The sequence below is a fragment of the Pontivivens nitratireducens genome (genome assembly GCF_011290545.1).
GTDB classification, from domain to species: domain Bacteria; phylum Pseudomonadota; class Alphaproteobacteria; order Rhodobacterales; family Rhodobacteraceae; genus Pontivivens; species Pontivivens nitratireducens.
Genome location: NZ_CP049811.1, coordinates 283,041 through 340,359 on the forward strand (window position 1 = coordinate 283,041; position 57,319 = coordinate 340,359).

General features: G+C 60.3%; 56 protein-coding genes and 1 tRNA gene (2 of these 57 only partly in view). 30 read left to right on the forward strand and 27 right to left on the reverse strand.

Annotation, left to right across the window (positions count from 1 at the left end):
* The 5 genes from ybgC to ruvC form a co-directional block, all read right to left on the reverse strand.
* Positions 1-108, reverse strand: partial view of a tol-pal system-associated acyl-CoA thioesterase gene (gene ybgC / locus G8E03_RS01400; protein WP_166187788.1) — the start only. It extends 291 nt beyond the left edge of the window; 108 of the gene's 399 nt are visible here — the first part of the coding sequence; it begins with the start codon at positions 106-108; its stop codon lies beyond the left edge, outside the window.
* Positions 109-172: 64 nt separating this feature from the next.
* Positions 173-802, reverse strand: coding sequence for a hypothetical protein (locus tag G8E03_RS01405; RefSeq protein WP_166187790.1), 630 nt, complete (start codon positions 800-802; stop codon positions 173-175).
* Between the two features lie 4 nt (positions 803-806).
* Positions 807-1,847 (reverse strand): Holliday junction branch migration DNA helicase RuvB, encoded by a 1,041-nt coding sequence (gene ruvB, locus G8E03_RS01410; RefSeq protein WP_166187792.1) that lies wholly within the window; start codon positions 1,845-1,847, stop codon positions 807-809.
* A gap of 62 nt (positions 1,848-1,909) precedes the next feature.
* Positions 1,910-2,581, reverse strand: coding sequence for a Holliday junction branch migration protein RuvA (ruvA, locus tag G8E03_RS01415; protein ID WP_166187794.1), 672 nt, complete (start codon positions 2,579-2,581; stop codon positions 1,910-1,912).
* Between the two features lies 1 nt (position 2,582).
* Positions 2,583-3,089 (reverse strand): crossover junction endodeoxyribonuclease RuvC, encoded by a 507-nt coding sequence (gene ruvC / locus G8E03_RS01420; protein ID WP_166187796.1) that lies wholly within the window; start codon positions 3,087-3,089, stop codon positions 2,583-2,585.
* Between the two features lie 262 nt (positions 3,090-3,351).
* Between ruvC and G8E03_RS01425 the strand changes: the two genes are divergently transcribed.
* A complete protein-coding gene (locus tag G8E03_RS01425; RefSeq protein ID WP_166187798.1) occupies positions 3,352-3,576 on the forward strand; it encodes a DUF1127 domain-containing protein in 225 nt (74 codons plus the stop codon).
* A 55-nt stretch (positions 3,577-3,631) separates the two neighbouring features.
* On the opposite strand, the gene G8E03_RS01430 is transcribed toward G8E03_RS01425, so the two are convergent.
* The 3 genes from G8E03_RS01430 to G8E03_RS01440 all read right to left on the reverse strand — a co-directional run bounded on the left by G8E03_RS01430 (position 3,632) and on the right by G8E03_RS01440 (position 6,556).
* Positions 3,632-4,501, reverse strand: a complete 870-nt coding sequence (locus tag G8E03_RS01430) for a 50S ribosomal protein L11 methyltransferase (RefSeq protein ID WP_166187800.1) — start codon at positions 4,499-4,501, stop codon at positions 3,632-3,634.
* A gap of 79 nt (positions 4,502-4,580) precedes the next feature.
* Positions 4,581-5,228, reverse strand: a complete 648-nt coding sequence (gene msrA, locus G8E03_RS01435) for a peptide-methionine (S)-S-oxide reductase MsrA (protein WP_166187802.1) — start codon at positions 5,226-5,228, stop codon at positions 4,581-4,583.
* An 80-nt stretch (positions 5,229-5,308) separates the two neighbouring features.
* Positions 5,309-6,556, reverse strand: a complete 1,248-nt coding sequence (locus tag G8E03_RS01440) for an MFS transporter (RefSeq protein WP_166187804.1) — start codon at positions 6,554-6,556, stop codon at positions 5,309-5,311.
* A 431-nt stretch (positions 6,557-6,987) separates the two neighbouring features.
* Here G8E03_RS01440 and G8E03_RS01445 point away from each other — a divergent pair, with 431 nt between their 5' ends.
* On the forward strand, positions 6,988-8,046 hold the full coding sequence (locus G8E03_RS01445; protein ID WP_166187806.1) for a dipeptidase: 1,059 nt from the start codon (positions 6,988-6,990) through the stop codon (positions 8,044-8,046).
* A gap of 91 nt (positions 8,047-8,137) precedes the next feature.
* Here the strand turns inward: G8E03_RS01445 and G8E03_RS01450 are convergent, their stop codons facing one another.
* Positions 8,138-8,398: a hypothetical protein gene (locus tag G8E03_RS01450; RefSeq protein ID WP_166187808.1), complete on the reverse strand. Its 261-nt coding sequence runs from the start codon at positions 8,396-8,398 to the stop codon at positions 8,138-8,140.
* Positions 8,399-8,800: 402 nt separating this feature from the next.
* Here G8E03_RS01450 and G8E03_RS01455 point away from each other — a divergent pair, with 402 nt between their 5' ends.
* Positions 8,801-10,351 carry a 2-isopropylmalate synthase gene (locus G8E03_RS01455; RefSeq protein ID WP_166187810.1) on the forward strand — a complete coding sequence of 517 codons (1,551 nt, stop codon included), beginning with the start codon at positions 8,801-8,803 and terminating at the stop codon, positions 10,349-10,351.
* 83 nt (positions 10,352-10,434) lie between these two features.
* Here G8E03_RS01455 and G8E03_RS01460 read toward each other — a convergent pair whose 3' ends face one another.
* Positions 10,435-11,190: an isocitrate lyase/PEP mutase family protein gene (locus G8E03_RS01460; protein ID WP_166187812.1), complete on the reverse strand. Its 756-nt coding sequence runs from the start codon at positions 11,188-11,190 to the stop codon at positions 10,435-10,437.
* 314 nt (positions 11,191-11,504) lie between these two features.
* Between G8E03_RS01460 and G8E03_RS01465 the strand changes: the two genes are divergently transcribed.
* The 6 genes from G8E03_RS01465 to G8E03_RS01490 all read left to right on the forward strand — a co-directional run bounded on the left by G8E03_RS01465 (position 11,505) and on the right by G8E03_RS01490 (position 18,057).
* On the forward strand, positions 11,505-12,542 hold the full coding sequence (locus tag G8E03_RS01465; protein WP_166187814.1) for a rod shape-determining protein: 1,038 nt from the start codon (positions 11,505-11,507) through the stop codon (positions 12,540-12,542).
* A 99-nt stretch (positions 12,543-12,641) separates the two neighbouring features.
* Entirely contained in the window at positions 12,642-13,532 is an 891-nt protein-coding gene (mreC, locus tag G8E03_RS01470) for a rod shape-determining protein MreC (RefSeq protein ID WP_430693231.1), read from the forward strand.
* Positions 13,529-14,059 (forward strand): rod shape-determining protein MreD, encoded by a 531-nt coding sequence (gene mreD, locus G8E03_RS01475; protein ID WP_166187816.1) that lies wholly within the window; start codon positions 13,529-13,531, stop codon positions 14,057-14,059. The genes mreC and mreD overlap by 4 nt, the downstream gene beginning before the upstream one ends.
* Before the next feature lies 1 nt (position 14,060).
* On the forward strand, positions 14,061-15,980 hold the full coding sequence (gene mrdA, locus G8E03_RS01480) for a penicillin-binding protein 2 (protein ID WP_166187818.1): 1,920 nt from the start codon (positions 14,061-14,063) through the stop codon (positions 15,978-15,980).
* Positions 15,980-17,131: a rod shape-determining protein RodA gene (gene rodA, locus G8E03_RS01485; protein WP_430693250.1), complete on the forward strand. Its 1,152-nt coding sequence runs from the start codon at positions 15,980-15,982 to the stop codon at positions 17,129-17,131. Before mrdA ends, rodA begins: the two co-directional genes overlap by 1 nt.
* The gene (locus tag G8E03_RS01490) at positions 17,128-18,057 is read left to right on the forward strand and encodes a 2-hydroxyacid dehydrogenase (RefSeq protein ID WP_166187822.1); all 930 of its coding nucleotides are present in this window, start codon (positions 17,128-17,130) and stop codon (positions 18,055-18,057) included. Before rodA ends, G8E03_RS01490 begins: the two co-directional genes overlap by 4 nt.
* Here the strand turns inward: G8E03_RS01490 and G8E03_RS01495 are convergent.
* From G8E03_RS01495 to G8E03_RS01505, 3 genes are all read right to left on the reverse strand, one after another.
* Positions 18,051-18,566 carry a hypothetical protein gene (locus tag G8E03_RS01495; protein WP_166187825.1) on the reverse strand — a complete coding sequence of 172 codons (516 nt, stop codon included), beginning with the start codon at positions 18,564-18,566 and terminating at the stop codon, positions 18,051-18,053. The two genes, G8E03_RS01490 and G8E03_RS01495, sit on opposite strands and share 7 nt — an antisense overlap.
* Positions 18,563-19,666, reverse strand: coding sequence for a chorismate synthase (gene aroC / locus G8E03_RS01500; RefSeq protein WP_166187827.1), 1,104 nt, complete (start codon positions 19,664-19,666; stop codon positions 18,563-18,565). The genes G8E03_RS01495 and aroC overlap by 4 nt, the downstream gene beginning before the upstream one ends.
* Positions 19,667-19,729: 63 nt before the next feature.
* Complete coding sequence (locus G8E03_RS01505) at positions 19,730-20,389, reverse strand: DUF2161 family putative PD-(D/E)XK-type phosphodiesterase (RefSeq protein WP_166187829.1); 660 nt, start codon at positions 20,387-20,389, stop codon at positions 19,730-19,732.
* 69 nt (positions 20,390-20,458) lie between these two features.
* On the opposite strand from G8E03_RS01505, the gene G8E03_RS01510 reads away from it, so the two are divergent.
* The 4 genes from G8E03_RS01510 to hisG all read left to right on the forward strand — a co-directional run bounded on the left by G8E03_RS01510 (position 20,459) and on the right by hisG (position 24,331).
* Positions 20,459-20,935 (forward strand): flavin reductase family protein, encoded by a 477-nt coding sequence (locus G8E03_RS01510; RefSeq protein WP_166187832.1) that lies wholly within the window; start codon positions 20,459-20,461, stop codon positions 20,933-20,935.
* Positions 20,936-21,034: 99 nt separating this feature from the next.
* Entirely contained in the window at positions 21,035-22,525 is a 1,491-nt protein-coding gene (gene hisS / locus G8E03_RS01515; RefSeq protein WP_166187834.1) for a histidine--tRNA ligase, read from the forward strand.
* 13 nt (positions 22,526-22,538) lie between these two features.
* Complete coding sequence (locus G8E03_RS01520; protein WP_166187835.1) at positions 22,539-23,615, forward strand: ATP phosphoribosyltransferase regulatory subunit; 1,077 nt, start codon at positions 22,539-22,541, stop codon at positions 23,613-23,615.
* A complete protein-coding gene (gene hisG, locus G8E03_RS01525; protein ID WP_166187837.1) occupies positions 23,612-24,331 on the forward strand; it encodes an ATP phosphoribosyltransferase in 720 nt (239 codons plus the stop codon). The genes G8E03_RS01520 and hisG overlap by 4 nt, the downstream gene beginning before the upstream one ends.
* Here hisG and G8E03_RS01530 read toward each other — a convergent pair.
* On the reverse strand, positions 24,328-24,774 hold the full coding sequence (locus G8E03_RS01530) for a DUF1489 family protein (RefSeq protein WP_166187839.1): 447 nt from the start codon (positions 24,772-24,774) through the stop codon (positions 24,328-24,330). The genes hisG and G8E03_RS01530 overlap by 4 nt on opposite strands.
* A 137-nt stretch (positions 24,775-24,911) precedes the next feature.
* Between G8E03_RS01530 and G8E03_RS01535 the strand changes: the two genes are divergently transcribed.
* A complete protein-coding gene (locus tag G8E03_RS01535) occupies positions 24,912-27,149 on the forward strand; it encodes an adenosylcobalamin-dependent ribonucleoside-diphosphate reductase (protein WP_166187841.1) in 2,238 nt (745 codons plus the stop codon).
* A gap of 438 nt (positions 27,150-27,587) precedes the next feature.
* Here the strand turns inward: G8E03_RS01535 and G8E03_RS01540 are convergent, their stop codons facing one another.
* The 5 genes from G8E03_RS01540 to G8E03_RS17375 form a co-directional block, all read right to left on the reverse strand.
* Entirely contained in the window at positions 27,588-30,680 is a 3,093-nt protein-coding gene (locus G8E03_RS01540; protein ID WP_166193749.1) for a type I restriction endonuclease subunit R, read from the reverse strand.
* Positions 30,680-31,069, reverse strand: a complete 390-nt coding sequence (locus G8E03_RS01545) for a DUF4268 domain-containing protein (protein ID WP_166187844.1) — start codon at positions 31,067-31,069, stop codon at positions 30,680-30,682. Before G8E03_RS01545 ends, G8E03_RS01540 begins: the two co-directional genes overlap by 1 nt.
* A gap of 6 nt (positions 31,070-31,075) precedes the next feature.
* A complete protein-coding gene (locus tag G8E03_RS01550; RefSeq protein WP_205793181.1) occupies positions 31,076-31,360 on the reverse strand; it encodes a hypothetical protein in 285 nt (94 codons plus the stop codon).
* Between the two features lie 776 nt (positions 31,361-32,136).
* Entirely contained in the window at positions 32,137-33,063 is a 927-nt protein-coding gene (locus tag G8E03_RS01555; protein ID WP_240910383.1) for a tyrosine-type recombinase/integrase, read from the reverse strand.
* A 32-nt stretch (positions 33,064-33,095) separates the two neighbouring features.
* Positions 33,096-33,443, reverse strand: a complete 348-nt coding sequence (locus G8E03_RS17375) for a hypothetical protein (protein WP_240910384.1) — start codon at positions 33,441-33,443, stop codon at positions 33,096-33,098.
* Positions 33,444-33,597: 154 nt separating this feature from the next.
* On the opposite strand from G8E03_RS17375, the gene G8E03_RS01560 reads away from it, so the two are divergent.
* From G8E03_RS01560 to G8E03_RS01580, 5 genes are all read left to right on the forward strand, one after another.
* A complete protein-coding gene (locus G8E03_RS01560; RefSeq protein WP_166187851.1) occupies positions 33,598-34,020 on the forward strand; it encodes a helix-turn-helix domain-containing protein in 423 nt (140 codons plus the stop codon).
* Positions 34,021-34,406: 386 nt separating this feature from the next.
* Complete coding sequence (dcm, locus tag G8E03_RS01565) at positions 34,407-35,699, forward strand: DNA (cytosine-5-)-methyltransferase (RefSeq protein ID WP_166187853.1); 1,293 nt, start codon at positions 34,407-34,409, stop codon at positions 35,697-35,699.
* Positions 35,700-35,708: 9 nt separating this feature from the next.
* On the forward strand, positions 35,709-37,226 hold the full coding sequence (locus G8E03_RS01570) for an ATP-binding protein (protein WP_166187855.1): 1,518 nt from the start codon (positions 35,709-35,711) through the stop codon (positions 37,224-37,226).
* Complete coding sequence (locus G8E03_RS01575) at positions 37,223-39,466, forward strand: Z1 domain-containing protein (protein ID WP_166187857.1); 2,244 nt, start codon at positions 37,223-37,225, stop codon at positions 39,464-39,466. Before G8E03_RS01570 ends, G8E03_RS01575 begins: the two co-directional genes overlap by 4 nt.
* 89 nt (positions 39,467-39,555) lie before the next feature.
* A complete protein-coding gene (locus tag G8E03_RS01580) occupies positions 39,556-40,434 on the forward strand; it encodes a PD-(D/E)XK motif protein (RefSeq protein ID WP_240910471.1) in 879 nt (292 codons plus the stop codon).
* 116 nt (positions 40,435-40,550) lie between these two features.
* Here the strand turns inward: G8E03_RS01580 and G8E03_RS01585 are convergent, their stop codons facing one another.
* The 6 genes from G8E03_RS01585 to G8E03_RS01610 all read right to left on the reverse strand — a co-directional run bounded on the left by G8E03_RS01585 (position 40,551) and on the right by G8E03_RS01610 (position 45,332).
* Positions 40,551-41,471, reverse strand: a complete 921-nt coding sequence (locus tag G8E03_RS01585) for a Kiwa anti-phage protein KwaB-like domain-containing protein (protein ID WP_166187861.1) — start codon at positions 41,469-41,471, stop codon at positions 40,551-40,553.
* Entirely contained in the window at positions 41,464-42,069 is a 606-nt protein-coding gene (locus G8E03_RS01590; RefSeq protein ID WP_205793183.1) for a hypothetical protein, read from the reverse strand. Before G8E03_RS01590 ends, G8E03_RS01585 begins: the two co-directional genes overlap by 8 nt.
* Before the next feature lie 162 nt (positions 42,070-42,231).
* Positions 42,232-43,782 carry a relaxase family protein gene (locus tag G8E03_RS01595; protein ID WP_166187865.1) on the reverse strand — a complete coding sequence of 517 codons (1,551 nt, stop codon included), beginning with the start codon at positions 43,780-43,782 and terminating at the stop codon, positions 42,232-42,234.
* Positions 43,776-44,204 carry a plasmid mobilization protein gene (locus tag G8E03_RS01600; RefSeq protein WP_240910385.1) on the reverse strand — a complete coding sequence of 143 codons (429 nt, stop codon included), beginning with the start codon at positions 44,202-44,204 and terminating at the stop codon, positions 43,776-43,778. Before G8E03_RS01600 ends, G8E03_RS01595 begins: the two co-directional genes overlap by 7 nt.
* 41 nt (positions 44,205-44,245) lie before the next feature.
* On the reverse strand, positions 44,246-45,100 hold the full coding sequence (locus tag G8E03_RS01605; RefSeq protein WP_166187867.1) for a hypothetical protein: 855 nt from the start codon (positions 45,098-45,100) through the stop codon (positions 44,246-44,248).
* Between the two features lie 155 nt (positions 45,101-45,255).
* A tRNA-Arg gene (locus G8E03_RS01610) sits at positions 45,256-45,332 on the reverse strand.
* Between the two features lie 120 nt (positions 45,333-45,452).
* Here G8E03_RS01610 and G8E03_RS01615 point away from each other — a divergent pair.
* Both G8E03_RS01615 and G8E03_RS01620 read left to right on the forward strand, forming a co-directional pair.
* Positions 45,453-46,862, forward strand: a complete 1,410-nt coding sequence (locus G8E03_RS01615; RefSeq protein WP_166187869.1) for a M48 family metalloprotease — start codon at positions 45,453-45,455, stop codon at positions 46,860-46,862.
* Positions 46,859-47,656, forward strand: a complete 798-nt coding sequence (locus G8E03_RS01620; RefSeq protein WP_166187871.1) for a phosphotransferase family protein — start codon at positions 46,859-46,861, stop codon at positions 47,654-47,656. The genes G8E03_RS01615 and G8E03_RS01620 overlap by 4 nt, the downstream gene beginning before the upstream one ends.
* Here G8E03_RS01620 and ubiB read toward each other — a convergent pair.
* Together ubiB and ubiE are read right to left on the reverse strand one after the other, a co-directional pair.
* Entirely contained in the window at positions 47,622-49,169 is a 1,548-nt protein-coding gene (gene ubiB / locus G8E03_RS01625) for a 2-polyprenylphenol 6-hydroxylase (protein WP_166187874.1), read from the reverse strand. The genes G8E03_RS01620 and ubiB overlap by 35 nt on opposite strands.
* On the reverse strand, positions 49,166-49,936 hold the full coding sequence (gene ubiE / locus G8E03_RS01630; protein WP_166187876.1) for a bifunctional demethylmenaquinone methyltransferase/2-methoxy-6-polyprenyl-1,4-benzoquinol methylase UbiE: 771 nt from the start codon (positions 49,934-49,936) through the stop codon (positions 49,166-49,168). The genes ubiB and ubiE overlap by 4 nt, the downstream gene beginning before the upstream one ends.
* A gap of 137 nt (positions 49,937-50,073) precedes the next feature.
* Here ubiE and mutM point away from each other — a divergent pair, with 137 nt between their 5' ends.
* The 9 genes from mutM to hslU form a co-directional block, all read left to right on the forward strand.
* Positions 50,074-50,937 carry a bifunctional DNA-formamidopyrimidine glycosylase/DNA-(apurinic or apyrimidinic site) lyase gene (gene mutM / locus G8E03_RS01635; RefSeq protein WP_166187878.1) on the forward strand — a complete coding sequence of 288 codons (864 nt, stop codon included), beginning with the start codon at positions 50,074-50,076 and terminating at the stop codon, positions 50,935-50,937.
* A gap of 101 nt (positions 50,938-51,038) precedes the next feature.
* Complete coding sequence (locus G8E03_RS01640; RefSeq protein ID WP_166187880.1) at positions 51,039-51,815, forward strand: enoyl-CoA hydratase; 777 nt, start codon at positions 51,039-51,041, stop codon at positions 51,813-51,815.
* Between the two features lie 87 nt (positions 51,816-51,902).
* Positions 51,903-52,166: a 30S ribosomal protein S20 gene (gene rpsT, locus G8E03_RS01645; RefSeq protein WP_166187882.1), complete on the forward strand. Its 264-nt coding sequence runs from the start codon at positions 51,903-51,905 to the stop codon at positions 52,164-52,166.
* A gap of 414 nt (positions 52,167-52,580) precedes the next feature.
* Positions 52,581-53,015: a rhodanese-like domain-containing protein gene (locus G8E03_RS01650; protein ID WP_205793185.1), complete on the forward strand. Its 435-nt coding sequence runs from the start codon at positions 52,581-52,583 to the stop codon at positions 53,013-53,015.
* Between the two features lie 97 nt (positions 53,016-53,112).
* The gene (dnaA, locus tag G8E03_RS01655) at positions 53,113-54,495 is read left to right on the forward strand and encodes a chromosomal replication initiator protein DnaA (protein WP_166187884.1); all 1,383 of its coding nucleotides are present in this window, start codon (positions 53,113-53,115) and stop codon (positions 54,493-54,495) included.
* A 162-nt stretch (positions 54,496-54,657) separates the two neighbouring features.
* Positions 54,658-55,446: a histidine phosphatase family protein gene (locus G8E03_RS01660; protein ID WP_166187886.1), complete on the forward strand. Its 789-nt coding sequence runs from the start codon at positions 54,658-54,660 to the stop codon at positions 55,444-55,446.
* A gap of 290 nt (positions 55,447-55,736) precedes the next feature.
* Positions 55,737-56,378, forward strand: a complete 642-nt coding sequence (locus G8E03_RS01665) for a rhomboid family intramembrane serine protease (protein WP_166187888.1) — start codon at positions 55,737-55,739, stop codon at positions 56,376-56,378.
* A gap of 72 nt (positions 56,379-56,450) precedes the next feature.
* A complete protein-coding gene (gene hslV, locus G8E03_RS01670; protein WP_166187890.1) occupies positions 56,451-57,005 on the forward strand; it encodes an ATP-dependent protease subunit HslV in 555 nt (184 codons plus the stop codon).
* 37 nt (positions 57,006-57,042) lie between these two features.
* A protein-coding gene (gene hslU / locus G8E03_RS01675; RefSeq protein ID WP_166187891.1) for an ATP-dependent protease ATPase subunit HslU crosses the window boundary here: on the forward strand, positions 57,043-57,319 show its start. Its footprint extends 1,028 nt past the window's final position; 277 of the gene's 1,305 nt are visible here — the first part of the coding sequence; its start codon is at positions 57,043-57,045; its stop codon lies beyond the right edge, outside the window.

The following is a 57,319-nucleotide window of genomic DNA, read 5'->3' on the forward strand; positions in this document are numbered from 1 at the left end:
GGCATCCGAGCGACCGCGTTCGAGAAATTTCAGATAGTTCGCATAGTAGACAACACCGCCCATGTCGGTGTCCTCGTAATAGACGCGAATTTGCGTGTTGTGGACCATGATCCCGCCTCCGGCATGCTGCCCGGATGGCCTATCATTCCGGTGGCGAGGCCACAACGATCGCTCAGCGCGCGGTCAGTCGGGCCTGCATTCGCAAGGCATGGCTGGCATCGCTCGCGGCGGCGGGCAGCGCGGCGGAATAGGCGACACGAACGACATCCGCGATCTCGGGCCGGATCACGGCAGGACCGCCCTCGCGCACAATGGCCAGCGGCGACACATCGATGAAGGCCAGATCGGACCACAGCAATATGGACTGCAGCGCCTGTCCCAGCGCCAGTGTTTCCGCCGGAATGTCGCGCATGTGCTCATCCATCCGGACGAACACGAAGCAGGCCCGAATGCCGCCCTCGGCATCGAAGCGAAAGATCCGGTACTGGTTCGCATCCGCGCCCTGCAAACGGGACACGAGCGTCGGCAGTTCCGGAATCAGCCGGTGCAGGTCGGGCGTATCGCTCAACTCCGCCCAGTCGCGCAGAAAGAACCACATCATGTTCGAGCCAAGCTCGGGGTCGGTTTCCGCCAGGGGCGTTCCCGTCAAGGAGGTGACGGCTTGCAAGGCGCTCTTTACCACCGCGATGGTTTCATCCTCGACGCCGAAAACCACCGGGGCGACCGGGCGGTTCCAGCGCGCGAACACATAGGTGCCGTCGGAACGGGTGAACAGTTTGCTCAGGTCGAACGGATCGGACATGGGCTTACTCCGGCTCGGATTTCGGATCGAACAGGTCCGACTGGTCGGCCCGACGGGGGGGCGCGAGACCCAGATGCGTCCACGCCTTGTGCGCCAGCATCCGGCCACGGGGGGTCCGGGCGATCAGGCCCTGCTGCAACAGGAACGGCTCGATCACTTCCTCGATGGCGTCGCGGGCCTCACTCAGCGCGGCGGCGATGGTTTCCACGCCGACAGGTCCGCCGCCGTAATTGTCGGCCAACAGGTGCAGATAACGTCGGTCCGCGCTGTCCAGACCCAGATCATCGACACCCAGCCGGGTCAGCGCCCGGTCCGCCAGCTCCTGCGTAACGGTGCCGTCCCCCTCAACGATGGCGAAATCGACGACCCGGCGCAGCAGGCGGCCCGCGATCCGGGGGGTGCCCCGCGCGCGGCTGGCAATCTCCCGCGCGCCGTCGGGTGTTGCAGGCGCACCTGATAGCCGCGCCCCCCGCTCAACGATCCGGACCAGTTCGTCCACGGTATAGAATTCCAGCCGCGTGGGAATGCCGAAGCGATCCCGCAGCGGGGTCGTCAGCAGACCCAGCCGCGTCGTCGCCCCGACCAGTGTGAAGGGTTGCAGGTCGATCCGGACCGTGCGGGCCGCCGGCCCCTCACCGATCACGAGGTCCAGTTCGAAATCCTCCATCGCGGGATAGAGGATTTCCTCCACCACCGGATTCAGCCGATGGATTTCGTCGATGAACAGAACGTCATTCGCGTCGAGATTGGTCAGGATCGCCGCCAGATCACCGGCCTTGGCCAGCACCGGCCCCGACGTCATGCGGAAGTTCACGCCAAGTTCGCGGCTGACGATCTGCGCCAGCGTCGTCTTGCCCAGACCGGGCGGGCCATAGAACAGCGTGTGGTCCATCGCCTCACCCCGGCGACGCGCGCTTTCGATAAAGACACGCAGATTCGCCCGCGCCTCCGCCTGCCCGGTGAAATCATCGAGCGTTTGCGGGCGCAGGGCGCGGTCGGCGTCCTCTGGCTGCGCGGCGGGTTCCATTGAAATCGGATCGGTCATGTCTGCCTGTTCCTGCGGTCGCCCCGTTGTCGCAGCAGGCGGCGACAGGGACAAGGGCGGGTCTATCCCTTGGGTGCCAGCAGTTTCAGCGCCGCCTTGATCAGGGTTCCGGCATCGCCACCGTCACCCGCGGCCTGCGCCACGGCACTCGCCGCCTCACCGTGACCGTATCCCAGATTGACCAGTGCCGACAACGCATCCGCCTGTGCCATGCCATCACCAGCAGGTTCCGGCGGCAGGTCGTCGATGATTTGTGGTTCGGTCGGAACGGCGCTTGCCGCGGGGGCATGAGCCATCGCACGACGCGCGCCGCTGGCCCCCAGGGCCATGATCGCGGGGGCCTTATCCTGCAATTCGTTGACGACACGTGCCGCAATCTTGGGGCCGATGCCCTGCGCGGTCTTGACCGCAGCCACATCGCCCAGCGCGATCGCGCGGCTCGTCCCCTCCGGTCCCAGAGTGCCCAGAATGGCCAGTGCCGCCTTCGCGCCGACCCCCTGAACCGAGGTCAGCAGCCTGTGCCATTCCTTCTCCGCCAATGTCAGGAAGCCGTAGAGCTGCATCAGATCCTCGCGCACCACCATCTCAGTATAGAGGGCGACATGCCCTCCCTCCGCCGGGAGAGCGGCAAGCGTGCGTTCCGAGCAGTGCACGATATAGCCCACGCCGGCCGCCTCGATCAGTACGTGGTCGCCCATGCGGTAATCAAGCCGCCCGGATATCTTTCCGATCATCTCACCCTCCCGCGCGGGCGATGGCCGCGTCCAGTCGCCCTGCAAAGCGAGCATGATGCGCATGGCACAGGGCAATGGCCAGCGCGTCCGCGGCATCCGGCCCCGCGATCTGGATCCCAGGCATCTGCAACCGGACCATGTGATCGACCTGCGCCTTAGCCGCATGTCCAACCCCGACAACGACTTTCTTGACCTGATTGGGTGCGTATTCCGCGACGGGCAACCCTGCCTGAGCCGGAACCAGCAGCGCCACCGCCCGCGCCTGTCCCAGCTTTAGCGTACCTGCCGCATCCTTATTCACGAAGGTATGTTCGACCGCCGCACAAGCCGGTGCATGCTCCCTTAGAACGATCTGCAATTGCGCGAACAGGGCGCAGAGCCGATTCGCCAGATCGGTGCCGTCACCGGTACATGTGCCGTTTGCGACATGCGAAATGCGCGAACCCGACACATCGATGATGCCCCACCCCATGCGCCGAAGGCCGGGATCTATCCCTAGAACACGCATCCGCAAAATTCCCCTTGCCTGGCTCCTCCACCGCGATAGCACGAACAGGGAACATCGACCAGCGGGAAAACCGCGCAGGATCATTTCGCGACATTCGGAATTCGCAAAACGACATGGCCGGGCTGCTATGCAACGCCCCGCCAGAAGTCATGTAAAAATAACATATCTGCCGCGCATTTTTTCTATTGTCGCAGCGGATTTGTGTTGCCAAATGCGGGCTCGGAAGCAGGAGCAACACCACCCCATCCAAGGAAATACCACGATGGCACTGACAGCATATCCTACCCCCGCGCCGCTCGGCTCGGACCTCGTCTATCGTTTTGTGACCAAGATCGAGCATATCCTGCTCGACCTGCGCGCTCTGCCGCGGGCGCGCGCCACGCAAAGGGTGCTGAACAGTCTGAGCAATCGTGAACTGGCCGACCTTGGATTGGTCCGCGCGGACATCCAGTACATCGCGCGCAATCTGTGCCATCGCGCTCTTTAAGAGAGCCGAGATTTTCTGCAATGGCCGCCCCGAGGCATCGGGGCGGCCATTTTTGTCAGCTACGGCGCAGGGTCAGCGTCGTCCACTCCCCGATGGACCGGCGATCCAGTCGGGTGAAGCCCCAGCCCTGATAGGTCCGTTCCACCCCGGTTGCCTGACGGTTCAGGATCCCCGACAGGATGATGATCGACCCGGCCTGCGTATGCGCGGCCATCTGCGGCGCGAGCTTACGCAGCGGACCCGCCAGAATGTTGGCGAAGACCAGATCGTAGGGCGCACGCTCATGCAGGCGAGCCTGACGAAAGCCGGGGGCGGTGACGCACGCCACCCGATCACCCAGTCCGTTCCAGCGCATATTGGCCACGGCGGTTTGCGTCGCGACCGGATCAATGTCCGATGCGATGGCGCGGCAGGGGAACGCCTTCGCCGCGGCCATCGCCAATACGCCCGTGCCGGCCCCGATATCAGCGACATTCTCGGCCCGCAGGCCCAGCCTGATCAAGGCATCGAACGACAGCAGGCATCCCAGCGTCGTATCGTGATGCCCGGTGCCGAATGCCATTGCCGCGTCGATTTCGAGCGGAATCTGATGGATGCCCGCAGCACCGCGATCATGCGAGCCATGCACGAGGAACCGACCCGCCGGAACGGGGGACAACTCGCGCCGAACCTGCGCCACCCAGTCCCTGTCGTCCAGTTTTGACACCGCGAATTCCGCCGATCCGTGAACCGCCGCCAGCAGGGCCAGCGCGATCTCATCCGGTTTTTCGGTGAAATAGCCACCAACCTCCCACAGGCCGGATCCGTCCTCGACCTCGAACACGCCTACGCCGGTCGGTGAGGGGTCGAGATCTTCGAGCGCCTCGGCCAGGGCCAATCCGGGCTTTTCGCCAGCCAGCGTCGTCAAAGCGGTCCAGGTCGTCATGTCAGCATCCTCGCTCAGGTTCAGCGCGGTATGAGGCGCGCGCAGACCTGAATCAAGCCCAAGGTGCCCGCAATCCCTGTCAGGCGGCCGTTCCAATGGGGCAGGTCACGCCCGTTCCGCCGATACCGCAATAGCCTGCCGGATTCTTCGCCAGATATTGCTGGTGATAATCCTCGGCGTAATAGAACTCGGGCGCGTCGATGATTTCCGAGGTCACGGCGCCATAGCCCGCTTTCCTGAGCCGCGCGGCAAAATCCGCCTTCGTTCGCTGGGCCGCGTCGCGCTGCGCCTCGCTATAGGTGTAAATGCCGGAGCGGTATTGCGTGCCCACATCGTTGCCCTGCTGCATCCCCTGGGTCGGATCGTGCCCCTCCCAAAAGACCTTGAGCAGCTCGTCATATGAGATCACCGCCGGATCGTAGTGAACCAGAACCACCTCGTTATGGCCGGTCCGGCCCGAGCAGACCTCCTGATAGGTGGGGTTTGGCGTATGGCCAGCGGCATAGCCCACGGCCGTCATCCAGACGCCGTCCAGCTTCCAGAACATCCGTTCCACACCCCAGAAACAGCCCATGCCGAACATCGCGGTTTCCAGCCCCTCGGGGAACGGTCCCTTCAGCGGGCGCGTGTTGACGAAGTGCTGCTCCGCCGTCGGCAAAGCGGTCTCGCGCCCCGGCAACGCATCGGCGGCGTCGATCATCGTTGATTTCTTACGGCTGAACAGCATGGAACCCTCCTTGGCTTCAAGGGCAGAGATAGGAGGTTTCGGGTGCTTCGCAAGGGGAGCGCTCCGCTACGCGGCTCTGCCTACTCCGCAGGTGCGACGGCCAGCCGGGGGGCAAAGATCGTCTCATGTCCCTTGGCGGGATGGCGCGGGATCAATAGAGCCAAGACCAAGGAAACGCAGGCGAATCCCGCCGCCAGAACGAAAACTCCCGCGGGCGATGTCAGCCACAGATAACCCAGCGCGGCAGGCAACCCCACCGCAGCGATGTGATTGATCGTGAACGCCACCGCCGCCGTGGGCGCGATGTCCTGAGGGTCGGCGATCTTCTGAAAGTAGGTCTTGAGCGCGAAGGCCAGTGCGAAGAACAGGTGATCCAGAATGTAGAGCCCGGCCGCAATCGTGACGCCCCATGCCAGATCGCCCCAGTTTGCGAAATACAACGCGCCATAGGCGAGGAAGATGCCGATCAGCCCGATATACTCGAATGTCAGCGCCCGGCGTTCACCGTACCGCTGGACGAAACCGCCCATCATCGGCGCAAAGACCATGTTCGCCAGATAGTTGGCCAGAAACAGCCCGGTGACCTGATGCACCTCGAAGCCGAAACGCTCAACCATCATGAAGGCCGCGAACACCACGAAGATCTGCCGCCGCGCACCCGCCATGAATTGCAGCGCGTAATACAGCCAGTACCGCCGCCGCAGGACCATGCGCTTGGTCTGCGGGTTGGGGCTGTCGAACTGGGGGTACAGCACGAAACACAGCACCGCCAGCAGGACCGTCGCACCGCCCCCGGCCAGATAAACCGCCTCATAGGTCCAGCCGAAATTCTTCCAGCCCAGCACCAGCAGGCCGTAAGCCAGCAGCGATGCGCCCGACCCGACCGCCACGATCCAGCCAAGCATTTGCGGGGCGCGCTTCTTGTCGATCCATTGCAATTGCAACGACTGGTTCACCGTCTCGAAATAATGGAATCCCATCGAGCTGATCAGGGTCGTGGCCAACAGCCCCTCGAATGTCGGGAAATAGGCCGTCACCGCCACCGCGACGCCCAGCATCATCAGGCTGACCAGCCCCAGCACCTGTTCGCGCACGAAGATGATGATGGCGATCACACCGACGGCCAGAAAGCCCGGAATTTCCCGCACGCTCTGCAACCAGCCGATATCGGAGCCGTCGAACTGCGCCGCCTCGATCACGAAGTTGTTGAGAAGCGCGCTCCACGTCGAAAAGGCGAGCGGCATCGCCGCCGCCATCACGATCAACAGCGCCGTGGGCCTGCGCCACAAGGGCAAAGCCCTTGCCTGTTCCAAACTCATGCTTCGCATGGCACCGCGTTACGCCCAAACGATCACCGCGCCAACAAGAATAAGTGTCACCAGTACAATCCACCGCAATCTGATGGGCAGCCTGACGGGCGGCCTGTCGGATGGGCTGGCAGGCGGTCTGTCGGAACAACCGTCATGCAGGTGCCGCACCGGATGCGGTGCAATCTCGACAACCCGTGGATCCCCCAACGGATCATGCAGAATGGCATCGGCATAGATTCGTGCCAGCTCCGCCCGATCGCTGCGCTTATGCGCGGCTCGACTATGTGCAGTTCGACGCATCTTACCCCCCTACTCGACTCGGTTTGTTCACGTAATGTTCTCACTTTTCATCCCGGTCACGCAAGCCCCGCGAACACGTCATCCGGGCTTTTCGTTCCGGTTTTCCCGGGTCACACTGCCGCAGTCTGACATCATGTGGAGGGACGGGTATGACGCAGCCGATTTTCGACGGGCACAATGACTGCCTTCTCAAATTGTATCGCGGCGGGCCCGGTGCTGGTGCCCGATATCGGGGTGGGATGCCGGGGCACGTGGACCTGCCAAAGGCGAAGGCGGGCGGTTTCGCCGGTGGGTTCTACGCCATGTTCGTTCCGGACGAGGGTCCGATGGATTGGAGCGTCATGCGCAACGCGCAATACGATCTGCCCTTGCCGCCGAGGGTCGCGCAGGACGCCGCGCGCGCCGTCGTGGTGGAGCAGGCCGCGATCCTGAAGGAGCTGCACGATCACGGGGACCTGACCATCTGCACCGACGCGACGACCCTGCGTGACGCCATCGACCAAGGACAACAAGCCGCGATTATGCATCTGGAGGGGGCGGAGGCGATCGACCCCGAATTGCAGTTCCTCGATACCCTGTATGATCTGGGCCTGCGTTCACTGGGACCGGTCTGGAGCAGGCCGACGATCTTCGGTCACGGCGTTCCGTTCCGCTATCCGTCCGACGGGGATACCGGGCCGGGTCTGACCGAAGCCGGATTCCGTCTGGTCGAGCGGTGCGCGCAGATGGGGATCATCGTGGATCTCAGCCACCTGAACGTTGCAGGCTTTCATGATGTCGCGACGACGGGGGTGCCCTTGGTCGCGACGCATTCAAACGCCCATGCGATCTGCCCGCACGCCCGAAATCTGACCGACGATCAGTTGCGCATGATCGGTCGGACGAACGGCATGGTCGGGCTGAACTTCGCCAGTGCCTTTCTGCGCCCGGACGGACAGATGCTACCGCAGGGCGCACTGGAATGGATGGTGCGGCATCTGGATCACATGATCGAACTGGCGGGTGAGGATCATGTGGGCTTCGGCTCCGATTTCGACGGTGCCGTGGTGCCGGAGGAAATCGGATCGGTCGCTGGTCTGGACGCCCTGCGTGAGGCGATGGTCACCCATGGCTATGATGACGCGCTGATGGGAAAGCTGTGTGCCGGGAACTGGATCGCGCTGTGCGAACGCGTCTGGAAACCCGCGCCCCGGATCACCGTGACTTAGCCCACCATGGCCCTCCTGCCTCAACCGCCGCGCCCCTAAATACACGGACGCGGCGGCAGATAAAGTTGGACGTGTATATCAGTTGGACATGTTAATTGGAAACGGGGCCGGGAACAGCACCCGCCGCCTGCGCTTCGCGGTAGGCGGCCTCAGCTTCGGCCTGCAACCGCTCCCCCCGACGCATCATGTCGCGCCCCTTGTCGATATCACCTTCGCCGGAGCGAACCAGACGGCGGCCGCGGGACAGGTCATCTTCGCCTTCCTCGACCAACGCCGCCCCATCGGCGATCAGCTCCGCGCCTTCGGACCACTTCTCCCCGATTTCCGCGACGGCACCGCCCTGTGCCTCCAACCGGCCGCCAAACGTGGTTTCGTCGGGCTATGACGAACATCCCGCAAGCACTGCGACAACACAGCCGAGCAGGGTGACTTTGATACTTGAATTCACGAAAGTTACCTCACACATGGCCGGACCATTCCGGACATCAGGGAACTGCGCGGCACACGATCGCTTTCAATGCGGCGCAACTCAAAAACCACATCTGTGACAAATATATTCCCGCACGCTGTCTGAAAATTGGGCTTCACCCCTGCCGTGTTTGCGGTATAGTCGCCCACATGAGCACACCTACGATCATTCGCGACCTTCTAGTCCTTAGCAGCCTCTGAGCGTGCCGGGACCCTGGCGCGCGCGCTCAGGGGATCGTGACGAGAGCGCCGGATCGACCATATCAAGCTCATAAGGATACCCGACATGACTGACCAGAAACAGGACCAGGTCCTGATTTTCGATACGACATTGCGCGATGGCGAGCAATCGCCCGGTGCCTCCATGACCCATGACGAGAAGGTGGAGATCGCGACCCTGCTCGATGAGATGGGCGTGGACATCATCGAGGCAGGCTTTCCCATCGCCTCCCCCGGAGATTTCGCCGCCGTTTCGGACATCGCGAAAGCAGCGAAACAGGCGCAAATCTGTGGCCTCGCCCGTGCCGCGATCAGCGATATTGATCGCGCATGGGAGGCGATCAAGCATTCGCAGCGCCCCCGCATCCATACGTTCATAGGCACGTCCCCCAGCCATCGCGGCATTACCGGGATGAGCATGGACGACATGGCCGATCACATTCACAACATGGTCACCCATGCGCGCAATCTGACCGATAACGTGCAATGGTCCTCGATGGATGCGACACGGACGGAGCACGACTTCCTCAAGCGGACGGTGGAAATCGCAATCAAGGCCGGGGCGACCACGATCAACGTGCCCGATACGGTCGGCTATACCGCCCCGCGTGAAAGCGCCGAACTGATCCGCATGCTGATCGCCGAGGTTCCGGGCGCGGATGAGGTGATTTTCGCGACGCATTGCCACAACGATCTGGGCATGGCGACGGCGAATTCGCTGGCCGCGGTCGAGGCTGGCGCGCGCCAGATCGAATGCACGATCAACGGCCTGGGTGAGCGGGCGGGCAACACCGCGCTGGAGGAAGTCGTGATGGCCCTCAAGGTGCGTAACGACATCATGCCGTACCAGACGCGCATCGACACGTCGCGCATCATGCATGCCAGCCGCATGGTCGCCTCCGTTTCGGGCTTTGCCGTACAGTACAACAAGGCCATCGTGGGCAAGAACGCTTTCGCCCACGAATCCGGCATCCATCAGGACGGAATGCTGAAAAACGCCGAAACGTTCGAGATCATGCGCCCCGAGGATGTCGGCCTCGCTGAAACGTCGCTGGTGATGGGCAAGCATTCGGGCCGTGCCGCGCTGCGCTCGAAGCTGGAAAACCTCGGCTATGAGCTGGGCGACAACCAGCTCAAGGACGTGTTCGTCCGGTTCAAGGATCTGGCCGATCGCAAGAAGGAAGTCTACGACGAGGATCTGGTTGCGCTGATGTCCGACCAGACCACCAGCGCGGGCCACGACGCGATCCGTCTGGCGGAGATGGAGGTGCGCTGCGGCACCACCGGACCTCAGACCTGCACCATGGTCCTGCTGGTCGAGGGGGAGGCCCAGCGCGCCGAGACCACCGGCGACGGCCCTGTCGACGCGACGTTCAATGCGCTCAAGGAAATGGTGCCACATACCGCGCGCTTGGCCCTCTATCAGGTGCATGCTGTGACGGAGGGAACCGACGCGCAGGCGACCGTCAGCGTCCGGTTGGAGGAAGACGGCAAGATCGTCGCCGGTCAGTCCAGCGACACCGACACGGTCGTCGCCTCCGCCAAGGCGTATATCAATGCGCTCAACAAACTGATGGTCCGGCGTGAGAAATCAGCACCCGAGGAACTGGCAGGTTAACGCACCGGCGCGATAATATCTCAATTCAATGAAAGCCGCCCGGCCTTACGGGCGGCTTTTTTGTGCGCGGGGGGTGTTGCCCGCTAGGCCAGCGTCTCTCTCGAACTCACGGTCAGGGCGGCCATTGCCGCGACCCACGGGAACGGGCCATGGCTGATGCGGGCGACGCCGCATTGCGCCAGATCGGCGCGCGTCATGCTGTTGGGATAGAGCAGGATATTCACCGGCATCGGCGCGCGGTCACAAATGCTGCGGATCAGATCGAGGTCTCGCATCCCCGGAACGAACAGGCTGTCGCCGCCGGCCCGCGCATAGGCGTCTGCGCGCGTCAGTGCCTCCTCCACCATCGCGGGGTTGTGCGTGTCCGGTTTCGACTTCAGAAAAATGTCCGTGCGCGCGTTGATCCACAACGCATCCGTCGCACCGGATCGCACTGCTGCAATCCTGCGGGATTGCTGGGCCGTATCGTACAGACCCTCGCCACCGATGACCTGATCCTCGAAGTTCACGCCGACAGCACCGGTATCCACCACCCTTGCCGCATTGGCCGCCAGGTCCGAAGGCTCCACCGCGTAGCCGCCCTCGAAATCGAGCGTCAGCGGCACATCAACCGATGTCGCAATCCGGTGCGCATTTTCCAGCGCCAGGTCCAGGGGCAAATCCTGCCCGTCCTCATATCCCAGGGCCCCCGCAACGGAGGCGGAGCCGGTGGCAAGTGCTGCGGCACCACTCTTGGCAACCGCGCGGGCACTGCCGGGATCCCAGATATTGAACAGCACCAGCGGGTCGCCCGGCTGGTGAAGTCTGGCGAAATGCGCGCGTTTTTCCGATTGGTTCATGATTGCCTCCCTGCGGATCAGAGTGCCGTGGAACCTTCTGCCCTGCGACAGCATAAATGTCGCAGACACAATTTATCGCGTGGGGTGATTCGCGGCGTCCGGCAGCAGGCGGTCGCTGCGCAATATTGCCCGCACAAACCGGCGGTTCTTTGCCGAGCGCGCGGACAGCAGGGGATCTGCGCCTGCATTGGAACTCATTCGCGCCCTACACGCCCTTTACGCTGAGCGGCTGTGGAACGTATAAGACACACATATGGATGCGCACAGACGCTGCATGAAAATAGCGCGCGCATCGGGTCAGGGGCAGTGCGTCGATGTTCAATATTATTTCCGGCATGTTTTCTTCGGACATGGCGATCGATCTGGGAACCGCCAACACGTTGATCTACGTGAAGGGCAAGGGCATCGTTCTGAACGAGCCTTCGGTCGTGGCATATCATGTACGCGACGGGCGAAAGCAGGTTCTCGAAGTGGGTGAGGACGCCAAGCTGATGCTGGGCCGAACCCCCGGTTCGATCGAGGCGATCCGCCCCATGCGCGACGGGGTCATCGCCGATTTCGACGTCGCCGAGGCGATGATCAAGCATTTCATCCGCAAGGTGAACAAGCGCGGCAAGCCGAAGATCATCGTCTGCGTGCCCCACGGCGCCACTCCCGTGGAAAAGAAGGCCATCCGCGAAAGCGTTCTGGCCGCCGGCGCACGCAAGGCCGGACTGATCGCGGAACCTATCGCCGCCGCCATCGGTGCCGGATTGCCGATCACCGAACCGACCGGGTCGATGGTCGTGGATATCGGCGGCGGCACGACCGAGGTCGCGGTGCTGTCGCTGGGCGATATCGTCTATGCACGTTCGGTACGCGTCGGCGGTGATCGTATGGATGAGGCGATCATCTCCTACCTGCGCCGCCAGCATAACCTGCTGGTGGGTGAGGCGACCGCCGAGCGGATCAAGACCTCGATCGGATCGGCACGTATGCCCGAGGATGGCCGGGGCCAGGCGATGGAAATCCGCGGCCGTGACCTGCTGACCGGTGTGCCCAAGGAAACCGAAGTCACCCAGGCCCAGGTGGCCGAGGCGCTGGCCGAACCCGTGCAGCAGATTTGCGAGGCCGTGATGACCGCGCTGGAGGCCACGCCACCCGATCTGGCCGCCGATATCGTGGATCGCGGCGTCATGCTGACCGGCGGCGGTGCGTTGCTGGGCGATCTCGACCTGGCCTTGCGTGAGCAGACGGGCCTCGCAATCACCGTGGCCGACGACGCACTGAACTGCGTGGCGCTGGGCACCGGCAAGAGCCTGGAATTCGAGCGTCGCCTGCAACACGTTATCGACTACGGAAACCATAACTGATCGACTAGAGGCAGAACTGGTCGACGAGAGTAAGAGTCCACGCGACTGGCGAACACCACGCCACAGCGTTTTCGAGTGCCCGTCAGGGGGAGGCCGCGATTGGCCTATGTGAGCGGACAGAAACAAACGAGCCTTTGGCGCACGACCCGGCAGATTTTGCTGGGCGTGATCGTCCTCGTCTGTCTTACCCTGTTCGTGCTGTGGCGGATCGACAGCCCCCGGGTCGAACGGCTGCGCATGACCCTGGCGGACGCGGCATTGCCCAGCATGGAATGGACGACGCGCCCCGCTGCGCGGTTCACCAACATGGTTCAGGATTTCCAGTCCTATGTCCGCGTTTATGAGCAGAACGAGGAACTGCGGCGTGAATTGCAGACGATGAGCGGCTGGAGGGAGGCGGCCCTGCAACTCGAACAGCGCAATGCACGGCTTCGCGCCTTGAACAACGTCCAGCTCTCACCCCGCGCCACGTTCGTCACGGGGGAGATCATGGCCGACAGCGCCGGACCTTTCAGTCGGTCCGGGCTGCTCAATGTCGGGGCGGGCAACGGCGTGACCGACGGGTCCGCCGCACTGGACGGATTGGGGCTGGTCGGACGCATTTCCGGCGTGGGTGAGGAAACCAGCAGGGTGATCTTCCTGACGGATATCAACAGCCGCGTGCCAGTGGTCATTCAGGGATCGGGCCAGCGGGCGATCCTGACAGGCGACAACACCGACGCCCCCCTGATCGATTTCGTCGAGGATACCGCCCGCGTTCGCCCCGGCGACCGGGTCGTCACTTCGGGCGATGGGGGCGTGCTGCCGGCGGACGTTCTGGCAGGTCAGGTCATCGTTGCGGCAAACGGCCAGTTGCGACTGCGGCTGGCGGCGGATTACGATCGCCTGCGCTTCGTGCGCATCCTCAACCACCGCCCGCAGCCCACGATCCACCGCCCCGGCGGCCTGATCGCGGATGAGCCGTTCTTCTTTGCGGAGGAGCCGGAATGATCCGTTGGGCGATCCGCATCGCCATGCTGATCCTTGCCGGTTTCGGGTGCATCCTGCTGTCCGCAATTCCCTTGCAACCGGGCGCGCCGCAATGGCCGATGCCTGACCTGCTGTTCGCCTTGTGCTGCTATTGGGTTCTGCGCAGACCGGGCAGCGCGCCGTTGATCGTGGTTTTCGCGTTGGGATTGGCGGCGGACATGCTGCTGATGCGCCCCGTCGGGATCGGGGCACTGACCCTCGTCCTGGCGACGGAAGTGTTGCGGGGCCAATCCAGGCATCTGCGCGAAGTACCGTTCGTTCTGGAATGGGCGATGGTGGCGGCATTGATTGGCATGGGCGTGGCGATGCAGGCCGCGCTGATCTGGATCAGCCTCGGCTCACCACCGACCGTTGGACAGCTTGGCCGATACGCGGCCGGTACGATGCTCAGCTATCCTCTCGTCGCCCTGATCTGCGGGGGGCTGCTGGGGCTGCGCCATCGCGGCAACGGCAAATTGACCTATTCGACCTATCTGGGGGAGGGCTGACATGGCACGCGGCGACAAGGGAGGCCCCACGATCACGCGTCGTGGTCTCGTGTTGATGGGCGTTCAGCTTGCGCTGGTCGGAACGCTGGGCTGGCGGATGCGCCATCTGCAGGTAGAGGAGGCGGAACGTTACCGCCTGCTGGCGGAGGAGAACCGTATCAACATCCGGCTGCTGCCACCGGCGCGCGGGCTGATCTATGACCGCGCGGGCAATCCGATCGCGGTGAACCGGCAGAACTATCGCATCGTCATCGTGCGTGAGGGCGCGCGCGACCCCGAGGAGGTGCTGCGCCGCCTGTCCCGCCTGATCGAGATCAGCCCCGACCGGCGTGAGCGTGTCCTGCGCGATATCCACGCCCGTCCCGCCTTCGTGCCCGTCACCGTCGCGGAACATCTGGACTGGGAAAGTTTCGCCCGTGTCGCCGCGAACGCCCCCGCCCTGCCCGGCATCCTGACGGAGGTGGGGCTGTCGCGGCACTATCCCGCAGATGACATCTTCGCCCATATCGTCGGCTATGTCGGGCCGGTTTCAGACTACGACCTCAGCCGGATCGAAGACCCCGACCCGCTGTTGCAGATCCCCGACTTCCAGATCGGCAAGAACGGGGTGGAAAAACGGGCCGAGGCAGAACTGCGCGGCGCGGCAGGAAACTCCCGCATCGAGGTGAACGCCAGCGGGCGCGTCATCCGCGAACTGGACCGGGTCGAGGGACGCTCCGGCCAGGATCTGCAACTGACCATCGACAGCGGGCTACAGGACTACACCCTGCGCCGGATGGAGGGGGAGAGCGCCGCCACCGTCGTGATGGACATCCGTACAGGGGAAATCGTGTCGATGGCCTCCGCGCCGTCCTTCGATCCCAACAGTTTCGTGTTCGGCATCTCGACCGGGGAATGGAACGCGCTGAACCAGAACGAATACCGACCGCTCTATAACAAGGCGGTGTCCGGATTGTACCCGCCCGGCTCCACCTTCAAGATGGTCGTCGCCCTCGCCGCGCTGGAGGATGGCGTCATCGGGCCGGGAGACACCGTCTTTTGTGGCGGCTCCATCGAGATCGGCAACCGCCGGGCCTATTGCTGGCGCCGGGGGGGCCATGGCTGGATGGACATGCGCGACAGCCTCAAGAATTCGTGCGACGTGTATTATTACGACGTCGCGCAGCGTGTCGGCATCGACAAGATCAGTGCGATGGCGAACCGACTGGGCATCGGCGTCCGCCATGATCTGCCGCTGCCTGCCGTGCGCGCGGGCAACATGCCCGATCGCGACTGGAAGATGCGTGTGCATGGCGAAAGCTGGCTGATCGGCGACACGGTCAATTCGGGTATCGGACAGGGTTTTATGCTGGCCTCCCCGTTGGAGCTGTGCGTGATGACCGCGCGGATCGCATCGGGAAATGCCGTGACGCCCAAGCTGATACGCTCGGTCGATGGTCTGCCCAGTGCGATGGATCCGGGCGAACCGATCGGGCTGAACCCGAACGCGCTGGACGCGGTGCGCGGCGGCATGTTCGCGGTGTCGAATGACCGTCGCGGCACGGCCTACCGTGCCCGCATCGCAGCACCCGGAATGGCCATGGCGGGCAAGACAGGAACCTCGCAGGTGCGCCGCATAACGGAGGCGGAACGGCGCACAGGTGTTTTCCGCAATGAGGATCTGCCGTGGAACCGGCGCGACCATGCGCTGTTCGTGGCCTTCGCCCCGTTCGACGCGCCGCGCTACGCCATCGCCACGATTGTCGAGCATGGCGGCGGCGGCTCAACCGCGGCCGCGCCCATCGCGCAGGATGTGCTGATCCGTGCGCTCTACGGCCCCGAACCACCGATCGAGGCCTGGCCCTCAGCCCTGCATCAGACCATACGCGAGCGTCGCCGTCTGGGACAGGACAGCGCCAGCGTCCAGCGGAGCAGGGCATGATCTATTGGGAGCAGATGAACGCACGCCCGACGCCGACCGGCCCGGCGAAGCTGTTGCACGTTCACTGGCCGCTGGTGATCCTGATCTTCTGCGTCTGCGGGGCCGGATTCCTGATGCTGTATTCCGTCGCCGGTGGGAACATGGATACCTGGGCGCGCCCGCAGATGATGCGGTTCGGTCTGGGTGTCGTCGTGATGCTGATCGTGGCGATGATCCATATCGACTTCTGGCGGCGTATATCGGTGCTGGCCTATATCGGCGGACTGACCTTGCTGGTCGCGGTGGAATTCATGGGCGAGGTCGGCATGGGTGCGCAAAGGTGGATCGACATCGGCCCCCTGCGCCTGCAACCCTCCGAAGTGATGAAGGTCGCGCTGGTCATGGTGATCGCGCAGTACTACGCGTGGTTGCCGCGCGACAAGGTCTCGAACCCCTTCTGGGTGGCGCTTCCCCTTCTCATGACAGCGATCCCGGTGTTTCTGGTCCTCAGGCAACCGGATCTGGGCACCGCCATTCTGATGATCGCCGGGGCGGGCGTGGTGATGTTCCTGGCGGGCGTCAGCTGGTGGTATTTCGGCACTGCCATCGCGGTGGTCAGCGGCACTGTCTGGGCCGTGTTCGAATCGCGCGGGCAGTCGTGGCAATTGCTCAACGATTATCAGTACCGCCGCATCGACATCTTCCTCGACCCGTCGATGGACCCGCTCGGTGCCGGATATCACATCACGCAGGCCAAGATCGCGCTGGGCGCGGGCGGCCTGTCGGGGCGTGGTTTCATGCAAGGTACGCAGAGCCGCCTGGACTTCCTGCCTGAAAAGCACACCGATTTCATCTTCACCTCGCTGGCCGAACAGTTCGGCTTCGTCGGCGGGTTGACCCTGCTGGGACTGTACACCGCGATCATCATGTTCTGCCTGTTGTCCGCCTTCTCGAACCGCGACAGGTTCGGGGCGCTGATGACAGGGGGGCTGACGGCGACGTTCTTCTTCTTCTTCGCGGTGAACATGGCGATGGTCATGGGGCTGCTGCCGGTGGTCGGGGTGCCGCTGCCGCTGGTCAGCTATGGCGGATCGGCGATGCTGGTGTTGCTGGGCGCGTTCGGCTTGATACAAAGTGCGCATATTCACCGACCGCGAGGAGCCGATGCATGATCAACGTGCTGTTTTCCGCCACACCGGAAGCCTGGAGCGCCTATGCGAAACCGCTGAGGGCAGCCTTCGCGCAGGAGGGCATCGAGGTCACGCTCGGCACGGATCTGGCACCGGAAACGGTTGACTGGATCATTTATGCGCCCAATGGCGGGCTGCACGATTTCACGCCCTTCACGCGGCTGAAAGGGGTGCAAAGCCTGTGGGCCGGGGTTGAACAGATCGTGGAAAATCCGACCCTGACGGTGCCGCTCGCCCGTATGGTCGATCCCGGTTTGACGCAGGGAATGGTCGAATGGGTGGTCGGTCATGTCCTGCGTTATCATCTGGGCATGGACGCGGATATCCTGCGAACCGACGGGGAATGGGTCAAACATCTGCCGCCGCTCGCCCAACATCGGCCGGTCGCGATGCTGGGCCTCGGGGCGCTGGGAACCGCATGTGCGCAGGCTCTGTCCGCCCTGAACTTCGATATGCATGGTTGGAGCCGATCTGCTAGGCAGATCGACGGCATCACCTGCCATCACGGTGATGACAGATTGGACGATATTCTTTCCACGGCCCAGATCGTCGTGACGCTGCTGCCATCGACGCCTGCCACGGAAAACCTGCTGAATGGGGATCGCCTCTCCCGACTGCCGCGCGGTGCGATGCTGATCAATCCGGGGCGCGGCCCCCTGATCGACGACGAGGCCCTGATCGCCGCGCTCGATTCAGGTCAGATCGCCCACGCGACGCTGGACGTATTCCGGACCGAGCCGTTGCCGCGCGGCCATCCGTTCTGGACCCATCCGAACGTTACGGTCACCCCGCATATCGCATCCGAAACCCGCCCCGACAGCGCCGCGCGAACCGCCGCGCAGAATATTGCCCGCGCCCAGCGCGGTCAGCCCTTGCAGCACGTCGTGGATCGCAAGCTGGGTTATTGAGACCGGCGTGAGAACGATCCGTCGGGATTGAGGAACAAGGTCGGGTCCGGGGCAATGTCAAACGCGCTCGGCATCGGTTCCGCGATAACCTGATCCGGCACAACCTGATCCGACACGGGCTGAGCGGACGGTGCCGGGCGCGTCAAAGCGCTCGCCATCGGATCGGCGAGGTCCAGTGCCTCGGGCGGTTTTTGCGTTTCGGTATTTTCGGCAGCAACCTGCGTGCGAGCACCGTCCCCGAACATGTCGGGACGCAGACACGGGTTCCACTGCTCGACACCGGTGAACGGTTCGGCGCGGCTCTCCCACGGCAGGGTACAGAATATCTCGACCCAGTAATCGGGAATCGCGGTCAGGTCGGCGCCAGCCGTCAGGTCGTAAGGAATGTTGTCGTCGGTGAACTGGCGGCGCGGTTCGACCACCGGTTCCGGCTCGACAGGGGCCACGGCGACAACCTCAGGTTCCGCCACGCAACCGGCCAGCAAGGCAATCAACAGATATTTCTTCACACGACACCTCCGATGGCGCCTCGATTGGCGCCGACCTGTCCACGATGCAACAGGATGTGATCCAGCACGACGCAGGCCATCATCGCCTCCCCCACCGGGACGGCACGAATGCCGACACAGGGATCGTGACGCCCCTTGGTGACGACCTCGACGCTCTCACCGGACTTGGTGATCGAACGGCGCGGCGTCAGGATTGAGCTCGTCGGCTTCACCGCGAAGCGTACGACGACATCCTGCCCGGTCGAGATACCGCCGAGGATGCCCCCCGCATGGTTCGAGGAATAGACAGGCCCGTCCGGCCCCATGTCGATCTCGTCCGCATTTGCCTCTCCGGTCAGGGCGGCGGCGGCCATGCCCTCACCGATCTCGACGCCCTTCACGGCGTTGATGCTCATCATCGCGGCGGCCAGATCGGTGTCCAGCTTGCCATAGACGGGCGCACCGATGCCTGCGGGCACACCCTGCGCCACGACCTCGATCACCGCCCCGACGGAGGAATGCGCCTTGCGTATCCCATCCAGATATTCGGCGTAATGCGCGGCGGCGGCGGCGTCGGGGGTCCAGAACGGGTTGTTCTCAACCTCATCCCAATCGCGCGCATGGGCCACGTGCGGCCCCATCTGAACCAGCCCGCCGATGATGCGCAGACCGGGGGCGAGGGTTTTGAGAACCTCCCGCGCGATGCCGCCCGCCGCGACCCGTGCGGCGGTTTCGCGCGCGGAACTGCGCCCGCCGCCGCGATAATCGCGGATACCGTATTTCTGCCAATAGGTAATGTCCGCATGTCCGGGGCGGAACGTCTCGGCGATGGTTCCGTAATCCTTGGAACGTTGGTCCGTATTCTCGATCATCAACTGGATCGGCGTGCCTGTCGTCTGCCCCTCGAACACGCCGGACAGGATGCGCACCTCGTCAGCCTCACGCCGCTGGGTCTCGAACTTGGTCTTGCCGGGTTTGCGCTTGTCCAGCCAGTGCTGAAGCATCCCAGCATCGACCGGAACACCTGGGGGGCAGCCGTCGACTGTGGCCCCCAGCGCGGGGCCGTGGCTTTCACCCCAAGTGGTGACACGAAACATATGACCGAAAGAGTTGAGGGACATGTGCGCAGGCTCCTTTACAGCCGTTTACCGCGCCGGGCTGCGGGCGTCCATGCCGGGGCGAATTCACTTTCCAGAAATATCCCCGCCGGAGGCCGCGGCCGCACGTCCGGCATCGGTTACGTCATACAGGCCCCGCCCGACCCTTTCGAACCAGCCATAGTGGTTTGCGCGCATCATCGTCGCGGCCTTGCCCACATCGACCGCCCTGCCCGCGACGGCGGCCTTGCTAGTGCCATGCTCCGACAGATAAAGGGCAAGGCGCAGGCAGCCCTGACGATAGGCGGTCATCACGCCGCCGCCGGGGCGGCCGCCGACCTCCGGATCGCCCTGTCGCAACTGGAACTCGCGCAGCAATCGCCCCTGTCGCCGGGCATTCGGACGCGGGCTATAGGGGCCGGGGTCCAGCCGCACCTCCGCCACGCCGTCCTTCACCACGATCAGGCCCAGACCCAACCGGCGCAGCAGCCCCCGGATCCGCACGCCGTCCTTGCGCCCGCGCCCCGGCAGGCGCGGAACCGCCAGATAGACCGCTTCGCTCATCGCCATGCGATCGACCCCTTGCAGCAGCAGTGCCATGGTCAGGCCCGCCTTTATCTCGACGATCACGGGCGGTTCGTCGCCGCGCACGGCCACGATATCACAGGGTCCGATCTCACCCTTTACGGTATAGCCCTGCGCGTGCAGCAAGGCCTTGATCGGTGCGTATAGATCGGTTTCAGCCATGCTGCATGGATAGCGTGCATTGCATCGCGCGGGAAACAGGATAAGTCCCGTTCAAGCGAGGAGTTCCAGATGAGCCATTTCACAGCCCGAGAATTGCGCGACGCCTGCGGCGCGTTCGCGACCGGTGTGACCGTGGTAACGACGTCGAGCGCCGAGGGGCCGTTGGGCATCACCGCCAACAGCTTCTCATCCCTGTCGCTGGATCCTCCGCTGGTGATGTGGGCCCCTGCCCTCCGCTCCGCCCGGTTCGAGGCGTTCGTTCAGGCCGAGCGGTTCACGATTCACATCCTGAACGCGGAGCAGATCGACCTCGCCGCGGCATTTGCCGGGTCGGGCGACGGGCCTTTCGCGGCGCATGAATGGTCGGATGGCCCAGAGGGGGTGCCAGAGTTTGCGGGCTGCGCCGCGCTGTTCCGCTGCACCCGGCATGCGGTACATCCGGGCGGCGATCATGCCATCGTCGTGGGCCATGTCGACAGCCTGGAACACGACCCGACACCGCATCCGCTGGTGTTTCACGCGGGCCTGTATCCGCGGCTGGCTTGATTGTTATGTGAGCCCCTTTGGGGGAGCACCTTGCTTGCCCCCTTCGGGACCATCCGCTAAACCCGCCGCAATCCCCATTTCGGGTTCGAGGACTGATTGATGGCCAAGACCAAGCAGAAGAAACCCCAGCGCCCCAAGGCCGCCCCGCCGCGCGGATTTCGCGATTATTTCGGCCCCGAGGTCATTCACCGGCAGGAGATGCTGCGCACCATCACCGGCATCTATCACCAATACGGCTTCGATCCGCTGGAATCCTCGGCGGTGGAGACGGTCGAGGCTCTGGGCAAGTTCCTGCCCGATGTGGACCGTCCGAACGAAGGTGTCTTTGCCTGGCAGGACGATGACGAAAGCTGGATGGCCCTGCGCTATGACCTGACCGCGCCGCTTGCGCGCGTCTATGCCCAGCATCGCAACGATCTGCCAACGCCGTACCGGCGCTACGCCGTCGGGCCGGTTTGGCGGAACGAGAAGCCGGGACCGGGCCGGTTCCGCCAGTTCTATCAATGTGACGCCGATACCGTCGGCACCCCCACCGTCGCCGCCGATGCGGAGATTTGCGCCATGCTGGCTGATGTCCTCGAAGGGGTCGGAATCCAGCGCGGCGACTACATCGTCCGGGTGAACAACCGCAAGGTTCTCAACGGCGTGATGGAGGTTGCCGGCCTGTCAGGTGAGGACAAGGAGGTCGAGCGCGGCATCGTCCTGCGCGCCATAGATAAGCTGGACCGCCTGGGACAGGACGGCGTGCGCGCCCTGCTGGGCGAGGGGCGTAAGGATGCGTCCGGCGATTATACCAAGGGCGCCGGTCTGGGCGCCGAGCAAACCGACATCGTCATGGGCTTCGTCGGCGCATTGCGCGACAGCAACGCCGCGACCTGCGCCCGCCTCGGTGAACTGGTCGGCAGCTCGACCATCGGGTTGCAGGGCGTGCAGGAGCTGGAGCGCATTGCCGAGATGGTCGAGGCGCAGGGCTACGGCCCTGATCGCGCCCTGATCGACCCGTCCGTCGTGCGTGGTCTGGGCTACTATACCGGCCCGGTTTACGAGGCGGAGCTGACCTTCGAGGTGCTCGACGAAAAGGGCCGTCCGCGTCAGTTCGGCTCCGTCGCCGGGGGGGGGCGCTATGACGATCTGGTCAAGCGTTTCACCGGGCAGGAGGTTCCGGCCACCGGCGTCTCCATCGGGGTGGACCGGCTGCTGGCTGCACTCGACAACCGACTGACCCGCGCGGATGAGGTTGCAGGCCCGGTCATCGTCACCGTGATGGACCGCGACCGCATGGCCGATTACCAGTCCATGGTGGCGGAACTGCGCAATGCCGGCATCCGGGCGGAGGTCTATCTGGGCAATCCGAAAAATTTCGGCAACCAGCTCAAATACGCCGATACCCGCAACTCACCCGTCGCGATTATCGAAGGCGCGCAGGAGAAGGAAAACGGCATCGTGCAGATCAAGGATCTGGCGCTGGGTGCCCGCCTCGCCAAGGAGATCACCTCGAACGAGGAATGGAAACAGAACGCCGCGCAGTTCGAAGTCAGCCGCGCCGATCTGGTCAGCGAAGTGCGCGAATTGCTCGCACGGGCGAAATGACGGGCCCGTCGGCATGAGCGCCCTGGCCCGTCGCGGCAGCGAATATCGCAGGCTTGTGGACCTTTCCGAAACCCTGCTCGCCGGGTTCGAACAGGCCGGATACGAGCGGATCGACCCACCGATGCTGCATGACGCCGCGCATGTCGGCCTGGGCGGGCAGACCTTGCTGGACCTGACCTATCTGATGGGCAACGGTCTGGCCCTGCGCTCCGATTTCACGGTGCCCGTCTACCTGCTGCACGCGGAGCGGGGCCGCGATGCCGGCACGCCGCGCTATTGCTATAGCGGCCCGGTGTTCCGCCGCAGCGGCCCCGGTGACGACCGCCCGACGGAGTACATGCAGTTGGGGATCGAGTATTTCGGATCCCTGCGGCGGGAGGCGGCGGACGTGCGCATCTTCGCCAACATCCTGTCCGCCCTGCACCGATCCGGCCTGTCCGACGTGCCGGTGATGACCGGCGATGTGGGTCTGTTCCATGCGGCGCTCGATACGCTCGACATATCCGAACGTATCCGCACCCGCTTGCGCGGCCTGTTCTGGCGGCCCGAACAGTTGCGCGCGCAAATCGAGCGGATGCAATCGCCGGTCCCGCTGCCCGCCGATCTGACCGGCCCTGACATCGAGGCGCAGTTGCGCGACCGTCACGTCATCCAGGGCAAGCGCACCCCTGCCGAAGTCGCGGAAATGCTGAGCGCCCGCGCCACTGACACCTTGTCCGAGGAGGCAGCGAACACCTTGCTGGCCTATCTCGACATCGCTTGTCCCATCGGTGAGGTTCCCGAGAGAGTGCGCGCCGTGATGGGCACGCGGCTGGACGATGTCCTTACCCGGTTTGAGGATCGTCTGCGGGAGCTGCGTCACCGCCTGGGGCCGGAGACGGCGACCCTGCCGTTCCGTGCGGATTTCGGACGGCGGCATGAATATTACGACGGTTTCGTGTTCGAGATGACCCATGCGGATCAGATCGTCGCCGCCGGGGGGCGCTATGATCGGCTGGCGCAGAAAGTCAGTGATGCCGACTGGCCTGCCATCGGCGGTATGATCCGCCCGCAAATCCTGCTCTCTGCTCTGGATGAGGTGGCCCCATGAGCGCGCTGAAACTCGGCCTGCCGTCCAAGGGGCGCCTGCAACAGGACGCGATCGACTGGTTCGCCAAGGCGGACGTGACCGTTGCGCGCACCGGGTCGGACCGGGAATATGCCGGGCGGGTCACCGGCCTCGACGGAATCGAGCTGGTGCTGCTTTCCGCCAGTGAGATCCCCAGAGAGCTCGCCGCCGGGCGCATTCACCTCGGGGTTACGGGTGAGGATCTGATTCAGGAAAAACTGGCCGACTGGGCCGCGATCACGCCCAAGGTCACGCATATGGGCTTCGGCTTTGCCGATCTGATCATCGCCGTTCCGACAAGCTGGGCCGACGTGACGACCCTGCGCGATCTGGACGATGCCGCAGCACAGTTTCACGCCAATCACGGCCATCGCCTGCGGATTGCTACGAAGTACCACAACCTCGTGCGTGGTTTTCTGAGCCAGCACGGCGTCGCGGATTTCGAGATCGTGGATTCGCAAGGTGCCACCGAGGGCACGATCAAAAACCAGACAGCCGAGGCCATCGCCGACATCACGTCGAGCGGTGCGACCCTGACCGCGAACCACCTGCGCATACTGACCGATGGTGAGATTCTGAAATCGCAGGCGACCCTGTTCGCCGCCAGAAACGCGCACTGGTCGCAGGCGAACCGCGAAACCTTCGCTACGTTATGTGAACGTCTGAACCTGTCGCCGGACCTCGGTCCCGATCTCTAACGCACGCCCAGTGCGGCGAGGGCGCTGGCCAGTTCGGGTGGCAGTGCCGTTTCATTCAGCCTGTCGGCGCTCAAATCCGCCGGCGCGTCGGTCATGGAAAGGTAGCGCCAGCCCTGAAAGGGGCGGCGCGGCACGGCTTCCGTCTTGATAACGTCATCGTGCAGCACGATACCGCAGCGGCGGATGCCATCCTCACCGATCACTTCCTCCAGGCGCAGGACCCTCTGCCGGGCCAGAACCACACCCTTGAACACCCAGTAGAGCGAACCGCCCGCCAACAGCTCCGCCTCGCGCTTGGGCCACATGCGGGTGATGTGGCGATGCTCCGGCGGCTCCCCCCTTGCGGTGCGGATCGCGCGCAGACGTTTCTGCCAGTCAAGCAGGTCGTCGATCCCCTCGGCGCCCACGCACAGCTTGATCAGGTTGACCGGTTCGGTGGGCATGTCGGGTCCTCTCAGGTTTCGCATTGTGATAGGCAATTATCCGATGCCGCATAATGGGACGGATTGCCACCGGTTGACACGTGTTCAACGCACTTCATACTCAACCCGCCCCCCACGAACAGATTGCAGGCCGTACCATGTCCGATTTCGCAGCCCCTATCGCGCAGCAGATTTGGGAGATGAAGTACCGTTTTCAACCGCCCGAAGGCAGCGGGGACGAGACGGTCGCGGATACATGGCGTCGCATCGCCCGCGCCCTGGCGCAGGATGAGGATGACCCCGCCCATTGGGAGGAACAGTTCTACACCGCGCTCAGCGATTTCAGGTTCCTGCCTGCCGGGCGCATCGTGGCGGGCGCGGGAACGCAGCGCAGCGTGACCCTGTTCAACTGCTTCGTCATGGGAACGATCCCGGATTCGCTCAGCGGTATTTTCGAGGCGCTGCGCGAGGCAGCGCTGACCATGCAGCAGGGCGGCGGGATCGGTTACGACTTCTCGACGATCCGCCCCAGGGGCGCGCCGGTCGCGGGTGTCGGGGCCGACGCCTCAGGCCCGCTCAGCTTCATGGATGTCTGGGATTCCATGTGCCGCACGATCATGAGCGCGGGCGCCCGGCGCGGCGCGATGATGGCGACCCTGCGCTGCGATCATCCCGATATCGAGGATTTCATCACCGCCAAGCAGGACCCGATGCGGTTGCGCAACTTCAACCTGTCCGTCCTCATCACCGATGCGTTCATGGAGGCGGTGGAGACCGGGCAGACCTGGGACCTGACCTTCGGCGGCACAGTCTATCGCACCGTCAATGCCCGCGATCTGTGGGATCTGATCATGCGGTCCACCTATGATTACGCGGAACCCGGCGTGATCTTCATCGACCGGATCAACCGGCGCAACAACCTGTACTACGCCGAGGAGATCTCGGCCACCAACCCCTGCGGTGAACAGCCCCTGCCCCCCTATGGCGCGTGCCTGCTCGGCTCGATCAACCTCGCCCGTCTGGTCAGCGACCCTTTCACCGATCAGGCGACGCTGGACGATGACACGCTGAGCGATCTGGTGGGGCTGGCGGTCCGGATGATGGACAATGTGGTGGATACATCCCGTTTCCCCCTGCCCGAGCAGCAGCAGGAGGCACAGGCCAAGCGCCGGATCGGCCTCGGCGTCACCGGTCTGGCCGATGCCCTGCTGATGGTGGGGGAGCGGTATGGATCGAAGGAAGCCGCGCGGCGGACCGAGCAGTGGCTGCACCGGATCGCGCGCGCGGCCTATCTGGCCTCCGCGCATCTGGCGCAGGAGAAGGGCGCCTTTCCCCTGTTCGATCCGGAGGCCTTCCTCGCCTCCGAAACCATGATGGAGATGGACGCCGATGTCAGGCGCGCCGTCAGCAAGCACGGCATCCGCAACGCCCTGCTGACCTCGATCGCGCCCACCGGCACGATCTCCCTCTTCGCGGGCAATGTATCGAGCGGGATCGAGCCGGTCTTCGCCTATTCCTACACCCGCAAGGTTCTGCAAAAGGACCGCACCAAAACGGAGGAGGAGGTCGTGGACTACGCCGTGCAGCTTTACCGCGACCTGCATGGCGACGGCCCGCTGCCCGAGCATTTCGTCAACGCCCAGACCCTCGACCCGATCGAACATGTCCGCATGCAGGCGGCCGCGCAAAAATGGATCGACAGTTCGATCAGCAAGACCATCAACTGCCCCGCCGACATCGACTTCGACGCGTTCAAGGATGTCTACCTCGAAGCATGGGGCACCGGCTGCAAGGGCTGCACGACTTATCGTCCGAATGACGTCACGGGGAGCGTGCTGAGCCTGGCCGAGGCCACGTCACCGCCCGTGGAAACCCCGAAATTCGAAACGCCGATCGACCGACCCGATGCCGTGGACGGCATGACCTACAAGATAAAGTGGCCGAACTCGGAACATGCGATCTACATCACGCTCAACGACGTGATCGTGGACGGGGTACGCCGCCCTCTCGAAATCTTCATCAACTCCAAGAACATGGAGCATTTCGCCTGGACCGTCGCGCTGACCCGCATGATCTCCGCCGTGTTCCGCCGCGGCGGCGATGTCAGCTTCGTGGTGGAGGAGCTAAAGGCCGTTTTCGACCCGCGCGGCGGTGCGTGGATGCAAGGCAAATACGTGCCCTCGATCCTCGCCGCGATCGGAGGCGTGATCGAAAAGCACATGATCTCCATCGGTTTTCTCACCGCCGAAGGTGCCGGGCTCAGCATCGATCCAGTGACAGCCCGCATAAACTCCGCCACCCCCGGCCCCGCCTGCCCCAATTGCGGCGCGTTCGAGATGCGGATGCAGGAAGGATGCCTGACCTGCGGAAACTGCGGCTATTCGAAATGCTCTTAATGAAACGCTAAGTTCAGTTGTGTTTAGCATAGCATAACATGACCATTATGAGGGTTTTTTGTCCTCTCGACACAGATCAAATGGCCACTGCGAGCCTTGCTTGCGGTGTTTTCTCATTTCTTTCAATGGGTTGCCGAAATGGTTGTGAACTGTTCCTCTAAACAACCCTAATTGCCCGCACCGCTGCGCGGGATGCCAACTCCGCGCCTCGGGCGATTGCTCACCCTGCGCCAATCGGCGAGAACACAGACTGGGCTCCGGTCGCGGCTGGATGAAAGTTCAGTGGCAGGTCACTATCTAAAACCCTTGGAAAGGAGCGGTCGGTATCATCTGGCGACCTGTTGGCGGCGGTAAAGCCTCAGAAAAATTCCCTTTCAATGTGCGGGATTTCGATTTTGCATGGCGGGAGCATCCATCACGAGTTCTGCGGTGACCTCGTCACATCACCCGGGCCATCGCCTCAGCCTGCTTGAGAACAAGCTTTACTGCATCTGCCTGCAGATCGGGTGGGTATCCATAGCGCCGTAGAATCCTCTTCACGGCAACACGCATCTTGGCTCGGACGTCATCGCGCTGCCACCAATCAACGCCAGAATTCTCGCGAAGGGATTTGACCAACTCGGCGGCGATGACCTTCAGCTGCTCGTTATCCATGACTTCAACGGCGCTCTCATTCTGGGCAAGGGCATCATAGAAACTGCGCTCTGCCTCGGACATGTCGTCTTGTGGCTCAGCGCTGAGATCTTTCGCCATGCCGATCAACTCCTGGATTACCTGCAGAGCGTCAATGCTGCGGTTATGATACCGCGCGATCGCATTCGTAAGGCGTTCAGAGAATTTCTGATTCTGCACGACGTTGCCCCGGGTGCGTGCTTTAATCTCGCCATTCAGGAGCTTCTTCAAAGCTTCAACAGCAAGATTCTTGTGCTGCATGCTCTGAATTTCATGCAAGAATTCTTCCGATAGGACGCTGATATCCGGCCGGTCGAACCCACAGGCCTCCAGGATATCGACGACCTCAGTCGAGGCTACAGCCCGATTCAGTAGCTGTTCGATGGCGAAGTCCGGCGAGGAGTTTCTCCCGCGTCCTCCCTTCACATCCAACTTCTGCAGGGGCGCCCGGACCGCAAGGAAGAAGGCGACCTCTTCGGCAGCGACCGATGTCTCAGGGGAGCCGGCCGCAAGCTTGAAGGCCTTGGCGAGTGCCGCAACAACATCATGGAACCGCTTTCCGAAATCCTTATCGGAACTGCTGTTTTCCTCGCGCGCCTTTCGAAGAACGTGATCTGCCGCAGCAGGCAGGATCTCTATCCGATCTGCGGCCGATCCCCCAAGAACACGCGAATAATCGAACCTGTGGAAAAGTCCTCGAGCGACTTCGAGGGCACTCAGGAATGCGGCTACGGCTTCACGTTCATCAACACCGGTTTGAGCCTGATCCCCCTGGGAATAATGCGCCAATGCTTTCTTCAGATCCGCGGCAAGACCGATGTAGTCGACAACCGGACCTGCCGGTTTCCCGGCGAAGACCCGATTAACGCGTGCAATTGCCTGCATCAGGCCATGACCCTTCATAGGCTTATCGACATACAGTGTATGCATGCACGGCGCATCAAACCCGGTCAGCCACATGTCCCTGACGATGACGAGATGTAATGGGTCAGAGGTGTCCTTATAGCGCTTCCTCAGGGCCTCAAGCTTCGTCTTGCTCCGGATGTGCCTCTGGAAAGCTTGTGGGTCTGTAGCGTTACCGGTCATCACGACCTTCACCGCACCAGTTTCGTCCGTGTCAGAGTGCCAATCGGGGCGCGCAGCAATGATCCGGTCGTAGACATCGACGCAAATTCGGCGGCTCATGCACACGATCATGGCTTTTCCATCAATCGCTTCGAGCCGGGCACCGAAATGCACGAGAATATCGGCAACGACGGCATTGAGACGCGGTCCCGCGCCGACGAGTTTTTCAATCTGAGACCATTTTTTCGCGGTCGCAGTCGCCTCATCATCCTCGAGAGCCTCAGTTGCCTCGTCAAACTCCTCATCCAGGACTTCGCGTACGTCCTCGGCGACTTCTACCCGTGCGACGCGCCCCTCGTAGTAGATCGGCACGGTCGCGCCATCTTCGACTGCCTGGGCGATGTCATAGACATCGATGTAATCCCCGAAAACGGAACGCGTATTGGCCCCAACGAGGTCTACCGGTGTCCCGGTGAACGCAACATAGACCGCGTTCGGCAACCCTGAGCGGAGGTGATGCGCGAGCCCATGACGCACATCTCCGGTCGCTTGGTCCATCTTGGCATCGAAGCCGTATTGTGTCCTGTGCGCCTCATCGACCATCACGATGACATTGGATCTATCGGTCAGCTGCGGGAAACCCTCGCCTCGCTCAGGGCGAAATTTCTGAACCGTGGAGAAGACAATCCCTCCAACTTGGCGATTGAGCAGCGTCTTGAGATCGCCGATGCTATCCGCCTGTACTGGGTCTTCACCAAGAAGATCCCGGCAGCGACCGAATGTCGTGAAAAGCTGATTGTCGAGGTCGTTGCGATCCGTGAGCACGAGAACAGTAGGGTTCTCAAGTTCCTTGAGATGCATCGCCCTGCCCGCAAGGAAGGTCATCAGGAGGGATTTGCCGGATCCCTGAGTGTGCCAGATAACACCGCCCTTGCCATCATCGCCACGCGCGCTGAGGATTGACGTCATCGCCTTCCTGACGGCATGGAATTGATGATACCCGGCTGCCTTCTTAACCGGGCCCTTTCCATCATCCTCGAAGACAACGAACCACCGCAGCAAATCCAGCAAAACCGCCCGGTTCAGCAGTCCTTCCGTAAGAGTATTGAGCGCAAGCCCCTCACGCTCGGAGAGGATTTTCTCGCCATCAATGGTCCTCCACTGCATGTAGCGATCGAGGCCCGCAGACAATGTGCCATAGCGGGCATTCAGCCCGTCCGAGATGACTGATATGAGCGAAGTCCGGAACAGGTTCGGGATATCGCTTTTGTAGGTTTCGATCTGATTGAAGGCCGCCTCGATATCCGCGCCCTCAGTTCCCTTCAATTCCACCAACACCAGCGGCAGGCCATTCAGGTAAAGGACGAGGTCCGGGATTCTGGGGTTCCGGCCGACCATGTCGACCTGATTGAAAGCATGCCACGCATTTTCAATGTCGTCCCAATCCACCAAGCGAGCGCGGTCGTTCCGCTCCTCGCCCTGGCTAAAATAGGTGATCGGAACCCCTCGGATCATCAGCCCGTGGAGGCGACGGTTTTCGGCGATCAGGTCACCTACAAACACCTCATCGGTCACACGCGCTGTGACCTCCTGAACCGCACCGTCGGGAAGATCCGGGTTGAGCCGTCGGACGGCATTGTCCAGAACCTTCCCCAGCACGGCGTCGTGGAAACTTCGGCGCTCCGGATCCCGCTTTTCGGGAGATATTTCGGCGCCTGAGGTAGCGGCATAGCCCAGCCCTGCCAGCTTCTGCATCATCCAATCTTCCAGGTCGGACTCAGAGTTCCAGGCCATCAATCGCTGCCCCCTGGCTTCATTCGGTTTGCAAGCGCGCGCACAGGTTCGGAGAATGCCTTGTCCATCTTCCGGTAGTGCTCCACCAGCCAGGCGGTCATTTCCGGCCAGTTCTCCTTGCTATAGCCTTGGACTGGCGTCTTACAGACCACCATGCTGACCTTCTTATCGTCCATGCGCCGCCACTCCAAAGGCTCCCCCACGGCACTGTCGTAGCGACCTTTATCTTCAGCCAGCTGGTCGAAGAGCCATTTATTTTCTTCTCGATCAGAACGGTTCAATTGGAATTCCACGCGGACTTCGTGACGCAGGAAGATGAGCGTAAGGGTACAACCTGACACGCCGACACTGGAATTGATCCAGTGATCCTTAGACGGCGTGATGGCCAATCCATTTTACAGCAACGTCTTCAATTTACTGATTTTACTTGAGTTGTAGTCAGCCTTGGGCGCATTGATCGCACCATCAGCTCTAAGCTGCATGAACTTATCAACGAGCCTTTCAACTAAAGCGGTCTTTTTCAAGGGCACGTTTAAGATTTCAGCATTAAGTCTGAACTGTTCGTTGTTCCCAGAGAGGGTGTTTCCATTGAGGTCAACACCGGACACACTTACGTCCTGATTGCCGGAACCCGTCGCCTCTATTACTGCCTCAATTGCCGCGTTAATGCAGCGATGCACTTTAACGACTGGACAGGTCGAAATGGCCAGAGGTCACGCAAGACATCTGCACGCGGATGTCCAAAACAGCGATGCCGGGGATCTGAGCTAAAGATACTGAGCCCAGGTTCGATCATGAATGCAAGACCGGTAAACCAATTCTTCTTGGAACCGTGATGTGCCACTTGTAACACTGTCGGCTGGAAGGACCGTTTTGTCCCAAATATGCGGCAAAAGACTGCTAATTATGGTCCGCACTCAGATTACCATAACCAGCACAGATAACATAGCCGTCAAATTGTCCCTCGGTCCATGGCCAGCTGCTCCGCCATTGACCGATGGGACCTCCATATAAGAACTATGCTGCCAATGGCAGGATTGGGAAGCTGCGCCGCAGCGATGGCCAGCCCGGTGAACGGCAGCATTGGGCCTGAGCTTCAAACACACTGCGATAGCACCATCGATTGTTTCCCACCCCGCCGTGGGGACCACATGCTGCGTGTCTCCTTTCCGGAATCTTGTTTCCTCAGGTCCTCTGAGTGCTCCGGCTGTCAAATCAGTCGCTTTTCTATTTAGTTCGCCTGTACTACTCCACAGCACAAAAACCCTTAACTTACTGTAATATAAGTAAATTATCTATAATTGTGAATTGTGCTGTCTGATGCACCACCTTGCGCGCACTATTGGTTTCTTTTGCGCGCACATCTGGTTTCTCTGGCAATTTTACAGGTGTTTTTGGTGACCCCGGCAGGATTCGAACCTGCAACCTGCCCCTTAGGAGGGAACCGTTCATAGCGCTATTCCTTCTTTGATTTCTGTTGCTTGGGTGTTTGTACAGGGTCTTCCTGTACATGGTTTGTACGAAAACGGGCTCTGACATCGGCCTCATCCGTCTCTGCATGGGCATAAATGAGCATAGGTAAATTAGGGTCGGACCAGCGCCCAGCCTTGGCCGCAGTGACCGGATCGACCCCTTGCCGCACAACCAATTCAGTAAAGAACCCGTGCCGCCCAGCTGGGTGTGCTGATAGATACTGGATCCCTGCCCGTTTGCAGATCGTCTTCCAGCGCGTATTGTATCCTGTCGAGCTGCCATAACCGAACACTCGCGGTTTCATGAACTTGCCGGTCTTGCGGTTCTTGGGCCGCTTTGCTGGCAATGCTAGCAGCTCGTCCATCATCTCAGGCGAAACTGTGATCCAGCTCTCTGGATGCCCTTTCTGGGCCTTCACCCTGACTTTGTTCTCGGTTGGCCTCAGATCGTCAGGCTCCAATGATACGGCCTGATCTATCCGCGCCGCTGTCTCGAACATGAACCGGACCAATGCCGCGTTGTACGGATCGGCTGCCCGACAGAAGGCTTCTATCCATTCCCTGTCCGCTGGAGTGCGCTCGACGCGGCTTGGCTTCCCTCTGCGCTTATCCTGCGCAATCCGTTCAAACCTGTCATAGGGCTTCACTCGGATCAGAGGTGTTCCAATCAACTCGTGCGCGTTGTTGATCACTGCACTGGCAGGTGTGACGATCTCCCGCCACCACGTGTCAGTTGAGGCCATCGGTTTCCATTTTGGCCCGAGCCCCTTCAACAATCCACCCGAGATGGCATTCAGCGGCATATCGCCAATTTCTTGCACGATCGGAATGAGCCTTTCGGCATCATCTTTGGATGCGTTGTACAGCAAGATCGCATCAGAGAATGTCTTGCTGACTTCGTCGCCGACCACATGGCGGCGTATCTGAAATTCTGTCTCAAGCGTTATCCAGTCCCGCGCACCTGCTTCTGTAGATGCCTTAGTGCTTCGCCGGTATGGGCCTGCGATGCGCCTGCCGTTGTATTCGACCCAACCCTTGGCCCAGTAGAAGTGACCCCTCTTGTAGATTTGGAGCGGCATGACTGACCTCCTTCAAAAATCGTGTCGATCTGCGCAGGTGTGATCAGCATGGTCCGCCCAAGTCGATAGAACGCGCCCGTCTCATTCGCCCGCTCTCGCAGTGTGCGCTCGGAAATTTCAATCTCTCGCTCGGCCATGATCTCAACCCATTGAGCTGGTGTTTTCCCGAGCCCCAGGATTTGCGAGCTGTCTGTTTTGTCGATCTCTGCCATTTCAGTCATCCTTATCCGGTCGGGTTGAATTTTCTATACGCATGGAATCGCTTGTTCCGCACCTTCTGACGTGGTCAGATGGGATTGAATGTAATTATACGTCATTTTGTGCAGTTTCGCGCGATGTGACGGTTTCGTCAATAGGAAACCTTGCATGGCGCAGGATTCTAGGTCTGTCTTCACTTCCATGGGTGCGCGCCTTGCGATTGCGCGCAATGAGGTCGGCCTGACTCAAACCGCCATGGCGGAGGCGATTGGGGTCTCTCATCGCGCATATCACAGCTATGAAAAGGGCCAGCGCGGCCTGCCGGTTGAAGCTCTGGTCGCTATGGCTGATCGGTTCGACGTGGACGCCGCCTGGATACTGTTAGGAACCAAAGCGGTCCGCGCAGCCCATGACTTCGACGCACTCAAGAGGATCGAGACTTCGCTCGACCAGCACCTCAATCAAGAGGCCATCAAGATCAGAAGTGAAAAACGCGGGGCCATCGTCGCCCGCTGGTATCAGTCACACGTCGAAGGGCGCGAAGTGACCGACGACGACGTTCACACCTGGATCGAGCTTGTAAGGGAGTAAATTATGAACGGACCATCCAAGCAATGGCGGCACTTGAGGCAGGCCGCGTTAGATCGTGCATGCCGCGAAACAATTGAACCGCTCGCACCTCTTTACACAATTCATGCTGCTGTTTGCGTCTTATATCTGGTTGGGTTTCTGCGATTTCGGCTTTTCGATTACTCCATTGATGCGGGTTGGTTGATCACGCTGCAAATAACTCTGGTGTTTCTTGCGGGAATTCTTGTTCCGATATTGACGGGTTCAGTCTTCACACTCCACTTTTTCAGCCGTAGATTGCAAAGACTGGCAAATGGCTAAACCCTTTGTCAGCCGACAATTGATCCATGTTTGAGTAAATGGACGGAAATTTCAGAGCGCTTTGCGCGAATTAGCTCGAGGTACCGATGAAATTTATTGATCTTTTTGCGGGTTTGGGAGGCTTCCATCGCGCGCTTGCAAATCTTGGTCACGATTGTGTTTTGGCTTCTGAGCTAAATTCCGAACTTATCGATTTATATGAGTTGAACCACGGCATACGTCCGAGAGGCGATGTCACAAAAGTACCCGTCGATGAAATTCCAAAGCATGACATGTTGTGTGCAGGTTTTCCATGTCAGCCATTCTCGAAAGCGGGAGCCCAGCTTGGGCGTGATTATCCGGGCTCTGGAACGTTGTTTGACGATGTTCTGCGCATTCTTAAGTTTCGACGCCCGGGTCATGTCATTCTAGAAAACGTCCCTAACCTACTACGTCACGAAGGAGGTAGAACTTGGGCTGGAATGGAGGCGGAACTTACCAAAATCGGTTACGATGTTAAATCGACGCTTCTTTCGCCTCATATGTTTGGTGTGCCGCAAGTTCGTGAGCGTGCGATTATTGTCGCCAAACAAGGCAAAGAGTCATTGTCGGAATTTGTTTGGCCAGGCCGACGCCGTTCGCGTGATGAGTTAGACATTCGTGAAATTCTTGAAGAACGCCCAAATGATGCAAAATACCTGCCCGACACTTTTATCGCCTATCTCGATGCATGGCAGCGTTTTCTCGACATCTACCCCGATGACATGCCGATGCCTTCCTTCCCAATATGGGCCAAAGAGTTTGGGGCCAGCTACCCTTATGTAGGCCATACGCCGAGTTCGCTTCCTCCCCATGCCTTGAAAGGGCTTCGGGGTTCTTTTGGGGAATTACTAAATGGTCACTACGAAGATGATTGGAAAAACCTGCCACCTTACGCGAAGACTAACCAGTCAAAATTCCCAGGTTGGAAGGAGCGATTCATAGCGCAGAACAGGGAACTCTATGGTTTTGACCCAGCATCTTTCGATGCCTGGCTACCTTCCATACACCCCTTCGCCCCCAGCTTTCAGAAGCTGGAGTGGAACTGGAAAGACGGGCCTCGAGAAATTCGCAAAGGCATAATTCAGTTTAGAGCTTCCGGAATCCGGGTGAAACGTCCAACAGTCGCACCTTCGCTCGTGGCATTAACCACTAGTCAGGTTCCAGTTATCGGTTGGGAGGAACGATATATGACGGTTCGGGAGTGTGCTCGGCTTCAGAGCATGGGCTCATTCGCACACATGCCTAAGACTCGTCAGGCAGCATACAAGGCATTGGGAAATGCAGTTAATGTCGATGTTATTCAAGCAGTTGCCTCTCGATTGCTGGGGCACGACAGCCCTAACCCTACGATACATTGAGACATAGTAATGAGTAGTCCAAAGGTTCCAATCAATCCGGGAGTCAGCGTCCTCGGCATTTTCAAACACCTAAACTACAAAGAGTGGTTTGCGATTGCCGAATTTGTAGACAACGCGGTGCAGAGTTTTCAAGCTAACCGCGAAGCGCTGGCGGCAGTCGGTTCAAACAGCCTCACGGTCAAAATTGACATAGACGACAACAGGGTCATGAGAATTTCTGACAACGCCGCTGGCATTCCGCTAGTAGAGTTTCCGCGTGCTTTTCGTCCCGCCCAAGCACCTGAAGATGCATCAGGTCTGTCTGAGTTTGGCATGGGTATGAAATCGGCTGCTTGCTGGTTCGCACCCCGGTGGTCGGTGCGCACTAAAGCGCTTGGAGAAGTTGTCGAAAGAACGGTCAGCTTTGATGTTGCAAGCATCGTAAGTAGCTCAACAGAGGAGCTAATTGCTGAAGAGAAGAACTCAGGAAAAGACGCTCACTATACCGTTGTTGAGCTCCGAGATGTTGTTCGCATTCCTCGCACAAAGACGCTTGGAAAAATCAAGGAGCACCTAACCGACATCTACCGACAGTTTCTTCGAGAAGGTTGGCTAAATCTTGTCGTAAAAGGTGAAGCTCTTAAAATAGACGAACCCATCGTCCTTCAACAGCCTCCGGACTGGGACAAGGATGCGGAACCGATCTACTGGCGCAAAGAGATCGATTTTGACTTTGGCGAAGGAAAAAGCGCTAAGGGATTCGCAGCTCTCTTTGCGACGGCCCGGACCCGTCGAGCTGGCTTTGCGCTTTTCCGCCGCGGTCGACTAATACAAGGAAGTGGGGATGAGGGATTTAAGCCTTCTGTGATCTTCGGGAGTCCTAACAGCTTTCGCCGTCAACGCTTGTTTGGCGAACTTGAACTCGAAGGGTTCGACGTCTCACATACGAAGGATGGATTTCAATGGGAAGAGGAGGAGCAAGACGCATTTTTGGAACTCTTGAAGGATCGCCTTGCTGAAAGCCCTATCCCTCTCCTCAAACAGGCTGATGACTTCCGAGCACGGAAGTCGAAGCTTGATCTAGAGAGAGTCGTTCAGAAAGCGGCTCAGGAAACGGCTCGTGACGCTGAGCGGGGAATGGCAGCGGCTGCCGAACCAGATGACATCCATTTGAAAACTGTAGCTGAGGAAGAAGATGCCGTTGTTCTTGCACTAGCGGATGAGGTTTTCACTGCAAGGATAGATGGGCAGGCATGGGAAGTTCACGTCCAACCGACGACTGACGATGCGGAGAAAGACTGGCTGCGAATTCTTGATAGTCAACTTGAGGACGGTACTCGGAAAATCGTCATACGAGTATCAGCACATCATCCATTCAATGTACGCTTTGTCGATGATGATGAGAGAGCTTGGCAGGCAATGCTTCGGACTGCGGCGGCTGTGGCAATCGGACAGGTGCTGGCAAAACTTGGTAATGCAGATGCTAATGTGGGGGCATCCGCAACGGTAAGAGGCCTGAACAAAGCGCTAAGAGGAATGAGTGAATGAAGAGTGAAACAGGTACTGCGACGATCAACACAACTCTGCCAGTCGGCGGTATGTGGAATCCAATTGAAGGTGAAGAAACCGGAGGGCTACTTCGGCGGACATTCCCGGACGATGCTGAAGCAAGGCGGATGCTTGCAGAGGCGTCACGAGGCATACTCTCTCGATGCTCTGACCCAATGGGTCCAAAGAGGGCAGATGCAGGTCTTGCGATAGGCTATGTCCAGAGCGGAAAGACGCTTTCGTTCACGACGGTCGCAGCGCTTGCCAAAGATAATGGCTACGCAATGGTCATCCTAATCGGAGGTACTTCGCTCTATCTGCTCAGTCAGACTGAGGGCCGACTGGTCAAGGACCTGCAACTTGATAAGAAGCGAACGTGGCTGCACGTGCTTGGGCCACGGGGAGGCGGAAGTGCGGCAACCAAAGAATCAAGAATTTCTGCTGATGCGCAAACAATCCAAAGCGCTTTAGACGAGTGGGATGATGAGGAATGCGACCCAGATGAGCGTAGAACTGTCGTAGTAACAGTAATGAAGCACGCGGGAAATTTGGCGTCACTTGAGAAATTGATTGGCAAACTCCGAATGCCAAATGCTCCGGTTCTAATAATTGATGATGAAGCCGATCAGGCAAGTCTTGACGGTAACGCTGGGTCAAAAAAGACAACGAAGCCGACCGCCACATTTGCTTCCATTGACTCGCTACGTTCGTCAGTTGGAGCGAAATGCAGCCATACCTTTCTACAATACACTGCAACTCCCCAAGCAAACCTGTTGATTGATATTAGCGATGCACTTTCTCCATCATTTGTGAGGATACTCGAACCAGGTGACGCGTATGTTGGCGGGCGGGAGTTGTTCCTAGAACGTGAGAAAGACCATCTTCGACGGATTCCAGCGAACGAAGTCGACGACGCGCTAGATGCTGATGCGGGACCTCCGCTAAGCCTCAGAGATGCTTTGGCATGCTTTCTGGTCGGTATTTCGGCCGACTATGAAAGTGGCTTCACCAAAGAACCGGGTGCAAACCGCTCAATGTTAATCCATCCATCTCGATTGACGGGCGACCATGCCAGGCTTCGAGAATGGGTTGAACGCATGAAATCGGATTGGCTCGAACTACTGCAGGATGATGCCAAAGTCTCAGCTTCTGAAGAAAGAGATGCATTAGACAGCGTTCTTAGGAAGGCCCATGATGATCTGATCCAAACGGACAGTAAGCTGCCGCCCTTAGAAGATCTAGTTCCCCATATGCGTCTGGCACTAAGACGAACGGAAATCCTTGAGCTAAATAAAGGTGCTCCGCCAGTACCGTGGGCACGGCATTTCTCCTTCATCTTGATTGGAGGCCAAGCTATCGAGCGGGGCTTTACCGTAGAAGGCTTGACGATAACACATTTGGCTAGAAGTCGCGGACAAGGTCTTGCAGACGCCATCCAGCAACGTGCGAGGTTTTTCGGGTATAAGCGCGGTTATTTGGGTCGAATTCGTATTTGGATTGATGACGCTACCCGAGAGGATTTCAAGAACTATGCGCGCCACGAACTGGACCTTCGAGGTCGATTGGAACCAATTGCTAAGAACGGCCAACCACTTAGGGTTTGGAGGCGGGAATTTCTTCTCGATCCGCAGTTACGGGCTACGCGGCGCAACGTGCTTTCTAGGGCTGTAAAACAAAGACGCTTAAACGAAGAGTGGCTTACGCTGGACCGCCCGGCACTTTCCGGGGATGATTTGCTCGAAAATAGACGACTTCTTGAAACGATTTCCGCCAAACTTTCTTTTCAAGAAGACCAGGGGCATCCCGATCGCACTCTCGAGCAACGGCACTTAATCTCTGACCCTTTGAAGCTCTCAGATTTCATGGCGTTCTTGGCTGATATACGGGTTTCGGACAGCGATCAGCGCGACCTACTCTACGGTGCAATGTTGCAGCTTGACGCATATGCCGAGAAACATGGTGGAGATCGACCGGCGCGCATCTATCAGATGGGCAAAGGCAATCCTCGGGATCGAAAAATTACCTCCGGCAAAATCGCGCAATTGTATCAAGGTCGCAACCCACGAACAGGCATGCCCATTTATCCGGGTGACCGCGAGATCATGGTTAGAGATGAACCTTCTCTCCAGGTGCACGTTCTTCAGACGAAGGATGGCGCATTCCGACAAATACCGGCCTTTGCTCTTTGGATTCCTGCTAAATATGCGGTCGGAACTCTAGTTCAATCGGGTGCAAGCTAATGACGCCGCAAAGGTTGCAGGAACTTTTGAACGATCTTGATCGTCCGACATCGGCAACTTTCAGCATCGCAGTCGCTCTTAGATCACCGATGGCTTACTTTGCGGTCGACTCAGCGGGACGGCCTGCACTTTTGGTAGAAACCTCAAGCCCTGCAACTCGCGAGGTGGTTCGCCGGGGTTTGCGATTGCAGCATAGAGCATCTTGCAATGTCGAGATTGATGGCACTACTCGGGAAATAACGGCATCACTCGTAGCCTGTGAGTCCGATGATCCAAACTTACAGAGTGCGTTTGTTTCGATTAGTGAAATTGTGTTGTCACGACTTACGGCTGCGAACGAGTCTCAAGTCGTGAGCATTTTGGAAGAGTTGGTCGAGCTCCTTGAAAGACCCGGAGAACCAAGCCGCGAGGGTGCCATTGGTCTATTTGCGGAGTTGCTAGTTTTGTATTTGTCGGAAAATGCGATGCAAGCCGTCCGCTCTTGGCGCGTTACGCCCTCAGATCGCCATGACATGGTCTGTGGTGACGGTTACATTGAGGTGAAAGCTTCTGGAACGCGTGACCGGCGCCATTTGTTTTCTTTAGAACAATTCATCGTGGATAGCGGTAAGAATGCGTTCGTCGCTTCCACCCATGTCCTAGAAGCTGCAGGTGGAACATCCGTGCGCAGCCTCGCGGCCAGAGTGAAAGAAAGGGTCGCTCACGATGCCAACTTGGTCATGAAAGTAGAGCGTGCGCTGATCACCATTATGGGACTCCCAAACGGTAGTGAGGCAACCTTTGACGAAGCATACGCTACTACCAAACTGCGGTGGTATGACATGAAAGACTTGCCCGCGATCCGAACCGTGCCATCGCATATTGATCAAGTCAGATTTCGCGTTGATCTGGCCCCCCTCCCATCGCTGACCGTAGCCGAAGTAATGCAACGAGAACATTCGCTACTTCCATGTTTACCAGTTGAATAGAAGTTGCATCAACCGGGGTAAACTTTGCATACGGTAATAAAAACTTGCAAAAACGGCGCTCCTACAGGAGTGCTCGGTGAGCAGCTATTACTGCTTCAGAACGTACCTATAACTCACTAGGCTGGTGAGACGTCCGGAACAGCATAGATGTTATTTGAGAATCCAGACTTCAAGCGATGGTCTAGTAGAGCACTGAAAATGTCTCGGCATGTTGCTTCGCAAGGAATAATTTTACCATTCCCGTCGAAGTTTATTGTTAGCCTAAATTCGATATGCCGGGCACGGAGATTGTCCATAAATTGTTGGTCCGCATAGTGCCGCTTTTGTCGGATCGCGGAAGCACGGCGAAGATTCAGCTTATTCTCACCGACGAAATTTACCAAAGGTGCTACGTCATCAAAAATGTTTGTAAAGTCTGGTTCTCCCACCAGAAGTCCAAAATCTTCAGTATGAGCAGCTTTATAAAACAGTACCGTTTCAAAGCCCGGTTTCTGACAAACTAAAACATCATCTTGGATTGCAAAGAAGTCGAAGTTTTTCTCGAGTTGAAAAGTATTTTCGGGCGCAAGAGTCAGAGTATCATCAACAAAAGCAGCAGGAATCAACTTCTTTGATTTTTTTGTAGACCATGAGCTGTCCAGCCTCTTAAAGGCGAAGATTGCTTGTCCCCCAACAACAAATTTCGCTGCATAAGCCAGTGAATTCAGCACACCTTTCACGTCAGTAATTTGCTTGGTGGCCAATTCCGCAGCCATCTGAGTTGTTAACAACCCAATATTTGTTTCATCTGCTGAGATTTCCAAAACACTGCCCTCTTGCGCTTGCGCTAAGAGCCCATAAGCGTTCACCTCATCGATCCGATCCCGCGTAAGAATGGCTGCATCTTTAAGCACCCTTTCCACGTCATCATCGATGTCCAACCAATTACCACGAAACTTTGGCAACCCCTGTGCATCCTTTGCAGGGCGTTTGAAAAACCAAAGTGTGACAGCTGAATTCTCGAGGTCCCAGTTTTTAAAATCTTCAAGATCAATCAATATTCTCTTGCTCCTTGATAACCATCATATTTTCCAAATCTTGTGCTTTATGGAGACCCAAGACAAATTTTCCTGATCCCTTGTGCAACGCGGTAGAAGTGAACAATTTCCCCTGACTGCCAACATAACAGTATTCAACCTCATGGAGCCGATACCCAAAGATAATTAAAGCAGGATTCATCAAGATTTGACCTGATCTGAAGGTGAGCACGAACATCCATGAGAGGAAAATAGCAAATCCGAAAATTCGTCCAGTATCGCTAAAATCCATCCCCATGAAAGAGACGACGTAAGGCAGCACATAGCCCATCAACTCTGACGCTACAGGTTTAGAGGATTTGATATCGATGGAGTGCCCAAGCCTTCGGTTCGCCAATAAAAACGACGTTGCAAGCAAGCACACTAAGCTAAGCAGCGTAAACATAACCAATAATCGGGGCAGATGACCTCCCGTTATTAAGAATTCCGGCCACCGGCGCCAAGTTAGGCCGCACGGAAATTCAATGGTAGGCCACCCAATTCCTTGGGCTAATAAAATGAGAAATAGGGGGAAGTAGGAGCCTGCGAAAATGATTAGGCTAGGGAAAACCTTCAGCACGGAAAATTCCAATATACATTCAGCAAGTTATTGGCCCCAACAAGAAGGTAATCCGGTGCTCCTTTGAATTTTCAGGGGCTTCCCGCGTAAGCACACATGGCTGATCTTGGGCATTTCTATCCTGGAATTTAAGACTTTTCAATCAGAAGATGTGCCCAAACATCACAACCCGTGCGTCATCCCGCGATCCACTTCCTTCAACTCCGCCTCAGCTTCTCTGCGGCGTCCCTCGCTAAGCTCAAGCTCTCCTTCAACTGTGTGTCCAGCGCGTTGTAGGTGGCCTCTTCGCTCAGCAAGCCACGCAATGCCGCCATTGACGCGATCTGCGAGCGTACGAGCAACGTCGCGCATGCCGCTATACCATCCAACTGGGCTTGCAGCCTCTTCGTCGAGCGCGCTTCCAAGCCGCTCAATTCCTGCGCTGAGGTTTCGCAGGCCGTCACCAACCGCTCGACGCAGGCGAGCAAGTCGCGTTCCAAGGCTGTCAGGGGTGTCGTCATCTAGTCCTCCTCGATCTTGATGCAGGTCACTGATCTGCCGCCCAGCGTGCAGGTCCTCAGGCGCGTCTTGTTCGGGTCCAGTACCAGCCAGGTCCCGTCCTCTCTGTCGATCCGCGTCAGGCCCAGTTCCGTCAGCTCCGAACTGGCCAGCATCTGTGTCCAAAGCAAGCTCGCGGCCATCATCGAGGCGATCCCCGCCAAGAACATCCCCGTGATCAGCCAAGGCGAGATCGTCAGCCATGTTTTGATCTCCCAAGTCCGCGTCTCGAACCAACTCTTGTTCTGTTGCAGAAAGATGCGGGTATCGGTCTCGATTGTACGCTGCGCGTTGGTCGCAATGCTGTTCAAATCGGTCCTGAAGCTCTCCAATTGCGATGCCATCGAGGCGGCGTAGTCCTGTCGGATCGTGTCCAGTTCCGCGTTCAACTTCTCGCTCAGCCGGGTCGGCTTGCCAATCTTCATGGAATATATCTCCTTTCAAACGCCAGCGCTCGCCGGTGTCGGGGTCTTGGGCGGTCAGATAGGCTTTACCCGCACGCGGGATGTCGAAACCCGCATCTGTAAGTGCGTCGAGCATGCTGCCACGGTCAGTGATGAGGCCAATGCTGACCTGATCCAAAATCCACGCATGCAGCTCATCACGGCCCTGCGCGCGAGTCGGGGTTTCGATGGTGTCGCGGACCTCTTGGACGCGTTCCAACTCCATCGGATCGGCCCAGTTGTGGCGCTGGTTCATCACATCGCGCAAAGAGTCGAAGGCGTTTTGATAGCCGGGCGGCGCGATGTTCAGGCTTCGGCCCGAGGTCAACTCCAAGCGCGGCGTGCAGAAGTGGAGCTCGACGCGGTCTTCGTGGGTATGTCGGACCCAAAGTACCTCATATTGCGTCGGGTCCAGCCCCGCGAAGGCCAGACGCTCGAACCCGTCCATGACCTCAGCCTGCTGTTCATCGGTCGGGGTGTCCTCGGCGGCAAAACTGATCACGCCAGCACGGTAGGTCCACTGGTGGCGGCTGGCGTCGATGAGCGCTTCGGTGCGGTCGGGATTGCCGCGCAGGACCTCGGGCAAGGGTTCTCGCGTGACGGTCACCGGTTGGCCGTCTGCATCGCGGATCAGGTCGCGGTTGTCGTCATAGGCCAACACCCTGTCTGCGACGAGGTAGCCGACGGGCCCCGCGCCTGCGCCTTTCCCGTTGCGGAAGAACTTGATCAGCATCGGCGCGCGGCCTCCACGATTTGGGCAAGCTGGCGCTCGATGGTCAGCAGGCGGCGGGCAACCGTAAGCGCGTCGAGGTCAACACGGCCCGCCAGCATCGCGCGGTTTAGCCAACGGGCGATCTGGTTGAGGTTGCCGCCGATGCGCCCGACGGCCAGCACCAGCGCCGGGTCAACACGGGGGATTGGCTTGCGACGGCGAGCTTCGGTCAGGCCAAGCGCCTCGCGCAGCAGCGTCGCGGCGGGCAGGCCAGCAGCCTCGGCCTTGGCGCGCAACTGGGCCTTCTCTGCCGCTGTGCACCGGAAGACGAAGGTCTCGGTCAGCGGCTCTTTGGTGCGGGTTTTTCCCGCGCCGGTGGGGTTCGAAGGGGAGGCTTGCCGCCCCTCGCAAGGTCCCGTGTCAGCAGCGCCAGCGTATGACATGGGTCGCCTTGCTGTTTGCTCTTCGGTGGGATCGGTTGCGGTCATGATCTGAGGCCTGCGGCTTGGATTTGGGCCTCGGAAACCATCTTCGACGCCAACAATGCCGTGACTTGGGTCGGCGTGATGTGTTTGCACATCGGGTGGCTGTCGCTAATCCAGCAAGCCAACCGCGCATGGTGATCGGTCGCCAACGCTGCCGATTTTTGTCGGTCTTCGGTTTGCTTCTCGACATAAGCCTGCCAGCGCCGCGACTGAAACCAATTGTCGGAAAAGCAGACCTTCGAGCGAGTGAAACCTGCGCTGTCGGTTGCGTAGGCTTGGACCGCTCGCCGCAAGTCCTCCGGTGCTATCCCTTCCTTCATGGCCTCTTCGATCTGGGCAAGACAGGTCGCTTTGCCGCGCAGCCGGTCCGGCGGATAGGCGGCCAAAATTTTCTCAGCATCATCATCTCCCGCCGCCTCGCGTCTGCGCGTAGGTGGTTTATGGATGGTTTTAGGATGGTTTGGGGGCCGTGGTGGCCCCGGTACCCCGGCCACAGTGGCCCCCGTACCGGGGCCAGACTGGACGGGGGCCGCTATGGACCCCGTCTCAATCTCGGGCTCAGCGGTTGGTTCCAACGTTTCCACTTTGGCCAGATCGATCCGGTAAACGACGGTGAAACCATTCTTGCAGGTGCGTGCTCCGGTCTCGACTAGTATGCCTTCCTTCAAGAACGCGCGCACGGTTCGCTTGATTGTGGTCTCTCCCAGCTCGGTATGTCGCTGAATCGTGCCCTTGGAACACCAGATGCCAGACCCATCGTCGCTCGCCTTGTCGGCCAGAAACATGATGATCTGCTTGCGTGTTGCGCTGCCGAACTTCCGTTCAGCGCATGAGTTCGCGACCCGCCAACTCATTGGAAGGCCCCAAAAGGCGCAAAGACGTGCGAATTTTGTACAGGTTTTGTACGAGATTTCCGCCGTTTCAGCAGAATTCGGCCCGAAAGCTCGCGGGACTTTCTGCAAGCTTCTGCACAAAGCCCTGTAAATAAGCCATATTTTAAAGGTGTTTTTGGTGACCCCGACTGGATTCGAACCAGTAACCTGCCCCTTAGGAGGGGGCTGCTCTATCCAGTTGAGCCACGAGGTCACAGGCGCGGACACTGCCTCACATGCGTGGAATGGTCAATCGTGCGAGGGCGGGGTTTCGCTGCATTCGCGAACTGGATACGGTTCCGGCGACCGCCCGTGCCCCCGAAGGATCGTATGCATGCTGAAACCGGTGACTTTCCTGCTGCTGGGCCTGATGGCGCTTGTCGGGTGTGCTCCTCTGGATCAATCGGATCCGGATCGTCGCAATCACGCGATGATCCTGTTGCAGAACAATGGGCTGGTCCACGATCAGCAAGTGCGCAGCTATGTAGAGGGCGTCGGGCAGCGGATCATCGGCGCGACCCCTGCGGCCAACGCGGATTGGGATGTCTATGTGCTCGATACGCCGCGGGTGAACGCATATGTGCTGGGCAGCGGTTCAATCTACATGACGCGGGGATTGGTGGCCCTGGCCAATAGCGAGGCCGAGCTTGCAGCGGTCATGGCGCACGAGATTGCCCATTTGGTCGCCGAGCATTCCGCCGCCCGATCCGAGCGGATGGAGCAGGTCGAACGGCAGGTGCTGTCCGAAACGGTCTTGGCAGATATGGATGACGTTCAACGCGCCGGAAACCGGATTGCCAGTGGCTTTGCCGCGTTCACACGACAGCAGGAAGCCGATGCGGACAGTCGCGGGCTGATCTATCTCGCAGAGGCAGGCTATGCGCCGCAAGCCATGGCCGATTTCCTGCGGGCGATGATCGCCCACGAAACGCTTGAGGCCGCGCTGGCGCAGCGACGCTTCGATCCTGCGCAGGCCAATCTTATGGCCAGTCATCCTGCCAGCGCCGCGCGCGTGGCTGCGGTGCAAGCCGCACTGCCCACGAACCTGACAGGCTATATGGGGCGTGACGCGCATCTGGACGTCATTGACGGCCTGATCTGGGGGGCGGATGGCCGCAACGGCCTGATCCGCGGTGACCGTTGGATCGATCCGGTGACGGGACTGTCCATCACAGCCCCAGCGGGGCTGTCGTTCGACGTGGGTGAGATTGTCGTGCGCGCCGGCGATGCCGAGGGGCGCTACATCAGCTTCGCCCGCGATCTGTCCCGTGGGTTGACCCCTGCCGCGTATCTGACGGACCTGTGGCTGCCCACGATGGAGGCCGACGATCTTCGCGGCGAAGCTTCGGAAGTGCGCAACCGCGTCATAAACGGGCGAAAGACAGCCTATGTCGATTTTCCTCTGCGCTCGCTCCAGGGGCCGATGACCTTGCGGTTCGTCGCGGTCGCATTGGGGGGCGAGATGCTGGAATTCATCATGATCGCGCCTGCGGCAGACAGCGCGGCGATGGATAGCCTGTTCGACACGCTGCAAACCGTCCGCATCCTGCCGCGATCCCGGCTGGACGACCTGTCACCCACCCGCATCCGGGTCGTGACGGCAGTGCCGGGACAGCAGATCGATGATTTCATAGCGATGATGCAGGTGGACCGCCTGGCACGTGAGCGTTTCCTCGCTTTGAACAACCTGACCGCCGGGGCACAGGTACAGGCCGGGCAGCGGTTCAAGATTCTGGTCCAGTGACCAGCCTATCCGGGATACGAGCGGAGATCGGGGGCAGGTGGACCCCCCTTTCGGGCGGGTTGAGCCACCATGTTTGGCGTGTCGCGGTTCCCGGGGCGCCGGATCTGACCGTTCGCATGACCGATGGCACGGCCGCCCCGCCCCTGTTCGCGCGCGATCCCGATGCCGAGTGGCTGGCATTGACCGCGTTGGAGGGAACCAGGCTGGCCCCGCGCCCAGTGCGGCGATACCCGCATGCTGTCGTTGCGGAATATGTGGCAGGAACGATCTGGAACGGCGATTTCCCTGCTGCGGCGGCCACTCTGCGCGCGTTGCATGCCCGCAAAGCGCCAAAGGGCCTGCCGGAGGCCCCCAGATGCGCGGTGGAGGCCGGACGTGGGATCCTGATGCATTGCAAGGATCGGAGCCTGAGCGCGGCGATGCCGGATTCAAGCCCGTTGACGGGGCCGGAGGTGTTCCTGCACGGCGATCCCGCACCGGGCAATATCGTGATGCGGCGCGGACAGGCGCATCTGATCGATTGGCAATGCCCCTCGCGCGGGCCTGCCCTGCACGATGTGGCGATGTTCCTGTCGCCCGCCATGCAAATCCTCGGGCGCGGGCGCGTGGCGACATCGGCTGAATGTGACGCCTTCCACAAGGCGTATGGCCCCATACCGGACACGACCATCGCCCCGTTGCATTGGCGCATGGCCTGTCATTGCCAATGGCGCATCGAGCAGGGGCACGATGCCTATCGCCCGGCATTGCAGGCCGAGCTTACAGCCCTTGCCCGATCCACACGCCCACGATGACGGCAAGCGCGCCCAACACGACCCCTGCGACCATATAGACCATGCCATCGCGGCGCGATTCCGTGTGATCGCGGTCGCGCCATTGCGGGTTGTTCGTTCGGATCAGCGCCTCCTCGGCCATTCGGGGCAACAAGGGACCGAAGCGTGACAGAACCCGCGCAGTCACGGCGAGGTCCCGCACCAGAGCCTTGGGGCCGATATTGTCGCGGATATACTTCTCCACCACCGGGCGGGAGACCTGCCACATGTTCATGTTCGGATCGAGCGAGCGGGCCACCCCCTCCACCACGACCATCGTGCGTTGCAACAGGATCAGCTCGGTTCGGGTTTCCATCCCGAACCGCTCCGTCACGTCGAAGAGGTGCGCCAGCAGCCGGGCCATGGAAATGTGCGACGCATCCTGACCGAAAATCGGCTCGGCGACGGACCGCAGCGCCTGGGCGAACGCCTCCATATCATGATCGGGAGAAACGTACCCCGCCTCGAAATGCACCTGAGCCACACGCAGGTAATCCTTGCGCAGAAACCCGAACAGGATTTCGGCATAGATCCGGCGCGTATAGGCATCTATCCGCCCCATGATTCCGAAATCGAAGGCGATCAGATCGCCTTCGGGGCCGACCTTCAGATTGCCCTGATGCATGTCGGCATGGAAAAAGCCGTCGCGCAGGGCATGGCCAAGAAAGACCTGCACGATGCGGGCGGCCATCTCCTGCATGTCGGTCCCTTGCGCGCGCAGGGCTATGACCTCGCTGAGATTGATCCCCTCGATCCACTCCGTCGTCATGACTGTCTGCGCCGAAAGGGGCCAGATTACCGCCGGAACACGGAAGCGGTCGTCCTTGGCGCAATTGGCCGCGAATTCCGCCCCGGCGGAGGCTTCGAGCCTGAAGTCCAGTTCCTGCTGCACGACCTCATGGAAATGGGCGATCACTTCGGTTGGCTTGAGTCGGCGCGATCTGGGCGACAGCAATTCGATGGTGCGCGCCGCGAAATAGAAGGCGTTGATATCCCGCGCGAACGCCCGGGCAATGCCGGGACGGCGGATTTTCACGGCAACCTCAAGTCCGGTATCCGCCACGCGCGCCCGGTGCACCTGCGCGATCGAGGCGGCGGCGACGGGGGGGCTGAACTCACTGAACAGCATGTCGATGGGCGCGCCCAGTTCCCGCTCCACCTCCGCACGGGCGGTGGCCAGATCGAAGGCAGGCAGACGATCCTGCAAGACCTTGAGCTGCTGGCTGAGGTCGTCACCAGTCACGTCGGGGCGGGTGGACAGGATCTGCCCGAACTTGATGTAGGACGGGCCCAGCGCAGTGATCGCCCGCACGACGGGCGGCTGCGACGGATCGCCCTGCTCCCCCAGCCACTGAACCGGCCACATCACGATCTTCGCCGCGATCCGCAAACCGTTGGGCGCGCCCAGTTCACGCATCGCCACGTCCAGCGCGCCGGTCCTCTCGAACGTGGCGCCGGTTCGGATCAGGCGCCAGACATTGGATATGGGGTTCAAATCTTCCACCCCGAATGCAGGCAGGCAATGCCCATGGTCATGTTGCGATACGCGACGTTTTCAAACCCGGCCGCACGGATCATACTCGCAAACGTCTCCTGATCGGGGAACTTACGGATCGATTCGACGAGGTACTGATAGCTCTCGGAATCGTTCGCGATCACCTTGCCCATGCGCGGAATCACATTGAAGGAATAGGCGTCATACGCCTTTTGCAGCATGTCGTTGGGGATCTGGCTGAACTCCAGACACATGAAGCGGCCCCCGGGTTTGAGCACGCGGAACGCCTCGGCCAGGGCCTCCTGCGGGCGCGTGACGTTCCGAATGCCGAAGCTGATGGTGTAGACGTCGAACGAGTTGTCCGCGAAGGGCAGTGCCATCGCGTCGCCCACCACCCATTCCAGCGGCGCATCCTGTGCTTCGGGTCGCTTCTTTCCTTCCTCCAGCATCGAGGCGGTCATGTCGCAGACCGTCGCATGTCCGCCGCCGCGCTTGAGGAACCTGAACGAGATGTCCCCCGTACCGCCGGCCACGTCCAGCAGATGCTGATGGGGGCGCGGTGCCAGCCAGTCCATCATCGCATCTTTCCAGATGCGGTGGATGCCCATGCTCATCACGTCGTTCATCACGTCGTATTTCGACGCGACGGACGTGAACACGCCGTGAACCTTGCCCGCCTTTTCGCCCTCGGGCACATTCTGAAACCCGAAATGGGTGGTGTTCGGATCGGCGGGACCCGAACCATTTGACCTCGAACCAGTAGACATTGGGCAGCTCCATCGCTCGCGTGTTGGTGCAACCTAGCGATTGGCGCGGGATTGGAAAGCGCGCTCTGGGGTCGCAGAGATTGCGTGGAACCTAGTGCGCCCCTAGATGGGGTCCAGCCAAGCCCGAAGGATTCCCGATGCCCGAACTGCCCGAGGTCGAAACCGTCCGCCGTGGCCTTGCCCCCGTGATGGAGGGTCAGGTGATCGCGCGCGCGGAGGTGCGCCGTGCCGATCTGCGCTGGCCGTTCCCGGAACGGATGGCGGAACGCCTGACCGGGGCACGAATCGACCGGCTGGGGCGACGCTCGAAATATCTGCTGGCCGATCTCGACCGGGGCGAGACGCTGATCATGCATCTGGGCATGTCGGGCCGGATGCTGATCGCGAAACCCGGCGGGACGACGATTCCCGGCAGCTTCCACCACCATCATCCCGCGCCTGAAAAGCATGACCACGTCATCTTCGACATGGATAGCGGCGTCCGTGTCACGTTCAACGACGTGCGCCGTTTCGGCGCGATGGATCTGGTGGCGACCGGGGCATTGGACACGCACAGGCTTCTGTCCGTGCTGGGCCCCGAACCGTTCGACAACGGGTTTTCCGATGCCTATCTGGCGGAAAAGCTGAAGGGCCGCGCCACGCCCGTCAAATCCGCCCTGCTGGATCAGCGAATCGTGGCGGGTCTGGGAAATATCTATGTGTGTGAGGCGCTGTGGCGGGCGGAAATCAGCCCGATGCGACTGGCACGCGACCTGACGCCCCGACAAATCGCGACAGTGACGCAGACCATCCGCGACGTCCTGACGGATGCCATCGCTGCTGGCGGCTCCAGCCTGCGCGACTACCGACAGGCCGACGGCGAACTGGGCTATTTTCAACACTCTTTCGCGGTTTATGGCCGTGAGGGTGAGCCGTGCCGGACTCCCGGTTGCGCGGCCCGGATCGAACGGATCGTTCAGGCGGGCCGGTCGAGTTTTCACTGTCCCGTATGTCAGGGATAACGACTGAAACAACTTGCAATCATCCGCTAGGCGTTTCAAATCGCGACAACCCCGCCCGGCCCGCCCGGCTGGGCTCAGTTGGCAAGGGAAAGGAATTTCGCGTGGCCTATGAGATGCTCATAACCGATGTCTCCGATTACGTCGGACTCATCAAACTCAACAGACCCGATGCGCTCAATGCGCTGAACGCCCAATTGCTCACCGAGCTGGCGGACGTGCTGAAGGCCTGGGATCGCGACGACAACGTTCGCGCCATCGTGCTGACCGGATCGGAAAAGGCATTCGCCGCAGGGGCCGACATCAAGGAGATGTCGGACAAGTCCTCCGTCGATATGTTCGTGTCCGATTACTTCACCGAACAAACCGACGCCGTCGGCCGCACGCGCAAGCCGATCATCGCCGCCGTATCCGGCTTCGCGCTGGGGGGCGGGTGCGAACTGGCGATGATGTGCGACTTCATCATCTGTTCGGACACAGCTAAGTTTGGCCAGCCGGAGATAAACTTGGGCGTCATGGCCGGAATGGGCGGCACCCAGCGTCTGACCCGCCTGGTGGGCAAGTCCAAGGCGATGGAGATGAACCTGACGGGGCGCTTCATGGATGCGGAGGAAGCAGACCGGTCCGGTCTGGTGTCACGTGTCGTGCCGGCGAAGGAGCTGCTGGACGAAGCGCTCAAGACGGCGGGAAAAATCGCGGAGAAATCCCAGATTGCCGTGATGGCGGTCAAGGAATCGGTCAACCGCGCCTACGAGATGACGCAGCGTGAGGGCATCCTGTTCGAGCGCCGCGTCTTCCACTCCCTGTTCGCCACGGAGGACCAATCCGAGGGGATGGCCGCCTTTGCTGAAAAGAGAACCCCGAAATTCCGCGACAAGTAACCCAAACACCGCCAATGGCGTTGACAGACCACGGGCACGGGTGTACTTGCGCGGCTCATCTTTGAATCAAAAGAACCGGAATCAATCATGGCAAATACGCCTTCTGCTAAAAAGCGCGTGCGCCAGCTCGAGCGCCGCACCGAGATCAACAAGGCGCGTCGCTCGCGTATTCGTACCTATCTGCGTAAGGTCGAGGAGGCGATCGCCGGTGGCGATCAGGCCGCGGCGAAAACCGCGCTTCAGGATGCACAACCCGAGATCATGCGCGGCGTGACAAAGGGCGTGATCCACAAGAACACCGCCTCGCGCAAGGTGTCCCGGCTGTCCAGCCGCGTGAAGGCGATGGCCTGAGGTCAGACGTCGCAGGCGAATGTGAATACAGGGCGTATCTTCGGATGCGCCCTTTTCATTTGCCCCTCCAATCCTCGCCCCGCATCCGCGTGGCGCACCATTCGCCCTGACGTCACTTCACCATCACATTCGGATGTTCCGCATTCGGTCCTGTTGCGAGAATCGCACCCAATCCGTAAGTTCTGGCAACGCACCGCACCGGCTTATCCATTGATTCCATATGGCCCCGCCTTCGAAGGAAAACCCCCTTCGCGAGGGGCTCTTTTCCTTGGATAACGCAAATATATCAACATCTTAGCGTGGAAATTTGTCTCGGTTTCGCTTGTGTGCGAGACCCGACTCAGACTAGTTTCTTCGAACGACGAAGACAGCTTCGAAGAGAAGACCGCGTCGGACAAATGAGGAGGGCATAACGTGTCGCAGATCGAACAGATGAAACCGCAAGAGGCGTACGAGATTCTGCGGTCGAATCCTGCGGCGGCCCTTGTTGACGTCCGAACGCAGGCGGAATGGAATTTCGTAGGCATCCCCGACACGAGGGACCTGGGCAACGCGATGGCACTGGTACAGTGGGCGCGTTACCCCGATATGGCCGTGAATACCAATTTCGTTCAGGAACTGACCGATCAGCTTGGCGGGCAGATTCCCGACACGCTGTTGTTCATCTGCCGCTCCGGCGCCAGGTCGCAGAACGCGGCGCAGATGATCTCTCAGCAAATGTCCCAGGCAGGCAGGGACGTTCGCTGCATCAATGTCGCGGAGGGATTCGAGGGTGATCTCGATTCCAAATCTCAGCGAGGAAAGCTCAACGGCTGGAAGGCCGGTGCGCTGCCTTGGCGACAAACCTAGAACCAACGTCGGGCGATCGACGCCCGCACTGAAACTCTTGCCTGCCGGCCCGCCTGATGCGTGGTCCGGTGACAACCGGATTTTGATGGGACGAAACATGTCGGATACCGATGCCTGGGGGCGGATTTGCACGGATATGAAATCCACGATCGGCAAGGAAGCCTATCAAAGCTGGATCGATCCGCTCGCGCTTCACAAGATCGAACAGGGCATCGCGCATTTCGCCGCACCGACCAGCTTTATCGGCCGCTGGGTGGATCGCAATTACGGTGAGCGCATCCGCTCCTCCTTCGCGCGCGAGGGGTACAGCGTCACCCGTCTGGATTTCAGCGTCAGCCCGGCAGCGCGCAAGGCCGCCACTCCGGCGGGCCAGCGCAGCGCGCCCCTGAACGCTCCATCGGCCAAGACGACAGCCACCGCCCACGCAGCGGACGAAGAACTGCCCGGATCGCCGCTGGACCCGCGCTTCACATTCGACAGCTTCGTCGTGGGCAAACCGAACGAGCTGGCCCATGCCGCCGCGCGCCGCGTGGCCGAGGGGGGCGAGGTCGCCTTCAACCCGCTCGTCCTCTATGGCGGGGTCGGACTGGGCAAGACGCACCTGATGCACGCCATTGCCTGGAAACTTCAGCAGGACAATCCCGGCTTCCGCGTGCTCTACCTCAGCGCGGAGCAGTTCATGTACCGCTTCGTTCAGGCGCTGCGGTTTCGGGATACGATCTCGTTCAAGCAGATGTTCCGGTCCGTCGATGTTCTGATGGTGGATGACGTGCAGTTCATCGCTGGCAAGGATTCCACGCAGGAGGAATTCTTCCACACTTTCAACGCCCTGATCGACCAGAACAAGCAGGTCATCATCTCCGCCGACCGTGCGCCGGGGGAAATCGACGGGATGGAGGATCGGATCAAGTCCCGCCTGCAATGGGGGCTGGTCGCGGACATTCACCCCACCGACTACGAATTGCGGCTCGGCATCCTGCAGGCAAAGCTGGACGCCCAGCGCGCGCAGCATCCAAACGTCACCATCGACCCGAAGGTCATCGACTTCCTCGCGCATCGGATCAGCAGCAATGTGCGCGTCCTTGAGGGCGCGCTGACGCGGCTCTATGCGTTCGCGTCCCTCGTCGGACGGCACATTGATCTGGACATGACCCATGAATGCCTGACCGACCTGTTGCGCGCCTCCGAACGCAAGGTCACGATCGAGGAGATCATGCGCAAGGTCGCAGAATACTATCACCTGCGCATGAACGATCTGATGTCCGCCCGGCGCGCCCGCGTCGTGGCCCGCCCCCGTCAGGTCGCGATGTATCTGGCCAAGACTCTGACATCCAAGAGCCTGCCCGAAATCGGACGCAAATTCGGGGGCCGGGACCACACCACGGTGATCCACGCGGTCAAGCGGGTCGAGGAACTGAAGCAGACCGACAGCCAGATCGCAGACGATGTCGAATTGCTGCGCCGGATGCTCGAAGCCTAGGGACTTATTGCCACCGGACGAGCCCGTCTTGGGCAATCACGACTTGGAGAGGGCGGCGCGAGGATAATGCCTGCACGACTATTCTGTGTCAGAAGCAAGACATCGCGGTTGAACTTCGGCGTTCCACCTTCATCTTGTTATGGACATTACAGGAGGTCCATCGTGGATCGTATTATCAATAAGTTCGTCTTGCTATGCGCCGCGCTGATGCTGCCCGCGTCCCTTCATGCACAGGACGCGCCGAACATGCGGGAAATAACCCGTGTTTCAACCCATATGGGAACGATGACGGCATCCTTCGTCCAGGAGCTGGACGAAGGGGAGCCGGTTACCACCCTGCAGTTCGAACCGTGGCAGATGCTGGACGATCTGTTTCGCGACGACATCGTGTTGCTGATGCGCCATGGGCCGACGGATTGGTCCAAGCGCGACGCCTCGAACGTCGCACCGACCGATTGCGCAAACCAGCGCATCATGACCAGTTACGGCATGGCGCGCATGCGCGAATTGGGAACGCTGCTGGCCGCGAACGAGGTTCGACCAGGCTCTATCGTGGTGTCCGAATGGTGCCGCAATCGCCAGACGCTCGACAACCTGATGATCGGATTCGAGCGGATCGACCCCGATTATGCCAATTCCATCGACGTTGAGGTTGATCCCGGCATGAACCTGCTGCTCTCGCTGCAAGGTGCACGTGACGCGGTGCCTCTGCGGGAACGGATTTCGTCATGGGAGGGGGATGAGAAGGGCCCGCTTCTGATTATCACTCACTTCACCAATATCGACGAGGTGACGAATTTCCACGTCTACGAGGGCGAGATTCTGGTCATCGACCCCAAGCGGAACAATCGCGTTCTGGGGTATCTGCGTCTGCGCAGTGCCGAACCGGATGTCGGTCATTTCAACGATGAAACCATACCGGAGGATGCGGCGGGCGAGGTGACCTACTGAGGGTGTAGTGACTGCTGGCTCTCGAATCGCATCCTTTCTACACTTCGCAGCCATCCCGCGTTCCGTCAGATTAGCTGCGGGCCGTGCGGCGGGGACCGGAAATAGCGGCTATCAGCTATGGAAACCTCTGCTTCGTGGAGAGCGTGCGCTTGGCAGAAGCCCGACGTCGGCCATGCACCCACCCTGCGGGACCAAGTCCTCCACACAGTTGGGTGTGATGAATCGTCGCTGCGCGTATCGGACAACAAGAGCGTTTTTCAAACTCTCCGAACTGACGTAAAGCTGTGCTCATGATAAACATGCAATCCTCCATCACCCCTCCGATGCGTGCCTTGTGGACGCTGACCCTCGTTCTTTTCGCCATCGAGGCGTTGCTTCAGTTGAACGATATCGGCGTGCCGGGGATATCGCGCAGGATCGCCTATACATACGGCGCATTCTGGCGTCCGCTGGTGTTTTCCGATGTCGAGCCGGTCTTCGCGTTGCAACCTTTCACCATGTTCATCAGCCATGCCTTTCTGCATGGCAGCATTCTGCATGTCGTGATGAATGCGGTGATCCTGCTCAGCGTAGGGCGCCTGATCGTCACCATTTGCGGTGAGGCGCGGATGCTGGCGCTGTTCGTGCTCAGCGCAATCGCGGGCGGGGCCGGGTTCGCCCTGTTCGGGCCACAGGAACTGGTGCCAATGGTCGGCGCGTCGGGGGCTGTGTTCGGCTTCATGGGCGCGTGGAAGCGCTGGGAATTCATCGCTTTGCGCTCCACCGGGCGGTCCACCGCGCCCGTCTGGAAGTTCATTGCGTCGCTGACCGTCCTGAACGTGGCGCTGCATTTCGGGCTGGGCGGCACATTGGCATGGCAGGCGCATCTCGGCGGTGCGCTGGCGGGATGGGTTCTGGCCCCCCTTCTGCGGGCACCGCGCCGCCCTGTCTGATCGCGCCACGATCTTGTCAAAGTGCAACGGCAATCCCTATGTGCCACCTCAACACGAGATGAGGAGAGCCCCATGACCGATGACACCCGCTTCCCCGGCTGGCACGGAACCACGATCGTCGCGGTGCGCAAGGGCGGCCGCGTTGCGGTCGTCGGTGACGGTCAGGTCAGCGTCGGCCCGACCGTGATGAAGGGGACCGCCCGCAAGGTGCGTCGCCTGACCCCCGGCGGCTCGGACGTGGTGTGCGGCTTCGCTGGCTCCACCGCCGATGCGTTCACCCTGCTGGAACGGCTGGAAACCAAGCTGGAGGCGACACCGGGCAAGCTGGCCCGCGCCTGCGTCGATCTGGCCAAGGATTGGCGCACCGACAAGTATCTGCGCAATCTGGAGGCGATGCTGATCGTCACCGATGGCTCCGATCTGTTCATCGTGACCGGTGCGGGCGACGTGCTGGAACCCGAGCACGACATCGCCGCCGTGGGATCCGGCGGCAACTTCGCGCTGGCCGCCGCCCGTGCCCTGATGGATCAGGACATGGATGCGGAGGCGATTGCCCGGCGCGCCCTGTCCATCGCTTCCGAGATCTGCGTCTACACCAACGGCAACGCGACGGTTGAGGTCATCTGACCTCCCGCCCTTGCCTGCCCCTTTGAGAGGACATCCAATGACCGACCTGACCCCGCGCGAAATCGTCACCGAGCTCGACCGCTTCATCATCGGCCAGGCCGACGCGAAACGTGCCGTTGCCGTGGCCCTGCGCAACCGCTGGCGGCGCCAGCGGCTGGACGACACCATGGCCGAGGAAGTGTACCCCAAGAACATCCTGATGATCGGACCCACCGGTGTGGGCAAAACGGAGATCTCGCGACGGCTCGCCAAACTGGCCCGCGCCCCGTTTATCAAGGTCGAGGCGACGAAGTTCACCGAAGTCGGCTATGTCG

Coding starts and splice junctions, on each gene's coding strand:
- mutM (WP_166187878.1), top strand. CDS start 50,074: ATGCCCGAACTGCCCGAGGTCGAAACCGTCCGCCGTGGCCTTGCCCCC.
- aroC (WP_166187827.1), bottom strand. CDS start 19,666: ATGTCCCTCAACTCTTTCGGTCATATGTTTCGTGTCACCACTTGGGGT.
- G8E03_RS01440 (WP_166187804.1), bottom strand. CDS start 6,556: ATGCGAAGCATGAGTTTGGAACAGGCAAGGGCTTTGCCCTTGTGGCGC.
- G8E03_RS01520 (WP_166187835.1), top strand. CDS start 22,539: ATGAGCGCCCTGGCCCGTCGCGGCAGCGAATATCGCAGGCTTGTGGAC.
- G8E03_RS01430 (WP_166187800.1), bottom strand. CDS start 4,501: ATGACGACCTGGACCGCTTTGACGACGCTGGCTGGCGAAAAGCCCGGA.
- G8E03_RS01615 (WP_166187869.1), top strand. CDS start 45,453: ATGCTGAAACCGGTGACTTTCCTGCTGCTGGGCCTGATGGCGCTTGTC.
- G8E03_RS01405 (WP_166187790.1), bottom strand. CDS start 802: ATGTCCGATCCGTTCGACCTGAGCAAACTGTTCACCCGTTCCGACGGC.
- G8E03_RS01530 (WP_166187839.1), bottom strand. CDS start 24,774: ATGCCCACCGAACCGGTCAACCTGATCAAGCTGTGCGTGGGCGCCGAG.
- hisS (WP_166187834.1), top strand. CDS start 21,035: ATGGCCAAGACCAAGCAGAAGAAACCCCAGCGCCCCAAGGCCGCCCCG.
- hisG (WP_166187837.1), top strand. CDS start 23,612: ATGAGCGCGCTGAAACTCGGCCTGCCGTCCAAGGGGCGCCTGCAACAG.
- mrdA (WP_166187818.1), top strand. CDS start 14,061: ATGGCACGCGGCGACAAGGGAGGCCCCACGATCACGCGTCGTGGTCTC.
- G8E03_RS01445 (WP_166187806.1), top strand. CDS start 6,988: ATGACGCAGCCGATTTTCGACGGGCACAATGACTGCCTTCTCAAATTG.
- G8E03_RS01580 (WP_240910471.1), top strand. CDS start 39,556: ATGGCTTACTTTGCGGTCGACTCAGCGGGACGGCCTGCACTTTTGGTA.
- G8E03_RS01600 (WP_240910385.1), bottom strand. CDS start 44,204: ATGTCATACGCTGGCGCTGCTGACACGGGACCTTGCGAGGGGCGGCAA.
- G8E03_RS01560 (WP_166187851.1), top strand. CDS start 33,598: ATGGCGCAGGATTCTAGGTCTGTCTTCACTTCCATGGGTGCGCGCCTT.
- G8E03_RS01490 (WP_166187822.1), top strand. CDS start 17,128: ATGATCAACGTGCTGTTTTCCGCCACACCGGAAGCCTGGAGCGCCTAT.
- dnaA (WP_166187884.1), top strand. CDS start 53,113: ATGTCGGATACCGATGCCTGGGGGCGGATTTGCACGGATATGAAATCC.
- rpsT (WP_166187882.1), top strand. CDS start 51,903: ATGGCAAATACGCCTTCTGCTAAAAAGCGCGTGCGCCAGCTCGAGCGC.
- G8E03_RS01425 (WP_166187798.1), top strand. CDS start 3,352: ATGGCACTGACAGCATATCCTACCCCCGCGCCGCTCGGCTCGGACCTC.
- ruvA (WP_166187794.1), bottom strand. CDS start 2,581: ATGATCGGAAAGATATCCGGGCGGCTTGATTACCGCATGGGCGACCAC.
- G8E03_RS01595 (WP_166187865.1), bottom strand. CDS start 43,782: ATGCTGATCAAGTTCTTCCGCAACGGGAAAGGCGCAGGCGCGGGGCCC.
- hslV (WP_166187890.1), top strand. CDS start 56,451: ATGACCGATGACACCCGCTTCCCCGGCTGGCACGGAACCACGATCGTC.
- G8E03_RS01575 (WP_166187857.1), top strand. CDS start 37,223: ATGAAGAGTGAAACAGGTACTGCGACGATCAACACAACTCTGCCAGTC.
- dcm (WP_166187853.1), top strand. CDS start 34,407: ATGAAATTTATTGATCTTTTTGCGGGTTTGGGAGGCTTCCATCGCGCG.
- msrA (WP_166187802.1), bottom strand. CDS start 5,228: ATGCTGTTCAGCCGTAAGAAATCAACGATGATCGACGCCGCCGATGCG.
- ubiE (WP_166187876.1), bottom strand. CDS start 49,936: ATGTCTACTGGTTCGAGGTCAAATGGTTCGGGTCCCGCCGATCCGAAC.
- G8E03_RS01605 (WP_166187867.1), bottom strand. CDS start 45,100: ATGAGTTGGCGGGTCGCGAACTCATGCGCTGAACGGAAGTTCGGCAGC.
- G8E03_RS01570 (WP_166187855.1), top strand. CDS start 35,709: ATGAGTAGTCCAAAGGTTCCAATCAATCCGGGAGTCAGCGTCCTCGGC.
- G8E03_RS01540 (WP_166193749.1), bottom strand. CDS start 30,680: ATGGCCTGGAACTCTGAGTCCGACCTGGAAGATTGGATGATGCAGAAG.
- ruvC (WP_166187796.1), bottom strand. CDS start 3,089: ATGCGTGTTCTAGGGATAGATCCCGGCCTTCGGCGCATGGGGTGGGGC.
- mreD (WP_166187816.1), top strand. CDS start 13,529: ATGATCCGTTGGGCGATCCGCATCGCCATGCTGATCCTTGCCGGTTTC.
- G8E03_RS01505 (WP_166187829.1), bottom strand. CDS start 20,389: ATGGCTGAAACCGATCTATACGCACCGATCAAGGCCTTGCTGCACGCG.
- G8E03_RS01460 (WP_166187812.1), bottom strand. CDS start 11,190: ATGAACCAATCGGAAAAACGCGCGCATTTCGCCAGACTTCACCAGCCG.
- G8E03_RS01510 (WP_166187832.1), top strand. CDS start 20,459: ATGAGCCATTTCACAGCCCGAGAATTGCGCGACGCCTGCGGCGCGTTC.
- G8E03_RS01535 (WP_166187841.1), top strand. CDS start 24,912: ATGTCCGATTTCGCAGCCCCTATCGCGCAGCAGATTTGGGAGATGAAG.
- G8E03_RS01455 (WP_166187810.1), top strand. CDS start 8,801: ATGACTGACCAGAAACAGGACCAGGTCCTGATTTTCGATACGACATTG.
- ruvB (WP_166187792.1), bottom strand. CDS start 1,847: ATGACCGATCCGATTTCAATGGAACCCGCCGCGCAGCCAGAGGACGCC.
- G8E03_RS01665 (WP_166187888.1), top strand. CDS start 55,737: ATGATAAACATGCAATCCTCCATCACCCCTCCGATGCGTGCCTTGTGG.
- G8E03_RS17375 (WP_240910384.1), bottom strand. CDS start 33,443: ATGGCAGAGATCGACAAAACAGACAGCTCGCAAATCCTGGGGCTCGGG.
- G8E03_RS01465 (WP_166187814.1), top strand. CDS start 11,505: ATGTTCAATATTATTTCCGGCATGTTTTCTTCGGACATGGCGATCGAT.